At 73.7% G+C, this 56521-nt stretch carries 44 protein-coding genes, 4 tRNA genes, 2 pseudogenes and 1 riboswitch; of the genes and pseudogenes, 26 read left to right on the top strand and 24 right to left on the bottom strand.

Going from position 1 to position 56521, the window contains the following annotated elements; genetic code table 11:
- Positions 1-415 precede the first annotated feature (415 nt).
- Both ACIRYZ_RS01555 and ACIRYZ_RS01560 read right to left on the bottom strand, forming a co-directional pair.
- A complete protein-coding gene (locus ACIRYZ_RS01555; RefSeq protein ID WP_402938084.1) occupies positions 416-1534 on the bottom strand; it encodes a nucleotide disphospho-sugar-binding domain-containing protein in 1119 nt (372 codons plus the stop codon).
- A 198-nt stretch (positions 1535-1732) separates the two neighbouring features.
- Positions 1733-1894 carry a hypothetical protein gene (locus tag ACIRYZ_RS01560; protein ID WP_402938086.1) on the bottom strand — a complete coding sequence of 54 codons (162 nt, stop codon included), beginning with the start codon at positions 1892-1894 and terminating at the stop codon, positions 1733-1735.
- Between the two features lie 303 nt (positions 1895-2197).
- Here ACIRYZ_RS01560 and ACIRYZ_RS01565 point away from each other — a divergent pair, with 303 nt between their 5' ends.
- A complete protein-coding gene (locus tag ACIRYZ_RS01565; RefSeq protein WP_402938089.1) occupies positions 2198-2758 on the top strand; it encodes a hypothetical protein in 561 nt (186 codons plus the stop codon).
- Between the two features lie 462 nt (positions 2759-3220).
- On the opposite strand, the gene ACIRYZ_RS01570 is transcribed toward ACIRYZ_RS01565, so the two are convergent.
- Together ACIRYZ_RS01570 and ACIRYZ_RS01575 are read right to left on the bottom strand one after the other, a co-directional pair.
- Positions 3221-3853: a response regulator gene (locus tag ACIRYZ_RS01570; RefSeq protein ID WP_402938091.1), complete on the bottom strand. Its 633-nt coding sequence runs from the start codon at positions 3851-3853 to the stop codon at positions 3221-3223.
- A complete protein-coding gene (locus ACIRYZ_RS01575; protein WP_402938094.1) occupies positions 3850-5097 on the bottom strand; it encodes a sensor histidine kinase in 1248 nt (415 codons plus the stop codon). The genes ACIRYZ_RS01570 and ACIRYZ_RS01575 overlap by 4 nt, the downstream gene beginning before the upstream one ends.
- 326 nt (positions 5098-5423) lie before the next feature.
- Here ACIRYZ_RS01575 and ACIRYZ_RS01580 point away from each other — a divergent pair, with 326 nt between their 5' ends.
- From ACIRYZ_RS01580 to ACIRYZ_RS01610, 7 genes are all read left to right on the top strand, one after another.
- Positions 5424-5984 carry a heme-binding protein gene (locus tag ACIRYZ_RS01580; protein ID WP_402938096.1) on the top strand — a complete coding sequence of 187 codons (561 nt, stop codon included), beginning with the start codon at positions 5424-5426 and terminating at the stop codon, positions 5982-5984.
- Positions 5985-6154: 170 nt separating this feature from the next.
- A complete protein-coding gene (locus ACIRYZ_RS01585) occupies positions 6155-6580 on the top strand; it encodes a hypothetical protein (RefSeq protein WP_402938098.1) in 426 nt (141 codons plus the stop codon).
- Between the two features lie 132 nt (positions 6581-6712).
- Positions 6713-7600 (top strand): NAD(P)-dependent oxidoreductase, encoded by an 888-nt coding sequence (locus ACIRYZ_RS01590; RefSeq protein WP_402938101.1) that lies wholly within the window; start codon positions 6713-6715, stop codon positions 7598-7600.
- 118 nt (positions 7601-7718) lie between these two features.
- Positions 7719-8297 (top strand): flavodoxin family protein, encoded by a 579-nt coding sequence (locus ACIRYZ_RS01595; protein WP_402938103.1) that lies wholly within the window; start codon positions 7719-7721, stop codon positions 8295-8297.
- A gap of 305 nt (positions 8298-8602) precedes the next feature.
- Complete coding sequence (locus ACIRYZ_RS01600) at positions 8603-9790, top strand: LPXTG cell wall anchor domain-containing protein (protein WP_402938106.1); 1188 nt, start codon at positions 8603-8605, stop codon at positions 9788-9790.
- A 137-nt stretch (positions 9791-9927) separates the two neighbouring features.
- Positions 9928-11157 carry a hypothetical protein gene (locus tag ACIRYZ_RS01605; RefSeq protein WP_402938108.1) on the top strand — a complete coding sequence of 410 codons (1230 nt, stop codon included), beginning with the start codon at positions 9928-9930 and terminating at the stop codon, positions 11155-11157.
- Positions 11158-11235: 78 nt separating this feature from the next.
- Entirely contained in the window at positions 11236-12012 is a 777-nt protein-coding gene (locus tag ACIRYZ_RS01610; RefSeq protein WP_402938111.1) for a MerR family transcriptional regulator, read from the top strand.
- 60 nt (positions 12013-12072) lie between these two features.
- Here the strand turns inward: ACIRYZ_RS01610 and ACIRYZ_RS01615 are convergent, their stop codons facing one another.
- Both ACIRYZ_RS01615 and ACIRYZ_RS01620 read right to left on the bottom strand, forming a co-directional pair.
- A complete protein-coding gene (locus ACIRYZ_RS01615; RefSeq protein ID WP_402938114.1) occupies positions 12073-13161 on the bottom strand; it encodes a helix-turn-helix domain-containing protein in 1089 nt (362 codons plus the stop codon).
- A 97-nt stretch (positions 13162-13258) separates the two neighbouring features.
- Entirely contained in the window at positions 13259-13408 is a 150-nt protein-coding gene (locus tag ACIRYZ_RS01620; protein ID WP_402938117.1) for a hypothetical protein, read from the bottom strand.
- On the opposite strand from ACIRYZ_RS01620, the gene ACIRYZ_RS01625 reads away from it, so the two are divergent.
- The 3 genes from ACIRYZ_RS01625 to ACIRYZ_RS01635 all read left to right on the top strand — a co-directional run bounded on the left by ACIRYZ_RS01625 (position 13395) and on the right by ACIRYZ_RS01635 (position 16986).
- Complete coding sequence (locus ACIRYZ_RS01625) at positions 13395-14081, top strand: RNA polymerase sigma factor (protein WP_393023304.1); 687 nt, start codon at positions 13395-13397, stop codon at positions 14079-14081. The two genes, ACIRYZ_RS01620 and ACIRYZ_RS01625, sit on opposite strands and share 14 nt — an antisense overlap.
- On the top strand, positions 14078-15532 hold the full coding sequence (locus ACIRYZ_RS01630) for a hypothetical protein (RefSeq protein WP_402938120.1): 1455 nt from the start codon (positions 14078-14080) through the stop codon (positions 15530-15532). Before ACIRYZ_RS01625 ends, ACIRYZ_RS01630 begins: the two co-directional genes overlap by 4 nt.
- Positions 15533-15789: 257 nt before the next feature.
- Complete coding sequence (locus ACIRYZ_RS01635; protein WP_402938123.1) at positions 15790-16986, top strand: hypothetical protein; 1197 nt, start codon at positions 15790-15792, stop codon at positions 16984-16986.
- Between the two features lie 67 nt (positions 16987-17053).
- Here ACIRYZ_RS01635 and ACIRYZ_RS01640 read toward each other — a convergent pair whose 3' ends face one another.
- Entirely contained in the window at positions 17054-18553 is a 1500-nt protein-coding gene (locus ACIRYZ_RS01640) for an aminopeptidase P family protein (RefSeq protein ID WP_402938125.1), read from the bottom strand.
- A gap of 125 nt (positions 18554-18678) precedes the next feature.
- Positions 18679-20130: a PP2C family protein-serine/threonine phosphatase gene (locus ACIRYZ_RS01645; protein WP_402938128.1), complete on the bottom strand. Its 1452-nt coding sequence runs from the start codon at positions 20128-20130 to the stop codon at positions 18679-18681.
- A gap of 621 nt (positions 20131-20751) precedes the next feature.
- Between ACIRYZ_RS01645 and ACIRYZ_RS01650 the strand changes: the two genes are divergently transcribed.
- Complete coding sequence (locus tag ACIRYZ_RS01650; protein ID WP_402938131.1) at positions 20752-21387, top strand: bifunctional DNA primase/polymerase; 636 nt, start codon at positions 20752-20754, stop codon at positions 21385-21387.
- 216 nt (positions 21388-21603) lie between these two features.
- Here the strand turns inward: ACIRYZ_RS01650 and ACIRYZ_RS01655 are convergent, their stop codons facing one another.
- The 4 genes from ACIRYZ_RS01655 to ACIRYZ_RS01670 form a co-directional block, all read right to left on the bottom strand.
- Positions 21604-22587: a DUF5926 family protein gene (locus tag ACIRYZ_RS01655; protein WP_402938133.1), complete on the bottom strand. Its 984-nt coding sequence runs from the start codon at positions 22585-22587 to the stop codon at positions 21604-21606.
- Between the two features lie 131 nt (positions 22588-22718).
- Complete coding sequence (locus ACIRYZ_RS01660) at positions 22719-23156, bottom strand: ATP-binding protein (RefSeq protein ID WP_402938136.1); 438 nt, start codon at positions 23154-23156, stop codon at positions 22719-22721.
- A gap of 388 nt (positions 23157-23544) precedes the next feature.
- Positions 23545-24369, bottom strand: coding sequence for a glycerophosphodiester phosphodiesterase (locus tag ACIRYZ_RS01665; protein ID WP_402938139.1), 825 nt, complete (start codon positions 24367-24369; stop codon positions 23545-23547).
- A gap of 79 nt (positions 24370-24448) precedes the next feature.
- Positions 24449-25861, bottom strand: a complete 1413-nt coding sequence (locus tag ACIRYZ_RS01670; protein ID WP_402938141.1) for a purine-cytosine permease family protein — start codon at positions 25859-25861, stop codon at positions 24449-24451.
- Positions 25854-26002: riboswitch (TPP riboswitch) on the bottom strand. It overlaps the preceding gene by 8 nt.
- Positions 26003-26445: 443 nt before the next feature.
- Here ACIRYZ_RS01670 and ACIRYZ_RS01675 point away from each other — a divergent pair.
- From ACIRYZ_RS01675 to ACIRYZ_RS01700, 6 genes are all read left to right on the top strand, one after another.
- Positions 26446-28125 carry a S1C family serine protease gene (locus ACIRYZ_RS01675; protein WP_402938511.1) on the top strand — a complete coding sequence of 560 codons (1680 nt, stop codon included), beginning with the start codon at positions 26446-26448 and terminating at the stop codon, positions 28123-28125.
- Between the two features lie 63 nt (positions 28126-28188).
- Positions 28189-28276, top strand: a tRNA-Ser gene (locus ACIRYZ_RS01680).
- Positions 28277-28440: 164 nt separating this feature from the next.
- Positions 28441-29643, top strand: coding sequence for an MFS transporter (locus ACIRYZ_RS01685; RefSeq protein WP_402938144.1), 1203 nt, complete (start codon positions 28441-28443; stop codon positions 29641-29643).
- 122 nt (positions 29644-29765) lie between these two features.
- On the top strand, positions 29766-31130 hold the full coding sequence (locus ACIRYZ_RS01690) for an FAD-binding oxidoreductase (protein ID WP_402938147.1): 1365 nt from the start codon (positions 29766-29768) through the stop codon (positions 31128-31130).
- Positions 31131-31585: 455 nt separating this feature from the next.
- Entirely contained in the window at positions 31586-31915 is a 330-nt protein-coding gene (locus tag ACIRYZ_RS01695) for a hypothetical protein (RefSeq protein ID WP_402938150.1), read from the top strand.
- 478 nt (positions 31916-32393) lie between these two features.
- Entirely contained in the window at positions 32394-33170 is a 777-nt protein-coding gene (locus tag ACIRYZ_RS01700; RefSeq protein ID WP_402938152.1) for a pyridoxal 5'-phosphate synthase, read from the top strand.
- A 15-nt stretch (positions 33171-33185) separates the two neighbouring features.
- Here the strand turns inward: ACIRYZ_RS01700 and ACIRYZ_RS01705 are convergent, their stop codons facing one another.
- Positions 33186-34250 carry an EamA family transporter gene (locus tag ACIRYZ_RS01705; RefSeq protein WP_402938155.1) on the bottom strand — a complete coding sequence of 355 codons (1065 nt, stop codon included), beginning with the start codon at positions 34248-34250 and terminating at the stop codon, positions 33186-33188.
- 384 nt (positions 34251-34634) lie between these two features.
- Here ACIRYZ_RS01705 and ACIRYZ_RS01710 point away from each other — a divergent pair, with 384 nt between their 5' ends.
- Positions 34635-36296 carry a long-chain fatty acid--CoA ligase gene (locus ACIRYZ_RS01710; protein WP_402938158.1) on the top strand — a complete coding sequence of 554 codons (1662 nt, stop codon included), beginning with the start codon at positions 34635-34637 and terminating at the stop codon, positions 36294-36296.
- A 58-nt stretch (positions 36297-36354) separates the two neighbouring features.
- On the opposite strand, the gene ACIRYZ_RS01715 is transcribed toward ACIRYZ_RS01710, so the two are convergent.
- Positions 36355-39807, bottom strand: coding sequence for a PAS domain-containing protein (locus ACIRYZ_RS01715; protein WP_402938160.1), 3453 nt, complete (start codon positions 39805-39807; stop codon positions 36355-36357).
- A gap of 177 nt (positions 39808-39984) precedes the next feature.
- Here ACIRYZ_RS01715 and ACIRYZ_RS01720 point away from each other — a divergent pair.
- From ACIRYZ_RS01720 to ACIRYZ_RS01730, 3 genes are all read left to right on the top strand, one after another.
- Positions 39985-40075 (top strand) — tRNA-Ser (locus ACIRYZ_RS01720).
- Between the two features lie 163 nt (positions 40076-40238).
- Positions 40239-40314, top strand: a tRNA-Arg gene (locus ACIRYZ_RS01725).
- Between the two features lie 31 nt (positions 40315-40345).
- A tRNA-Arg gene (locus ACIRYZ_RS01730) sits at positions 40346-40421 on the top strand.
- A gap of 51 nt (positions 40422-40472) precedes the next feature.
- Here ACIRYZ_RS01730 and ACIRYZ_RS01735 read toward each other — a convergent pair.
- Positions 40473-41675 carry a globin domain-containing protein gene (locus ACIRYZ_RS01735; protein ID WP_402938163.1) on the bottom strand — a complete coding sequence of 401 codons (1203 nt, stop codon included), beginning with the start codon at positions 41673-41675 and terminating at the stop codon, positions 40473-40475.
- 14 nt (positions 41676-41689) lie between these two features.
- A complete protein-coding gene (locus ACIRYZ_RS01740; protein ID WP_402938514.1) occupies positions 41690-42100 on the bottom strand; it encodes a globin domain-containing protein in 411 nt (136 codons plus the stop codon).
- A gap of 343 nt (positions 42101-42443) precedes the next feature.
- Between ACIRYZ_RS01740 and ACIRYZ_RS01745 the strand changes: the two genes are divergently transcribed.
- From ACIRYZ_RS01745 to ACIRYZ_RS01755, 3 genes are all read left to right on the top strand, one after another.
- Positions 42444-45182, top strand: coding sequence for an Ig-like domain-containing protein (locus tag ACIRYZ_RS01745; RefSeq protein ID WP_402938166.1), 2739 nt, complete (start codon positions 42444-42446; stop codon positions 45180-45182).
- A 249-nt stretch (positions 45183-45431) separates the two neighbouring features.
- Complete coding sequence (locus ACIRYZ_RS01750; RefSeq protein WP_402938169.1) at positions 45432-46709, top strand: SPFH domain-containing protein; 1278 nt, start codon at positions 45432-45434, stop codon at positions 46707-46709.
- On the top strand, positions 46706-47509 hold the full coding sequence (locus ACIRYZ_RS01755; RefSeq protein WP_402938172.1) for a C40 family peptidase: 804 nt from the start codon (positions 46706-46708) through the stop codon (positions 47507-47509). Before ACIRYZ_RS01750 ends, ACIRYZ_RS01755 begins: the two co-directional genes overlap by 4 nt.
- Before the next feature lie 19 nt (positions 47510-47528).
- On the opposite strand, the pseudogene ACIRYZ_RS01760 reads toward ACIRYZ_RS01755, so the two are convergent.
- Positions 47529-48161, bottom strand: a pseudogene (locus ACIRYZ_RS01760) (aldo/keto reductase); the annotation flags it as partial.
- Positions 48162-48551: 390 nt separating this feature from the next.
- Between ACIRYZ_RS01760 and ACIRYZ_RS01765 the strand changes: the two are divergent.
- The gene (locus ACIRYZ_RS01765) at positions 48552-48755 is read left to right on the top strand and encodes a hypothetical protein (RefSeq protein WP_393023243.1); all 204 of its coding nucleotides are present in this window, start codon (positions 48552-48554) and stop codon (positions 48753-48755) included.
- Positions 48756-48809: 54 nt separating this feature from the next.
- Here the strand turns inward: ACIRYZ_RS01765 and ACIRYZ_RS01770 are convergent, their stop codons facing one another.
- The 7 genes and pseudogenes from ACIRYZ_RS01770 to pelF all read right to left on the bottom strand — a co-directional run bounded on the left by ACIRYZ_RS01770 (position 48810) and on the right by pelF (position 56492).
- Positions 48810-49814, bottom strand: a complete 1005-nt coding sequence (locus ACIRYZ_RS01770; RefSeq protein ID WP_402938176.1) for an endo alpha-1,4 polygalactosaminidase — start codon at positions 49812-49814, stop codon at positions 48810-48812.
- Between the two features lie 22 nt (positions 49815-49836).
- Positions 49837-50529 (bottom strand): spherulation-specific family 4 protein, encoded by a 693-nt coding sequence (locus tag ACIRYZ_RS01775; RefSeq protein WP_402938179.1) that lies wholly within the window; start codon positions 50527-50529, stop codon positions 49837-49839.
- A complete protein-coding gene (locus ACIRYZ_RS01780) occupies positions 50526-51443 on the bottom strand; it encodes an NAD-dependent epimerase/dehydratase family protein (RefSeq protein ID WP_402938182.1) in 918 nt (305 codons plus the stop codon). The genes ACIRYZ_RS01775 and ACIRYZ_RS01780 overlap by 4 nt, the downstream gene beginning before the upstream one ends.
- 125 nt (positions 51444-51568) lie before the next feature.
- Positions 51569-52270, bottom strand: a pseudogene (locus tag ACIRYZ_RS01785) (NDP-sugar synthase); the annotation flags it as partial.
- Between the two features lie 75 nt (positions 52271-52345).
- Positions 52346-53338 (bottom strand): SDR family NAD(P)-dependent oxidoreductase, encoded by a 993-nt coding sequence (locus tag ACIRYZ_RS01790; protein ID WP_380612972.1) that lies wholly within the window; start codon positions 53336-53338, stop codon positions 52346-52348.
- 83 nt (positions 53339-53421) lie between these two features.
- Positions 53422-54981 carry a hypothetical protein gene (locus ACIRYZ_RS01795; protein WP_402938186.1) on the bottom strand — a complete coding sequence of 520 codons (1560 nt, stop codon included), beginning with the start codon at positions 54979-54981 and terminating at the stop codon, positions 53422-53424.
- Complete coding sequence (gene pelF / locus ACIRYZ_RS01800; protein WP_402938189.1) at positions 54978-56492, bottom strand: GT4 family glycosyltransferase PelF; 1515 nt, start codon at positions 56490-56492, stop codon at positions 54978-54980. Before pelF ends, ACIRYZ_RS01795 begins: the two co-directional genes overlap by 4 nt.
- Between the last annotated feature and the right edge of the window lie 29 nt (positions 56493-56521).

The raw sequence follows: 56521 nt of genomic DNA on the forward strand, positions 1-56521 counted from the left end.
AACTCCCGGGGGTGCCCCCGCCCCCCCCCATGCCGCGGCGCGGCGGGGTGGTCCTTCTCGAATTACTTTTCTTTTCGCCGGCCGGGGGGGGGGGGGGGGGGGGGCGCCCCCCCCCCCACGCCTATGGTCTCGGCCGCGGCAGCGGCAGAGAGCTGGCCGTGGCGCGTGCCAGATCCGTGCCAGAACGGGTGGTGAAAGACGGGCAGCGGCGGTCGGTGTCGGCCGTCCGAAGATCCGCCTGCAGGGGTATCGCTGCAGGTCGGATGGATTTTGTGGCCCGGAAGCCCAAAGATTCCCAAGCTTAGAGCGCGAGTTCGATTCTCGTCGCCCGCTCCATACCGAAAGCCGCAGGTCAGCGACCTGCGGCTTTTCCTTTGCCCGGATGCGGACGGTTACCGACCGCGGCCGGTGGGGGTCAGTGGGCGGTGGTGAGGGATTCGAGGGTGGGGACGAGGGCGGCGGGGGTGGGGAGGGCGGCGTTGTCGGCCTGGAGGCGGCGGGCGGCGGTGCGGAGGGCGGGGTCGGTGAGGAGGCGGTTGAGGAGGGGGGTGTCGACGGCTTCGGAGGCGGAGCTCAGGGCGGCGCCGGTGGCGGTGAGGGCCTCGGTGTTGTTGTAGTGGTCGGCGCCCTGGGGGAGGAGCAGCTGGGGCAGGCCGGCTTGAAGGGCGGTCAGCATGGTGCCCGAGCCGCCGTGGTGGATCAGCGCGTCGGCGCGGCTGAGCAGTTCGTTGAGCGGGATCCAGGGCAGTCCGCGGACGTTGGCGGGCAGGGTGCCGAGCGGGGCGAGGTCGGCGTCGCCGATGGCGAGCAGGAAGTCCGCGTCGACCTCGGCCGCGGCCTCGACCATGCGGACGACGGCCCGGACGCCGTCGAGCTCGGCGAGGACGGTGCCCAGGGTGACGACGACCCGCGGGCGGTCGGCGGGGCGGAGGAACTCGGTCGGGACCAGGCCGCCGCCGTTGTAGGGGATGTAGCGCATCCGCAGGCCGTCCGGGTCGCCGCCGAGCGGGCCGACGTTGAGCGCGGTGGCAGTGGTCGGCCCGGCCAGACCGTGCCGCTCGTAGAGGTCGGTGACGTGGGAGGCGAGCAGGTCGACCATGGGGAGGCCGGTGCTGACCCCGAAGTTGTGGACCACCGACGGGATCTTGAGCAGGGCCGCCACCAGCGGGGGAGCGGCGTGGAAGGAGTCGTGGACGAGCAGGTCGGCGCCCCAGTCGCTGGTGATCTCCAGCAGCTGGTCGACCGAGGGGCGGGAGGCGTGCGCGAAGATCGCGGCCGCCAGGTCGAAGATCTCTTCCTGCGACTTGTCCCGGTTGACGTACTCGACCTTGCCGTTGAGCCGCTCCTCGAACATCTCCCGCAGGTGCCGGCCGTCGCCGATCTCGACGACCGGGAAGCCCGCGCTGCGGAGCTGGTCGAGCGGCTGCCCGCAGGCGAACAGGACCTCGTGCCCGACGGCGCGCAGCGCCTGCGCGGTCGGCACCATCGGGAACAGGTGACCGGCCGAGGCGGGGCCGGTGAAGAGTATGCGCATGGTCTACTCCTTGCCAGTGAAGCTAACAAGGCAGTTTCATCCCAAAAGCTGACGTTCAGTCAATTTGATTCGGATCACCATGCGCGGTTATCGGCCGTTTTGATCAGGGACTTGTTACCTGGGTGGCGGTGTGCTCCAACTCCCGCTTCTGCTGCCCGCCCCGCCCCGCCCCGCCGCCCGTTGCCCGCAGCCCGTCGGTCATCCGGCGGCGAGGGAGTCGCGGACGGTCATGGTGAAGGCGGCGGGCTGTTCGGCGAGGACGATGTGGCCCGTGTCGAACTCGGCGTAGCTGCTGGTGGGGAGGGTGGCGTAGCGACCGAAGGCCTCGGGGTGGTCGGCGAGGGAGGGCCAGGTGGCCATGGAGAGTCGCAGGCACTCGTCCTGTTCGGCGTCGACCCAGCCGGCCGCGTGCGGGCGGTGCTGACGGTGATGGTGGGCATGGCGGGGGTTCCTCCTGGTCCGATCCGATCCGGTTCGGGCCGGCCGGCCCGGGTGGCGACGAGAAGTAAACTGCACGGTGCAGATCAGTGATTCAACTGCACCGTGCAGTGTAATTTGAGGTGGAGGAACGGTGCGGGACGGAACTGTCCGTGCCCGGCCACCGTCCAAGGGGTGACGGAATGCCTGCCCGGGTTGAACGCCGGGAGGAGTATGGAGGGCCCAGTGCAGTCAGGTGGTGTCGAACTGAACCTCGGATGCCCGGACGGTTCTCGCGACGGCTCCCCGTCCGCGCCCGCCTGGTGGCCGGCGCTGGCTCCGGAGGTGACGGCCGATCAACTCGATGCGGCGGAACGCTGCGAGGCGCTGCTCCGGGAAACCGTGGACGCCGTCCGGCCGGCGCCGGCCTGGCGCGCGGCGGCACCTCGGGCGGGCGCGCGACTGCCGCTGCCGGGCCGGGAGTCGGAGGCGCACTGGTACGTCACCCGGGGCCGGCATCTGCTCACCGTCGTATCGCCTTGCCGTCGGGCGGAGTTGGCGGGGGTGGTGGAGCGGCACTGGCGGCGGCGGGGGTGGGCGATCACCTCGCTGAACGCCGGGCGGGACCGGGTGGGGGTGTCCGCCGTCGCCCGGGGCGGATATCAACTGGCGCTGAGCATCGGCGAGTTCGGTGAAATCGCGCTGACCGCGAGCTCGCCCGGGACGGCCTGCCCGGAGTGGCCGGGGGTCGGTGGGTCCGCGCCGCTGCCGGACGTGCACTGCCCGTACTGGAGCGCGCTGATGTGATGCGGGGCTCACGGGGGAGGCGTGGAGCGAGTCCCCCCGGACCCGCTCCACGCCGCCTCGTCGCGCGGCTTCGGCGCTGCCGCTCCCCCCGACACCCCGGCAATCCCGCCGTCCCCCCTGGCAACACCCTCCGGCGAGAGCGGTCCGCACAGGCCCCGGCGAGCCCCCACCTCCGGGGACGTCGTGGCATCACGCTAACAAACCGCGTGGTTGGTTTGTCAATAGTGAGATCCACGAAAAATCCACAATCGTGAGGACGGGTTCTGGTTGCTCCGACGGGCGTCCCACCAGGCAGTTGTGTGCCGGTCAGGGCGGCGTACGGCAGCCGGGCGCGCGCCCGGGACCGGCCCGGCGGGTGGGGTGCGGCGCCTGGAATCCGACATTCCGAGCATCATGGCAGCACACAGTGACACCGTGCGAGTGCCCAGCGCAGCCACCGACCCTCCTGGCCGTGCGGCCGGCTCAGCGCAGCAGCCGGCGCTCCTTGGCCACCGCCACCGCTCCGGCCCGGGTTTCCACGCCCAACTTGTCGTAGATCCGGCCCAGATGGGTCTTCACCGTCGCCTCGCTGATGAACAGCGCCCGCGCGATCTCCCGGTTGCCCAGGCCCTGCGCCAGCTGTTCCAGGATGTCCTGCTCGCGCTCGGTGAGCTGCGGCGCGGGCGCCCGCATCTGCGCCACCACCCGGGAGGCGACCGGTGGCGAGAGCACCGTCCGGCCCTGGGCGGCCGCGTGGACGGCGGCGAACAGCTCCTCCGGCCGTTCGGCCTTCAGCAGGTAGCCGGTGGCGCCCGCGGCGATCGCCCGGGTGATGTCGGCGTCGGTGTCGTAGGTGGTGAGCACCAGGACGTGCGGCCCGCCCGGGGCGGCGGTGATCCGCCGGGTGGCCTCCACGCCGTCGATGCCGTCGCCGAGCTGGAGGTCCATCAGCACCACCTGCGGCGCCAGCTTGGCGGCCAGCGCGACCGCCTCCTCCCCGGTGCTCGCCTCGCCGACCACCTCGATGTCGCCCGCGCTGGCGAGCAGCGCCAGCAGGCCGGCCCGTACCACCGCGTGGTCGTCGCAGACCAGCAGCCGGACAGGGGTCGTGTTCATCGGTGCTCCAGGGGGATCGCGGCGGAGACGACGGTTCCCTCGCCGGGGGTGCTCTCCACGGTCAGCCTGCCACCCAGCTGCCGCAGCCGGGCCCGCATGGCCGGCAGGCCGTACCCGCGCCCGCCGCCGGAACCGGCCGCGTCCGGGGCGAAGCCCCGTCCGTCGTCGGCGATGTCCAGCACCGCCTGGTCGCCCAGGAACGACAGGGTGATCGCCGCCGCCGAGGCCCCTGCGTGCTCGCGGACGTTGGCCAGCGCGCCCTGGGCGATCCGCAGCAGCGCGGACTGCGTGGCGGCGGGCAGCGGTACGGGCGTGCCGTCCAGGTGGAAGCGGACCGGCAGCCCGCTCTCGGCGGACTCCCGCTCGGCCAGCGCCCGCAGCGCCCGGTCCAGGGTGGCGCCGTCGGCCAGCTCGGCCGGGGCGAGGTCGTGGACGAAGCGGCGGGCCTCGGCCAGGTTCCGGGAGGCCACCTCGGCGGCGGTCCGGACGTGGGTACGGGCGGTCGCCGGATCGGTGTCCCAGGTGCGCTCGGCGGCCTGCAGCAGCATCCGCTGGCTGGACAGGCCCTGTGCCACGGTGTCGTGGATCTCCATCGCCAGCCGCTCGCGTTCGGCGAGGGTGCCCTCCCGCCGTTCGGTGGCGGCGAGTTCGCGCCGGGTGCGGACCAGGTCGGCGATCAGCGCCCGCTGCCGGGCGGCCTGCCGGGCCATGAACAGGAAGACCCCGGTGGCCAGCGCGGCCACCGCGGGCGGCAGCAGGACGAGGGTGGCGTCCGTCCCGCCGGGCAGCCGGACCTCGGCGATCACCACCAGCAGCGTCAGCGCCGCCACCAGCGGGATCGCCGCCTTCGCGGGCAGCGCCCGCAGAGCGGTGTAGATCAGCGGGACGGCGCACCAGGCGAAGCTCGGGGCGAGCAGCACCAACACCACCCAGAGCGCGACCACCAGGGCCAACGGCCACCGGCGCGGCCGGCCGGGCGCGGGCGGGCGGCGGTGGTCCAACCAGGAGGCGGCCGGCCGGGCGACGGCCAGGGCGGAGCTCAGCCCGATCACCCAGGGGATCCAGGGGCTCCCGGCGTGGTGGGTGAGGTAGCGGCTGAGCGAGGCGGCGAGCAGCAGCAGGAACGCGGAGTCCAGCAGCAGCGCCAGCCGGCCCGCGTCCGGGTCCCCGGCGTCGCGGCCGCCGACGGACCGGCGGGCGGACCGGCGGGCGGACCGGCCGGTGGACGGGCGGGGCAGCTGCACGGGTGGCTCCTGGCGGTACGCGGTACGCGGTACGCGGTACGCGGCGCGCGGCACACGGTGCGAGGTGCCAGCGCTCAGCGCACTGGCCTGCGCCGATCCCTCGATGGTGACCCGTCCGGCCCGGCCCCGCATCAGCCGATCGGCTGACGGCACCGTCCCCCATCATGCCCGGACGGTCGCGCCGGAACGTCGATGCCGCGCGCCCGGATCCGGCCGGAGGATCGAAGCAGAGCCGGGCGGTCCCCCCGCCGCCCGGCCCCGAATCCGCCGCCGCCCGATCCGCCGTGCGGGCCGCGGACCCCGCAGATCCGTTGAGGAGCTGGACCATGAAGAAGACCTCCGTGCGCACCCGGGTGCTGACCGGCACCGTCGCCGTCGCCGCGCTCGCCGCCGCCGGTGTGGGCGCCGTCTCGGCCAGCGCCGAGACCACCGAGACCCCGGCCGCGCCGGCCGCCGTCAAGGTCGACACCCAGAACAAGAACCTGGCCCAGAGCACCGGCCTGACCATCGACGCCGCCACCCGCGCCGCCCAGGCCGCCCTGGACGCGGCCACCAAGGCCGGCCAGCACGTCTCGGTCGCCGTGGTCGACCGCGACGGCGTCACCCGGGTCCTGCTCAAGGGCGACGGCGCCGGCCCGCAGGCCCCGGAGTCGGCCGAGCGCAAGGCCTTCACGGCGGTCTCCTGGAACGCCCCGACCTCGGAGCTGGCCAAGCGCCTCGCCCAGGCCCCCAACCTGAAGGACATCCCGGGCACGCTGTTCCTGGCCGGTGGTGCGCCGGTGCAGGCCGAGGGCGCTCCGGTCGCCGGCATCGGTGTCGCGGGCGCGCCCAGCGGCGACCTGGACGAGCAGTTCGCGCGGGCAGGCGTCGCCGCCCTGGCGAAGTGACGCACCCGGCCGGTCGGCCCACCCCCGTGGCCGACCGGCCGGACCCGCGTTCCGGGCTGAGCGCCGCGGTGTCCTCGTTCGGGTGAACACCGGGAGGGTCGTCGCAGAACAGGCGATGACCCTTCGAAAAGCCGGTGTCGTTGTCAGTGCCGCGTGGCAGGCTTCCCGGTATGACGGCGTGGACCCTCAACGACATCGAACGTGCGATCCGCTCCTCCTGGGGTGTCGACACCTGTGCGCCCGAGGACCTGGCCCACTGGCGTCCTGACAATCCCGCCCGCGGCCAGTGCGGGGTGACGTCGCTGGTGGTGAACGACCTGCTCGGCGGCGAGCTGATGATGGGCGAGGTGCGCGTCGACGGGGTCCGGACGGACCTCCACTGGTGGAACCGCTTCGCCACCGGCTTCGAGATCGACCTCACCCGCGAGCAGTTCGGGCCGGACGAGCTGGTCGGCCCCGGCCGCCCGGTCGCCCGTCCGGGCCGCCCCGGCCGGCTCCAGGCCCAGTACGAGTTGCTGCGCCACCGGGTGGTGGCCGAGCTGGAGCGCGGGGCCGCCGCGAACCGCAGCCACCGGCGTGCGCGCGTCTGCGCCTGACCACCTCGGCGCCTGACCACCCCGGCGCCCGACGACTCGGAAGCCGAGCCACCCCGGCACCGGGCCGCCCTGACGTACAGTCGGCCACGAACGGACGGCTACGGATACGGCTACGGCGACGGGAGTGCGCGGATGACCGGGACGACGACGGTCGGTTTCGTGGGGCTTGGCGCGATGGGGCAGGGCATGGCCGGCAGCCTGCTGCGGGCCGGCCACGCGGTACGGGTCTGGAACCGTTCGCCCGCGCCGGTGGCCGCCCTGGTGGCCCAGGGCGCGGAGGCGGCCGGCACGGTCGCCGAGGTCTTCGCCGCCGACACGGTGGTCTCCATGCTGGCCAACGACGAGGCGTTCGAGTGGCTGCTGCTCGACCCCGGGCTGCTGGCGGGCGCGGGCGCGACCCTGCACGTCAACATGGCCACCGTCTCGCTGGCGCTCGCCGAGCGCGCCGAGGCGCTGCACGCCGAGCACGGCATCGGCTACGTCGCCGCGCCGGTCCTCGGCCGGCCCCCGGTCGCGGCGGCGGGCCGGCTCAACATCCTGGCCGCGGGCGCGCCGGAGCTGCTGGAGCGGGCCGAGCCGCTGTTCGCCGCGATGGGCGAGCGGACCTGGCGGTTCGGCGACAGCCCCCGACAGGCCAACACCGCCAAGATCAGCACCAACTTCCTGCTGGCCTGCGCGATCGAGTCGATGGCCGAGGCGTGCAGCCTCGCCGAGGCCCACGGGGTGCGGCCCACCGACCTGGTCGAGATGCTCACCGGCACGCTCTTCCCGGGGCCGGTCTACTCCGGCTACGGCTCCATGGTCGCGGAACGCCGCTACGAGCCGGCCGGGTTCCGGCTGCCGCTCGGACTCAAGGACGTCGGCCTCGCCCTCGCGGCCGGGGCCGAGCGCAACGTCCCGCTGCCGTTCGGCGGCATCCTGCGGGACGCCTTCCTGGACGCGCTGGCCCACGGCGACGGGGACAAGGACTGGGCCGCCGTCGCCGAGGTCGCCCGTCGCCGGGCCGGGCTGCCGGACTGACGGGCGACGGGCTGCCGGGCTGACCCACCTGCGGTTCTCCGGGGCGCGGGCGCGGAATAACCGGCGCGCGACGGGTGCTCGCACCTCCGTCCGCAGCACCCGACCGGGGGAGTGTCCGATGTCCGACCGGCCGTCCGGCGCCCAGGCGCCACGCCGTTTCCTGTTCCTCGATGCGAGCGCGCGCGTCGGCGGCAACTCCGAGCGACTCGCCCGGCTGGCCGCCGAGTCGAGCCTGCCGGCCGGCGCGGAGCAGCGCTGGCTGCGGCTCGCCGACCACCCGCTGCCGCCCTTCCAGGACCTGCGGCACACCGGTGACGGCCGCTACCCCGAGCCGGTCGGGCACGAGCGGACCCTGCTGGAGGCCACTCTCGAAGCCACCGACCTGGTCTTCGTCGCGCCGCTGTACTGGTACTCGCTGCCGACCACCGCCAAGCTCTACCTCGACTACTGGTCGGCCTGGTTCCGGGTGCCCGGCCTGGACTTCCGCGCCGCGCTCCGCGGCGGCACCGTCTGGGGCGTCACCGCCCTCGCCACCGGGGACGACAAGGCCGAGCCGCTCATCGGCACGCTCCGGCTGACCGCCGAGTACATGGGGATGCGCTGGGGCGGCGCGCTGCTCGGCAACGGCACCCGCCCGGGGGACGTCCTGCGCGACGAGCGGGCGCTGATCGCGGCCAAGTCCTTCTTCGCGGACTGAGGCTCCCCGGCCTCCCGCGGAGTGACGCATTCACGCCATCCCGGCCCGTGCGGTACCGTCGTCCGGACGTGTACCCGTCACTCTGCGGTCATCTCCCGGCGAAGCGCAAAAGCCTTACGGACGGATGAAGTTGGATGATTCGGGCGCTCCGGGGCCGGGTGCGGGCCACAGCACGGCACCTGCCTTCCGGAGTGGCTGGATCGTTCGGTACTCTCCGTCGGACTTTCAGCTTCGCGGGGGGTTCGCGGCGTCTGCGGCCGCCCCCTCGCGCCCGGGCCTCGCCCGGACACTTCCGTGAGGTCTCCTTGTCCATACGTCGCAGTCTTGCCCTTGCCGGCGCCGCCGCGCTCGCGTCCTCGCTCGTGCTGGCCGGCGCCCAGGGCGCCATGGCCGTCGGTGTCACCGGCACCCCGTCCGCCGCGGCCCAGGCCGAGAAGGCGAGCCACCAGGCCCTCGACCTCTCGGTGCACGGCGTTCCCGGCACCTTCATCGCCGGTGGTGACGCCCGCGAGTTCACCTACCGGATCGACAACTCGACGAAGACCGACTTCGTCGCCTTCCCGCTGCTGAAGTTCAAGAACAAGGCGGGCACGCTCAAGGCGAAGGACCTCAAGCTCGAGTACCAGCTGCCGGCCTCGCTGCCCGGCGGCGGCACCTGGAAGACCGCCGTCATCGCCCCCGGTGGCGGCGACGGCGACGACAGCGCCGTGCTGATGTTCCTCGGCGACGTGACCGCCGAAGGCGACGCCGCCGACGGTGCCCTGCTCTACCTCGCCCAGGGCAAGAGCGTCGACATCAAGGTCCGCGCCTCCTTCACCAAGGACACCCCGCTGGGCAAGGCCGGTGTCGTGCCGGTGGTCTACTCCGCCGACGCCAACGACGAGAACGACCACGGCGGCTTCAGCTGTGACGGGATCAAGGGCGCCGGCTTCACCATCAAGGCCGGCGGCGGCAAGCCCACCCCGACCCCCACCCCGACCAAGACCGGCAAGCCGAGCCCGACCGCGAGCAGCTCGCCCACGGCCAGCCACACGCCGACCTCCAGCGCGTCGCCGACCGGCACGGCCACCGCCACCGCGACGGCCACCGCGACGGCCACCGCGACCCCCACCACCGAGCCGACGAAGCCCACCGCCGAGCCGACGACGCCGACCACGGCGCCGACCACCCCGGCCACCGGCACCGGTTCGCCGTCCGCCTCGCCGTCCGACTCCGGTGCGACCGGCGCCCCGGTGCCGTCCGGCGACAGCAGCACCGACGCCCCGCAGCCGATCGACTTCCCGGTGCAGAACCCGACCGTCACCCCGCCGAAGATCACCCCGAGCGGTGTCACCAAGGCCAAGACCGCCGCCGCCAACGCGGACAAGTCCCTCGCCACCACCGGTGGCGGTGATCACACCACCGCGATCGCGGCCACCGGCGGCGCCGTCCTGGTCGCCGGTGTCGGCACCCTCGTGGTGCTGCGTCGTCGCAAGTCGGGCCAGCAGAGCTGACCCAGGGGGGAGCTCCGTGAGTACCGCCGTGTCGCCCGGCCGTCCGTTCGTACGGACACCCGGGCGGCACGGACGGTACTTCTCCGTCACATAGGATGTCCGGCCGGAGGGGGGCGGAACGGCGGGGAGAGGGACAGGTGCGGGTAGTACGTACGGCACAGACCACCACCGACTACGAAGCCGCGGCCGGGCGGATCGCGGGGCTTCCGCTCCGCAGGCACCATGTCCTGCTGGCCGCCTGGACGATCCTCTGGTTCTTCCTGGTCGAGCCCAGCGGCGGGTTCTCCTGGCACTACCTGCGCCAGGGCGAGCAGCTGCTCTTCAGCCACCAGGCCGACGGCGGCCTCTCGCTCTACGCCCACCACCCCGAGCTGCAGATCGGCCCGGTCAGCCTGGCCGCCGCCCGGCTCACCGCCCCGTTCTCACCGCACATCGGCCAGCTGGTCGCCGAGGCGGTGAGCGCCGGGCTCGGCCTGGTGATGCTGGTCCTGATCGGCCGCACCGCCGCCCTGTACTACCTGGGCACCGGCACCAACCACCGCCGGCTCCAGCAGCGCCTGCTGATCGCCGGACTGGCGTTCATCCCGATGTGGGTCGAGGTCTCGGTCCGCTTCGCGCACCTGGACGACGTCCTCGCGCTGTTCTTCACCACCCTCGCCGCGCACGCCCTGGCCCGCGGCAAGCCCACCCAGGTCGCGATCTTCCTGGCCCTGGCGGTGGACTCCAAGCCCTGGGCGATAGCCTTCGCCCCGCTGATCCTGGCCCTGCCCCGGCCCGCCTGGCTGCGCACCGTGATCTGGTGCGGCGTCCTGGTGGCGGTCGCCTGGCTGCCGTTCTACCTGGGCAACCTGGACACCCTCGCGGCCGCCAAGTTCACCATCCCGAACCAGCCCGCCTCCGCGCTGCGGTGGTTCGGGGTCACCGACCCCTCCACCCCCTGGTGGGACCGCCCGACCCAGTTCGCGCTCGGCATCGGCCTCGGCTGCGTCGCCGTCTGGCGCGGCCGCTGGCCGGCCGTGGTGCTGCTCGGCGCGGACGCCCGGATCCTGCTCGACCCGAGCGTCTACACGTACTACACGGCCTCGATCCTGCTCGGCACCCTGCTCTGGGACGCGGTCGGGCAGAAGCGGCTGGTCCCGTGGTGGAGCTGGATCGCGCTGGCCGCGCTGTACGGCGGCACGCTGTTCCTCCCGTCCGACTCGGCCCGCGGCTTCGTCCGGCTCGCCTTCGTGGTGGTCTCCGCCGGGTACGTGCTGTTCTGGCCCACCCAACAGACCCGGCGACCCCGCCCCCCGGCCCAGGGCGGCGACGGACGCCGCCGCACCGCCCGGCGGCGCGAGCGGGTGCTGGTCGGCGCGGGCACCTGAGACCCTCCGCGGCGACGGCTTGACCCTCACGCGACGTGAGAGCGGAGGGTTGTGGTCAGCACCAGGGAGGGAACCCGGATGAACGAGGACCAGGGCTACTCGGTCGGCGCCGTGGCGAAGATCGCCAAGGTCACCGTCCGCACCCTGCACCACTACGACGAGATCGGACTGCTGTCCCCCGCGGGCCGCACACGTACCGGCTACCGCCGGTACGTGGACGCCGACCTCGACCGGCTGCAGCAGATCCTGTTCTACCGCGAGCTCGGATTCCCACTGGAGGAGATCGCGGCGATCCTGGACGACGACTCGGTCAGCCCGAGCGAACACCTCCGGCGGCAGCACCGACTGCTCACCGACCGGATCAGGCACCTCCAGGAGCTCGCCACCGCCGTCGAACACGCCATGGAGGCACGCAGGATGGGCATTCAGCTGACCCCGGAGGAGAAGTTCGAGATCTTCGGTGAGGGCTACCGCGAGGAGTGGGAGCAGGAGGCCGAGCAGCGCTGGGGCGACACCGAGGCCTGGGCCGAGTCCCAGCGCCGCACCGGCGGCTACACCAAGGCCGACTGGCAGCGCATCCAGAACGAGATGACCGAGCTCAACAGCCGCCTGGCGGAGGCGGTCACCGCCGGTGAGCCCGCCGACGGCACCGCGGCCATGGACCTCGCCGAGGCCCACCGGCAGCACATCTGCCGGAACTTCTACGACTGCACGTTCACCATCCACCGCGGTCTGGCGGGCCTGTACGTCTCGGACCCGCGCTGGACCACCACCTACGAGGACCTCGCCCCCGGCCTGGCGCAGTGGCTGCACGACGCCATCCTCGCCAACGCGGACCGGAGCGAGAAGGCGTAACCGCCGTCACGGGGGGAATCGGCGGCCACGGGGGGCCGCCGGTGCTGGGGGAGCCGGTGGCTACGCCACCCCGCGCCCGAAGGAGCGCCGGTAGGCGGTCGGCGAGGTGCGCATCACCCGACCGAAGTGGTGGCGGAAGGTCGCCGCGCTCTCGAAGCCGACCGCCGCGGCGATCTCCTCCACCGTCCCGTCCGGGGACTCCAGCAACGACAGACTGGCCGCGATGCGCTGGGTGACGACCCAGCGCATCGGGCTGGTGCCGTTGCGCGCGGTGAAGTGCCGCAGGTACGAGCGGTCCGACATCCGGGCCGCCCGGGCCAGCACCGAGACGGTCAGCGGGTCGGCCAGGTGGTCCAGCGCCCACTGCATGCTGCGGGCGATCCCGTCGTCCTCCTCCTCGACCGGCCGGACGGCGGCCTCGATGAACTGCGCCTGCCCGCCGTCCCGGTGCGGTGCCACCACGAAGCGCCGGGCCACGGTGTTGGCCACCTTGGCGCCGTGGTCCCGCCGGACCAGGTGCAGGCACAGGTCGATCCCCGCCGCGCTGCCCGCGCTGGTGAGCACGTCACCGTTGTCCACGTACAGCACGTCCGGGTTGACCAGCACCTTCGGGTAGCGCTGCTGGAGCAGTTCGGCGTACCGCCAGTGGGTGGTGGCCTCCCGGCCGTCCAGCAGCCCGGCGGCGGCCAGCGCGAAGGCGCCCGAGCAGATCGACACGATCCGGGCGCCGCGCTCGTGCGCCGTCCGCAGCGCCTCGACCAGTTCGGGGGACACTTCGCCGCTGAAGGCGTTGCGCACCCCCGGGACCACCACGGTGTCGGCGGCCGCCAGGTCGTCCAGCCCGTACTTGGCGGTCAGCGCGAAGCCGCCCACCGCGTCCAGCTCCGTCCCGGGCCGGTCGGCGCACACCTTCAGCCCGTACCAGGGCGCGGCCAGCAGGCCGCTCAGCTCCGGCCGCGCCAGCCCGAACACCTCGACCACCACGCCGAGTTCGAACGGCGCCATGCCCTCGAAGGCGTACACCGCGACATCGTGCACGGGCTCCGGGCGACGGCCGATGACGACAGCCACCGGGCGCGACCGGACGTCCGCGCCGGTGCCCGCGCCGGTCGTGCTCTCGACGTGCTGCCCGGCGTGCTGCTCGGCCATGCGAACCCCCTGCTCACGGGTGGCGGAATCCCGGTGAGTGTAGCCGTCGCGGCCACCTCGAAACTTTTCGCGAATCCCCCTGCAACCTCTACGCCCGTCACACGTCCATTGCTACGGGGGTGGAGAGAACCGGGCCGAGGGTGGCTGCGAGGATCTCCCCGATCACGATCTTGATCAGGTGACCTGACGGTCCGGCGAACGCCGTCACCGTCCCGGGGGAAAGCAGACCGTACATGTCCATGGCCATCGGGCCGATCGCCGTGCCGGCGGGGCGGCGCGGCTTCTCCGTCCGCGGCGTGGTCGCCGCGCTGTTCGGCGCGCAGGAGGCCCAGGAGGCCGGCGCGCCGACCGCCGACCTCGGCTCCGACCGGCAGGCGGCACAGCGCCGTTCCGGCTTCCGGCTGCTGCGCGGCGGGCGCAAGCCCGCGGAGGAGCGGCCCACCCTGACCGACCTGTACCACGCCCACCGGCTGGGCCTGGTGCGGATGGCCGTGCTCCTGGTGGACCACCAGGACCTGGCCGAGGACGTCGTGCAGGAAGCTTTCACCCAGCTCTACCAGCGCCATGGCGAGAACCTGGACGACCTCGACAACGCCCTCGGATACCTGCGGACCTCGGTGGTCAACGGCGCCCGCTCGATGCTGCGCCGCCGCAAGACCGCCCGGGAGTACGTGCCCCCGCACGAGGCCGACGCGCCCTCCGCCGAGGACCACGCGGTGCTCAACGACGAGCACCGGCGAGTCCTCGTCGCCCTGCAGGAGTTGACCCCCCGCCAGCGTGAGGTGCTGGTGCTGCGCTACTGGTCCGACATGTCGGAGGCGCAGATAGCCGAGACCCTGGGACTCTCCCGGGGTGCCGTGAAGTCCACCGCCAGCCGGGCCCTGGACGCCTTGGAAAAGCACCTGGAGAAGGTTCGATGACCGACAAGTTCCCCCGCCCGGGCGGCGGTGACGGCGACGGGCCGGCCGAGACCCCGATGGAACGGCTGCTCCGCGAGGCGATGAACGCCCGGGTCTCCATGGTCAACGCCCACGACCTGCGCCCGGCCGCACCCCCGAAGGGCCGGATCCGCAGGCTCCGCCCGGTGTACCTGACCACCGCGCCGATCCTCGCCCTGGCCGCGTCCCTGGCCATCGGCGTGCTCGCCATCCACGGCGACCCGGTCGCCAAGCAGGACGTCCCCCCGCCCCCGGCCGCCAGCATCACCACCTCCCCGAGCCCGACGGCCACCCCGACCCCGACGGACACCCCGAGCCCGACGGCCACCCCCACCGACACCGGCACCCCGACCGGTGACGCGGAGACGGACGTCCCGCTCGCGGACGCCACCCCGCCCTCCGCTCCCCCGGCGACCGGCTCGGCGAGCTCGTACACCCTCCGGGGAGTCAAGTTCAAGGTCCCGGCCGGCTGGAAGGCCGTACCGGTCTCGCCCGACCGGGTCTGCGTCCTGAGCCCGGGCGCCCCCACGGACCCGCAGCAGAACTGGGAGCCGGCGAGGTGCGAGCCGTACGGCGTCCTGGTGGTGGTCTACAACAGCCCGGACGACCTCGAGAGCGGCGCCTGGCCCACGACAGCCGACCTGGCCTCCGACGGCGGCTGGGGCCACCAGCCGAACTGCCCCATCTGGGGGCGGCCCTACTTCCCGGTCAACGGCTACTCCTCGGTCGGCGCGCCGGTGCGGACCAAGCCCACCGTGGCGGGGAAGACGATCGACAAGACGCAGTGGAACGTCGGCTGCAATGCCGGCGACACCTTCACGGCCCAGCTGTGGGGCATGAGTTCGGACCAGGTCTTCGTCGTGGCGAACGGGCTCAAGGAGGACTACCAGGCGGGCCTGACGACGATCGTCAACAGCCTGGACGTGAGCGGCCACAAGGCGCCGAGCCCCACGTCCACCCCGACCGCGGCGACCAGCAAGGACATCGCCGTCGCGATCGACGCCAGCGGTCTCGGCGCCGGGCAGCAGGTGTCCACGAACGGCACTCCGGTGACGTTCACGGTGACGTACCGGAACACCGGCCAGAAGGCCTACGCGCAGGTCCAGCCGCTGGTGTACACCAAGGATTACCAGGGGACCCCGGGCGATGTCCTCCCGATCAACGCGGGCAAGCTGGAGCGCCAGGACGGAGGCTCCTGGGTCCAGATTCCGCTCTCGGTCGGGGGCGGCATGGACTACGCGATGGTGAACAAGGCGGCCTGGTTCTCGCTGGCGCCGGGCGAGAGTCGGAAGGTGACGTACCGGATCTCCCTGGACCCGGCGGACGGGCCCGGGGAGATGCCGCTGGTGGCCCAGGCGGCGCTGCCGTACCCGTCGACGGCGCCGCTGACCGTCCTGGGAGAGGTGAGCCAGGTGGTGAGGGTCGTGAAGTAGCCCTCCCGAGGCCGTTCTTGAGGCGCTGTGACCAGGATCTTCCCTGGTCGCGGCGCCTTTCGGCGTTCCGGGGCGAGGCCGCGAAAAAATTTCCGAACCCACCTGCAACCCCCTGCCGGGATGGACGTCTATCAGGGTGAGAGGCGGGGAGAGCGAGCCGGCGGGGCCGGAGCTCGGGCCGGCTCCTCGGGGCGCGAAGGCAAGGCGCCCGTTCATCCGATCACCACCATCACCGTGTCCTCTGGGGGGACTGTCACATGAACGCGTCCGTTATTACCCGTATTGCGAAGATTGTTCCGCTCGCCGTCGTCGCCGCCATCGGTGTCTCCGCCTGCGACTCCCCGGAGAACGGTGCCCAGGCCGCCCCGAGCGCCACGCGTTCCGCCGCTCCCGCAGTCACCGCACCGTCGACCCCCGCCGACACCCCGTCGACCACCCCCGCCACGCCCGCGCCGACCAGCGGGACCCCCGCCGCCGGGGTGTCGACCCCCGCCGCGGACCACCAGGGCGCGGCCACCCCGACCGCCAAGCCCACCGCCACCGCGAAGCCGAGCGCCAAGCCCACCGCCAAGCCCACTGCCAAGGCCACCGAGCCCGCCCCGTCCGGCGGCATCGGAATCGCCTTCAGCGGCCTGAGCGAGGGCCGGAAGATCCAGGTGGGCGACCGGGTGTCCTTCTCGGTGACCTGGAAGAACAACGACTCCTCGGGCAGCCGTCAGGTGGCGCCGGTGGTGGCGACGCAGGAGTTCGAGGGCGCGCAGTGCTACCAGATGCTCTCGATGGCGAAGGGCACCCTGGAGCGCAAGGACGCCTCCGGCTGGAAGGCCCTGCCGTCGCTGAGCCAGGGCGGCGGGATGGACTACGCGGGCACGGGCGACGACGCGGCCTTCACCCTGGCCGCGGGCGAGAGCCGGACCGTCGAGTACCGGATGGTGCTCGACGCGGGCAACCAGCCGGGCAAGCTGGCCGTCGAGGCGGACGCCGTGGTGCCGCACTCCTTCAAGACGATGGTGAAGAGCGTGGTGAACATGGCGGTCGTCGACAGCCACCGCCCGGTGGTGACCTCGGTGTCCACCCCGACCGAGCTCGTCGTCGGCAAGACCCCGACCGAGTTCTCCTTCAAGGTCTCGTCGCCCGACGGCCCGGGCCTGCTGCGCCCGGTGGTGCGGCTGGCGCTCCCCACCGGCGAGGGCCTGTCCGGCGAGGACGTCACGATCGAGGCGAAGGTCCGCGACGAGTGGAAGAGCTTCGAGGTCACCCCGGACTGCAACGGGCAGCTCGGCGTGGCGCCCTCCCAGCTGGTGGGCGTGATGGAGGGCAACCCGGCCGAGTACACGTTCCGGGTCGGCCTGAACCGGACCGCTGCCGCCGGTCCGGTGGAGATCCAGGTCGGCGGCGACTCCGACGGCCACCGCGGCGCCGTCACCACCGTCCGGCCCGCCGTCCGGCGCTGACCCCCCCGCCGACGGCCGAAGGGCCCGGCCTCCCCACCGGGGGAGGCCGGGCCCTTCACCGATCGGCTCAGGCGAGCGAGGCCATCCACGCCTCGACGTCCTCGGAGCGGCGCGGCAGCCCCGCCGAGAGGTTCTCGTTGCCCTCGGCGGTGACCAGGATGTCGTCCTCGATCCGGACGCCGATGCCGCGGTACTCCTCCGGCACGGTCAGGTCGTCCTGCTGGAAGTACAGGCCGGGCTCGACGGTGAGCACCATGCCGGGCACCAGCAGGGCGTCGACGTGCTCCTCGCGGCGCGAGTGGGCGCAGTCGTGGACGTCCAGGCCGAGCATGTGGCCGGTGCCGTGCAGGGTCCAGCGGCGCTGCAGGCCGAGCTCCAGGACCTTCTCGACGTCGTACGCCGAGGCGTCCAGCAGGCCCCAGGCGAGCAGGCGCTCGGCGAGGACGCGCTGCGAGGCCTCGTGGAAGTCGCGGAAGCGGGCGCCCGGCTTGACCGCGGCGATGCCGGCCTCCTGGGCGTCGTACACCGCGTCGTAGATCTTGCGCTGCAGCTCGGTGAAGCGGCCGTTGATCGGCAGGCTGCGGGTGACGTCGGCGGTGTAGAGGGTGTGGGTCTCCACGCCGGCGTCCAGCAGCAGGAGCTCGCCGGGGCGCACGTCGCCGTCGTTGCGGACCCAGTGCAGGGTGGTGGCGTGCGGGCCGGCCGCGGCGATGGTGCCGTAGCCGACGTCGTTGCCCTCGACCCGGGCGCGGCGCCAGAAGGTGCCCTCGATCCAGCGCTCCGAGGTGGCGACGGCCTGGCCGAGCTCGCGGACCACGTCGGTGAAGCCGTTGACGGTGGCGTCGCAGGCGGCGCGCAGCTCGCCGATCTCCCACTCGTCCTTGACCAGCCGCAGGCCGCTGAGGAACTCCTTGAACTCGGCGTCCTTGTCGGCGTCCAGCACCTCGGCCAGCGCGGCCTCCAGGCCGGCGTCGTAGCCGCGGACGATGCGGGTCGGCACGGCGGCGTCCTTGGCCCGCTCGGCCAGCTCCTCGGCGGCCTTGCGGACGTCGCGCGCGGGCAGGCCGAGCAGCTGCTCCTGTTCGGTCAGACTGTGTCGGCGGCCGACCCACAGCTCGCCGTAGCCGTCCAGCCAGAACTCGCCGTTCTCGCGGTTCGAGCGGGGCAGCAGGTACAGGGTGAACTCGTGGCCGGCCTCGCCGGTCGGCTCGGCGACCAGCACCGCGTCCTCGGTCTGGTCACCGGTGAGGTGCACGTACTCGCTGGCGGCGCGGAAGTTGTAGTCGGTGTCGTTGGCGCGCACCCGCAGGTTGCCGGCGGGGACGACCAGGCGCTGGCCCGGGTAGGCGGCGGAGAGCTTGGCGCGGCGCTCGGCCGCGTACGGGGCCTGGGCGATCGGGGCGAGGCCGTGCAGCTCGGTGTCGGCCCAGCCGGACTTCATCGAGGCGGACAGCTCGTCCGAGATCTCGCCGTAGAGGCCGTTCTTGCGGCCACTGAACTGCTGCGGCTCCTCGCCGCCCTCGGCCTCGGGGTTCTCGGCCACCGCGGGGGTCCGGTCCTCGGTCACGTGCAACGCCTCCTTGGGGGTGGTACCGCCGCCCGTCGGGGGAGGTGTCGGATCGCGACACGCGCGGGCGGCCGTGCGTCCATGGTACGGACGCCCGGCCGCTCACCGATTCGGGGTTCGTATGCCTACTCGAAGCGCGCCGCCAGCATCATCAGGTCGTCGGTGGCCGGGGCGGCGTCCGGGCCGGGGCAGACGGCCAGCAGGTGGGCGCAGAGCCGGTCCGGGGCGATCCGCACGTCGCGCGGGGCGTCGGCGGCGGCCCGGCGCAGGTTGGCCTGCCCGGCGTGCAGGGTCGGGCCGCAGCGGCGGGCCAGGCCCTCGGTGTAGAGCAGCAGGGTGTCGCCGCGCTCGGCGGTGAACTCCACCCCGGGGGCCTCCCAGCAGGTCAGCATGCCGAGCGGGGCGGAGAGCGAGGTCTCGACGAACTCGGCGCCGTGTCGGCCGACCAGGATCGGCGGGCAGTGCCCGGCGCCGGCGAGGGTGATCCGGCGCTCCTCGGGCTCGACCCAGGCGTAGACGGCGGTGGCGGTGCGGCTCGGCTCGGTGGTCTTGAGCAGCAGCTCCAGGTCGCCGAGGACGGAGACCGGGTCCTCGCCCTCCAGCACCGCGTACGCCCGCAGCGCGGCCCGGACCCGGCCCATCGCGGCGGCCGCGCCGGGGGCGGAGCCGGGGCCCGCGCCGGGGCCGTCGCCGGAGACCGAGCCGACGGTGAGGCCGACGGTGCCGTCCGGCAGCGGGATGGCGTCGTACCAGTCGCTGCCGCAGGAGTGGTCCAGGCCGGCCGGGAGGAGCCGGGCGGCCAGCCGCAGCCCGTCCGGCTGGGGGAGGTGGTCCGGCAGCAGACCGCGGCGCAGCGCCTCGGTGGTGCGGCGGGTGCGTTCGGCCTCCAGTTGCTTGGCGAGCAGCGGGGCGGCGACGTCGCAGTAGCGGAGGGCGAGTTCGCGCCGGCGGTCGGTGGGCTCGGCGGGCCGGTCGTAGAACCAGACGGCGGCCGCGAGCGGGCCGTCCTCGGCGGTGGCGAGCGGCAGGCCGAAGGCGCCGCCGAGGCCGAGGTGGACGGCGAGTTCGCGCAGCCGGGCGCCGATGACCGGGTCCTCGGCGAGGTCGACGGAGTGCAGCTGTTCGGGTCGGTCCTGTTCGCGCAGCAGCCGGGCGAGCAGGCTCTGCTCGGTCGGGACGGTCTCCAGGGCGCCGAGGCTGGCCCGGTCGAGGCCGAGGCCGACCGGCTGGCCGAGGCCACCGTCGGGCATCAGGGTGACCAGGACGCCGCGGCCGGCGCCGAGCAGCGCGGCGCCGGAGGCGAGGACGGCGTCCAGGGTGGCGGTGAGGCCGCGGGCGCGGGCGAGCCGTTCGGTGTGCTCGTGCAGGCTGGTGATGTCGGACAGACGTCCGGTCAAACGGTCCTGCACGGTGGCGGCGGACGGTGCCGTGAGGTCGTCCGCGGTGCCCTCCGGCGCGTCGGCGGGGGCGAGCAGGTCGGGCGGGTCGAGGACGGTGAGCCCGCCCGCGCAACCGGGTTCGCCCAGCTCGGCGGTCGTCGGCGACGGGTGGGACGTCGACGCGTGGGACTCGGTCATGCCGCCACTCCTGACGCGGTGCTACGTGCCATGCGAAACCCCCAGATACGGCCCGATGTGGAGCGAGCACGGCCAAAGGGCGTGTTTCGCCTCGAATCGCTACTACTCGTCATTGATCGACAGCAATGCCACCACTTCTACACAGGCCATTCGGGGCATGTCCAGATCCAGGACGACGCGATGGCCGGTTCCACAGCGTCATCACTCCGGTCGGAGGGCGCGCGTGGTCGGTGCGCGCGCCGGTCGGGTCCGGAGGCATGGAGCGGGCCGGGAGCGGGCAGAACCGAGAGGACGGACCGGGCGGCCGTCCGGATCGTAATGTCCGTGCCGCCCGTGCAGCGGGCTGTCCGGAAGTCTCTCACTCGTACGGTGGAACCAAGCGCGCCCGGGCGGCGTCCATCCGGTCGCATACGGGATTCTCGTTCCAAGGGCTGTTCCATTGCGCGGCCCTTCTCATGTCGTGCTCCACACCGTGCTCCACGTCGTAGCCGCGCCGTCCGCCATGCCGCCCGCCCCCGCTTCGCGCCGCCCGGGGCCGTGCCGTCGCGGGCCCGCGTGGCGAGTCCCGCCGGATGCCGTGGGGCGGAGCGAACCGAGCGGTCAGGGAAAGGAACGAGCGCCATGCGTGAGAACCCGAAGAGCCGGTCGCAGGAGTCGTCCGCCCGGCTGGACGCGGCCCTGACGGCTGCCGTCGAACACCGCTGGCCCGTGGTGCCGGGAACCGTCCTGTGCGGCGGGCGCTGTTCCTGCGGCGACCCGGACTGCCCGGTGCCCGGCGCGCATCCGCACGACCCCTCGCTGCTGGCCGCCACCACGGACGCCCGGATGGTGCGCTGGTGGTGGGAGCGGCAGAGCCCGGACGCGCCGGTGCTGGCCGCCACCGGCTCCACAGTCTCGGCGGTCTCTCTGCCCGCGGCGGCCGGGGCCCGGGCCCTGGTCCACCTGGGCGCGCTGCGGCTGCCGCTCGGCCCGGTGCTGGCCATGCCGGGCCGCTACGCGCTCCTGGTGGCCCCGTACTCGCTCGACGTGCTCGGCGAGATGCTCTCCCAACTCCCCTGGGTGCCGGGCTCGTTGCGCTACCACGGGCCGGGCGGCTTCCTGCCGCTGCCGCCCGGCGGGGCGGCCGGCCGGGTGCGCTGGGTGCTGACGCCGCGGCCGTCGGCGGACGGTGGGGTCTGGCTGCCGCAGGTCGGGCCGCTGCTGGGTGAGTTGGTGGACGCGACGGTCCGGCTGGAAAGTGGCCGCTCGGCGCACTGACGGGGCGCCGCCGGAGGGGTTCCGGGGCCCGCTTCGGCGGGCCGCTCCGGAAAAACAAAAGATCCGGCCGCTGGCGACGGGGGATGCACCAGCGGCCGGACTCTTTAGACAGTAACAAGGATCCGCGCCCGCGCCAATTTCCAAGACGCCCTCCAGGCCCGGAAATTGCGGCTTCACCGCGACAATGTGACGCGTATCACCCTGATCCTGCGCGCTTTAGTTCAAGGTGACCTGACGGTTCACCAGGTTCGCGCGGGCGCGCCGCTCGTCGGCGGTCAGCGGGGTCTCGTCGGCGAGGACGGCGGCGAGCCGCTCGGCGAACTCGGCGGCCGGCTTCTCGCAGTCGGCGGCGGTCATGGCGAGCGGGAGGTCCCACACCGGGACGGTCAGGCCGTGCGCGCGGAAGGAGCCGACCAGGCGGGTGTCCGGGCCGAGCGAGGCCTCGCCGGCGGCGTTCAGCCGGGCCAGCGCGTCCAGCAGCTTCTCCTCGGGCACGGTCATCACCCAGCGCAGGTGGTTCTTGTCCGGGGTGCCGCACCAGTAGGCGGCGTCGAGGCCGGCCAGCTTCTCGGTCGGGATGGCCGAGGCGTTGGCGCGCTCCAGGGAGGCGGCGACCTCGCCGGTGGCGGACTCGGCGTCCTCCAGCCAGAACTCGAAGCCGGTGTGCACGGTGGGCGTGAACGCGGCGGTGGTGTCCAGCAGGTCCTGCAGGCGGCGCCCGCCCGCGACGGTCCGGCGGGCCGGCACCGGGGTGCCCGGCTCGGTGGCCAGGGCCAGCTCCAGGGCGTCCGCGAGGTCGCGGCTGAGGTCGCCGGAGGAGGACTGGCTCTGCAGGCCGAGCAGGATCGAGCCGTCCTGGCGGCGCAGTGCCGGCCAGGCCAGCGGCAGCACGGTGGCCAGGGTCACCGACGGGACGTCACCGGCGGCGGTCTCGGCGACCCCGGCGGCCAGCGTCAGCGGCACCGTCGCGGCCGGCACCAGCTCGCGCAGCGCCACCCAGTCGGCCTCGCCCGCCAGGCCCTCGAACGGGCGGTGCACCAGCTCCTGCACCGCGTGCGAGGCCTCCCGGCCGTGGCAGGCCTTGTACCGGCGGCCCGAGCCGCAGGGGCAGTCCTCGCGGGCCCCGACCACGGGGATCTCGCCCGTGACGGCGGTGGTGGACTGGCGCTGCGGCGCCTTCTTGGCGGCCTTCTTGCCCATGGTGCGGCTCTCCCGGGAACGGTGGTCCTTTGCTCCGGGAAGCCTACTGACGTTCCCCCGGCGCGCGGGAACGCGCCGGGGTGGGCGTCGTACGGGCGTGTGCCCGCGGACGTGTGCCCGCGGACGTGCGGCTACGCGCTGCGCGCGTCGCCGCCGGTGCGCCGGGCGTGCCGGGCCCGCGCGGGCAGCGCCGCCCAGACCGTCACCTCGCCGGGCGCGTCGCGCACGCCCCAGTCGCTGGCCAGCTGGTCGACGATGCTCAGGCCGCGACCGCCCCGCGAGGTCAGCGAAGGGCTGGCGGGCAGCGGCCGGGTGGTCGCGCCGCCGTCGGTGACCTCCAGGGTGAGCGCGCCGTCGGCGTGCATCTGCCAGCGGACCAGCACGCCGCCGCCCGGCTCGCCCGTACCGTCGTCGTGCTCCCGGCCGCCCGCTGCGGGGTGCGTCCCGGAGGGGACGCCGACCAGCAGTTGGTTCACCACCTCGGCCCGGGCCCCGCGGCCGAGGGCCGGCAGCGGGCCGAGCGGACGGGCGTATCGACAGGCGTTGCTCAACAGTTCGGAAAGGATCAATACGGCATCATCAATGACCGGTTCCGGTATCTGCCGGTCACCCAGATCTCGACGCAGTCGGCGCCGTACGACCCCGACACTCGCTGGGCCGTGCGGCACTGCCATGGTCGATGAAGTCGGCACTTCGCGCGCCACCATCAACGCCACCCCCGGACCTCCTTCAGCGTATGCCGAGGGATGGATGCCCCTTGGTAATGCGTCGGAAACGACTGCCGGAGGATCCCGCGAGTCCATTTCGAGCAACGCGACTCAGGGTCGACGAGAGGTCATTCCGTGCTCACCCTCCGTCGCCCGAACGCAAGAATTCCGGCAATACCGTGCGCGGAAGGTTTGACTGCCGACCAGAGTGATCAGGCTGAGGCGGTACGGCCTTCGGCCCGCCGGCCGGTCACCGCCCGAGCTGGGCCAGCACCTCCGCGGGCCGGTTGGTGATGATCGCGGACACCCCGAGCTCCAGGCAGAGTTCGACGTCGGCCGGCTCGTCCACCGTCCACACGTGCACCTGGTGCCCCAGCTCGCGCAGCTGGGGCACCAGCTGCGGCTTGGCCTTGACCAGCTCGATGCCCGGGCCGGCGATCCGCGCCCCGCCCGGCAGCGGCTTGCCCGGGCGCAGCTGGCCGAGCAGTGGCAGCATCCGTTCGATCAGGAAGACCCGCTGGTACTCCGGTGCGGCGGCGGCCACCCGGTTCAGCGCGATCGAGGAGAAGCTCATGATCCGGGCGGACGGGCGGTCGCCCTCCCGGGTCGCGCCGATCTTGAAGCGCTCCAGCATCCGCAGCAGCTCGGCCTCGACGCGGCCGCGGAAGCGCACCGGGTGCTTGGTCTCGATCGCCAGGTCCACCGGGCGGCCGCAGTCCACCACCAGCTCCAGCAGGCGCTCCAGCCGCAGCACGCCGCGCAGCTCCGGGTCGGTGCTGGGGCGGCCGGTCTTCCAGGCGCCGAAGTCGTACGCCTCCAGCTCGGCGAGGGTCATCGCGGAGACGGTGCCCTGGCCGTTCGAGACCCGGCCGATCCGGCGGTCGTGCACGCAGACCAGCTCGCCGTCGGCCGTCACCCGGACGTCGCACTCGACGGCGTCCGCGCCCTCGTCGAGCGCGCGCCGGTAGGCCGCAAAGGTGTGCTCGGGCAGGGCGTGGGAGGAACCGCGATGGGCGATCACCTGGACGGAGGGCGCGGTGCGCGCCGCCGACGGGGACAGGTCTGGGCTGGTCACGGGCCCAACGATAGGCGGCGGAGGTGACGCGGGGGCGAAGACGGTCCCAACCTGCGGGGCCGGTTTCGCCCCCGGTGCCTCAGGCGCGGGCGGCGCGCCGGGTCAGCGGGGTGAGCGCCCAGGTGACCAGGGCCGGTACCAGGAAGGCGAACAGCGAGGCGGAGGTCCACTCCTGCGGGGTGAAGTGCAGGGCCCGCTGGGCCGAGGTCCAGAAGTCCGTCCACCAGCCGGCCACCGCGGTCGGCGCGATGAACTGGTAGACCGCGAAGCCCAGCACCCACGGCAGCAGCATCAGCCAGCGGGACGGCGCCTTCTCGGAGAGGTCCCAGCCGTGCCGGCCGGCCCCGAAGAAGTAGTCCACCGCCAGCACCGCGAGCAGCGGCACGAAGACCGAGCCGATCAGGCCGAGGAAGTTGCTGTAGGTGTCGGTGAACCTGTCGATCCGCAGTGCCAGCACGGTGGTCAGCACGCCGATCCCGCCGCTCAGCACCCGGCGGTCCACCCGCGGCAGCAGGTTCTGCAGCGACATCGCGGTCGAGTACACGTTGGCGAAGGACTGGTCGGTCTCGCGCAGCACCAGCACCAGCAGGAACAGCCAGCCGGCCCAGACGCCGAGGAAGGAGTCGAAGATCCGGCTCGGGTCGCCGTCGGACTGCAGCAGCGCCATCAGGCCGAGCACGTAGCACCAGACCTGGGCGACGGTGTAGCCGGAGAAGCTCCCCCAGAAGGACGAGCCCGCGGTGCGCGAGTGCCGGGTGTAGTCGGCGGCCATCGGGACGAAGGAGATCGACACCGCGATCATCGCGTCGGTGGCGCCCAGGAAGCCGTGCCAGTTGCCCGCGCCCGGGTCCGGTACGCCCTGACGGCCCAACTGGACGGTGAAGTACACCATCGCGACCGCGACCGCCCCGGCCACGAAGCGGCGCAGCACCGCGATCGCGCCCAGCGGCCAGATCGTCAGCGCGGTGGTCAGCGCGCCCGCGGCCAGCACGAACAGCCAGCGGTAGCCGGTGGTGTGGGCGACGGTCTGGGCGCCCGCCGAGATGGTCAGCAGCTCGAACACGCCCCAGCCGATGCACTGGACGATGTTCAGCACGGTCGGCAGGTAGGACAGCCGGGTGCCGAACAGCCCGCGCAGGTTGGCCATCGCGGGGGCGCCGGTCCGGGCGCCGATCAGCGCGGCCACGCCGAGCATCGCGGTGCCGACCGCCGTACCGGCCACGATCGCGGTCACCGCGGCGGCCAGCGACAGCTCGCTGCCCTTCTCGCCGAGCACGGTGGCGGCGGTGGAGAAGCCGATCAGGCTGACGCCCAGGTTCATCCAGAGCGCGAAGTGGTCCCGGAAGCGCAGGGTGCGCGGCGGCTCGGTGTCCAGCACCAGCGGCGCCTCGACACGCCCGTCGGTGCCGGGGGCGGTCGCGTCCGCGGGACGATCAAGGAAATCCTTGGACGTGGGCGCGCTCGAAGAAGAGGATGGCGAAGCAGGCGGCATGGCCGATACTCCCTACGCCGGCATTACCCGGACAGGTTCCGGCGGTCAGCGCCCCCTCGACGGTTCGCCGGTGTCCTACTTGGCGTACGGTCGACATGCGCACTCTCAGCCTGGTCGGTCCAAGCTCCCGCGTGTCAGTTTGGAGCGACAGGCTAACCGGCACAGGTACGAACGCCAAAGGCCACGGGGTGTGCGGTCCGCGTCGCGGAACGCCCGGGCGGAGGGAGGGGGGCTCCCCGACCGTCGCCGTCATCGCCGTCGTCGGTGTCGGCTAAGGATTCTTATGAGTTCTTCAGAGGGGTCCTTACGGCAATCGAATCGACGGTGCGAAAAACTATGGTCCTTGGTTCTGTCAGCTATGGAGGTCGTCCGTGAGCACCGAGCGCGAGGTTGGGCCCACCGGGCCGCAGGGGGAGCAGCCCGCGGGCCCCGAGGAGACGGCTGGGCCCGTTTCCGACGGCACCGCTCAGGGCGGCCACAAGCCGACGATGGCGTTCAGCCGGGTCCCCGAGCCCGAGGCCGCGCCGGAAGCCGCTGACGCGGCGTCGGCCGCCGCCGCGGGCGACGGCGGGCACAAGCCGACGATGGCGTTCAGCCGCGTCCCGGAGCCGGAGACCGCGCCGGAGGCCGGGCTCGAGCCGGTCGAGGCCGCCCCGACTGCGGCCGCCCCGGCCGAGGGCGGTCACAAGCCCACCGTGGCCTTCACCAAGGTCCCCGCGCCGGAGGTCCCGGCGGTGCCCGCCGCCGAGGAGCACGCCGTCGACCCGGTCACCGGCTACATCGACGCCCCGCCGCCGGTCCTGCCGCCCGCGCCGCCCGTCGCGCCCGCGCCCGCAGCCGCGGCCCCGGTGGCCCCGGCCCTGCCGCCGGCCGCCAACCCGTACGCGACCCCCTCCCACGGCGTGCCCGCCGCCGGTGCGCAGGAGCCGTACGGCGCCGCGCCCGCCGCGCACGGCCACCACCCGTTCGGCGCCGGCCAGCCGGTCGGCGGCTGGGGCGCCGCCCATGACGCCACCTCCGGCGGTGCGGGCTACCCCGGCGGCCCCGGAGGCCCCGACTACCCCGGCGGCCCCGGAGGCCCCGACTACCCCGGCGGCCCGCTCGGCTACCCGGCCGACCACCCCGGCGGCCCCGGCGGCCCGCGCAAGAAGCGCGGCGGCCTGGTGGCCCTCCTCGCGGCCGTCGCGCTGGTCGCCGGTGTGGCCGGCGGCGCGATCGGCGTGGTCGCCACCAACCAGGTCAGCAGCAGCAGTTCGGCCGACGACCACCGCAGCACCACCGTCCAGGCCAGCGACACCCAGAAGAACGAGCCCGTCCCCGGCTCGATCGCCGCCATCGCGCAGAAGGCGCTGCCCAGCGTCGTCACCATCAAGGCGCAGAACAGCAGCGAGTCGGGCACCGGCACCGGCTTCGTCTTCGACACCGAGGGCCACATCCTCACCAACAACCACGTGGTCGCGCCAGCCCTCAACGGCGGCAAACTGACCGTCAAGTTCGCCGACGGCACGTCCTACAGCGCCTCGGTGCTGGGCCACGCCGACGGCTACGACGTCGCCGTGGTCAAGATCGACAACCCGCCGAAGGGCAAGCTGGCGCCCCTGGCGCTGGCCGACTCCGACAAGGTCAACGTCGGCGACACCACGATCGCGATCGGTGCGCCGTACGGCTTGGAGTCCACCGTCACCAGCGGCATCGTCAGCGCCAAGGACCGCCCGGTCGCCTCGGGCGACGAGACCGGCGCGCAGGCCTCGTACATGAACGCCCTGCAGACCGACGCCTCGATCAACCCCGGCAACTCCGGCGGCCCGCTGCTCGACTCCAGCGGCGCGGTGATGGGCATCAACTCGGCGATCCAGTCCAACGCCTCCGCCAACGGCCGGGCCGGCAGCATCGGCCTGGGCTTCGCCATCCCGATCAACCAGGCCAAGTGGGTCGCTGACACCCTGATCAAGACCGGCAAGCCGGTCTACGCCAAGCTCGACGTGCTGCGCAACGACGACTACAAGGGCGACGGCGCGCAGATCCAGACCCGCGACATCCAGGGCCAGCCGGCCGTCACCCCCGGCGGCGCGGCCGACAAGGCCGGCCTCAAGCCGGGCGACGTGATCACCAAGCTCGGCGGCGCGCCGATCGAGAACGGCCCCGCCCTGGTCAGCCGGATCTGGACGCACAAGCCGGGCGAGACGGTGGACGTCGAGTACACCCGCAACGGTCAGACGTACACCACCAAGGTCACCCTCGGTCAGCGCGACGGCGACCAGTGACCCTCGGGAGCGCGGAATCGTGTGCGCCGAAGCCCGCCGGACCCGTTAGGCTGACCTCCGCCTGGAGAGCTGCCCGAGCGGCCTAAGGGAACAGTCTTGAAAACTGTCGTGGCGTGACCCGTCACCGTGGGTTCGAATCCCACGCTCTCCGCTGGTAGGAGAACCACCTGCTCAGGGCGGGTGCCGAGCCCACTCGGCACCCGCCCTCGGTGTTTTCCGGAGCGGTCCGGCGGCCGGGGTCGTCCCTGAAGCCGGTGCTTCGCCGGTGGGCCGTGCTTGCCCTCGACCAGGTCGAGGGTCCTAGCGTCCCCCGGCATGACCACCGCCACCACCGCGCGGGCGCCGCTGCCCGGTCCGTACCTGCTCTGGCTGGCCGGCGCCCAGGCCGGGCTGCTGGGTGATGCCGCGCTGTACTTCGCTCTCGGCTGGGCCGCCTCCGCGCACGGCGGTGGGGCGGCCGGGTTGGTCCTGACGGCGATCACCGTCCCGCGCACCGTGCTGGTCCTGCTGGGTGGTGCGGTCGCGGACCGGTTCGGCGCCCGTCGGGTGATGCTCGCCGGGGACGCGGTGATGCTGGTCGCGACGGCCGCGTTGGCGGTCGCGGTGGGCGGCCGGGGTACGCCGCTCTGGCTGCTGGTCGCGGCGGCGGGCGTGATCGGGACGGTCGACGCGTTCTACCTGCCGGCGAGCGGATCGATGCCGCGCCGCCTGGTGCCCGTCGATGGGCTGCCCCGGGCGCTCGCGCTGCGGCAGGCCGGCGGGCAGAGCGCCGCCCTGCTCGGGGCGCCGCTCGGCGGCCTGCTGGTCACCGTCGGGGGGTTCGCCGGCGCCGCGGTCGCGGACGCGGTGAGCTTCGGGGTCGTCCTGCTGGTCCTGCTGAGGGTCCGGCCCCGGGAGGACGCCGGGCCGGCCGCACCGAGCGGGCTGCTGCGCGAGGCGGCGTCCGGGGTCCGGCTCGCCCTGCGCGACCCGCTGCTGCGGGCCGCGCTGCTGCTCACCGGGGCCGCAGCCGCGGGACTGCTGCCGGTGGTGTCGCTGCTCGGGCCGCTGCTCGCCCGGGCGCACGGCTGGACGGCGGGGACGGCCGGACTGGTGGCCGGCGGACAGGCGGCCGGGGTGCTCGCGGTGGCGAGCCTGGTCGCCTGGCGCGGCGCGCTGCCCCGGGCGGGGGTCGGGGCAGCGGCCGGGCTCTGCACGGCCTCGGTCGGCATCGCGCTGCTGGCGCTGTCCCCGGGGCCGGCGGTGGCGGTGGCGGGCGGTACGGTGACCGGCCTCGGCTCCGGGCTGTTCGCCTGCCACCTCGGGCCGCTGGTGCTGGGTGGCGCTCCGGCGTCCCATCTCTCCCGGGTGCAGGCGCTGTTGACGCTGGTGCAGAGCCTCGCGCTGGTGCTGGCCAACGGACTGCTCGGCCTGCTTGCCGACCGTGGGGGTGCGGCCGTGACCATGCTCGTGTGTGCCGTCGCCTCGGGGGCGGTGGGCTCGGTCGCTCTGGTGACCCGGACTTTCCGCCGGGCGTGACCCGGGGACGTGTTCGGTCCCGTCCGGAGGCGCCCGGCGCTCCCCGAGGCCCACTTGCCCGCCCCCTCCCCGCCGGGCAGAGTGCGGAGGTGGGGGCGGTCGGGCGGCGAGCGGAGGCGGCGATGAGTGATCTGACGGACCGACTGGCGCAGGGCCTCCCGGCGGAGGCCGTCGTGGTGGATCCGGACGTGACCGCGGCCTACAGCCATGACATGGCCGGGTTCTGCGCCGCCGGTACGCCCGCGGTGGTGGTGTTCCCGGAGACGGTGGAGCAGGTGCGGCACGTGCTGCGCACCGCCACCGAGCTGCGGGTGCCGGTGGTGCCGCAGGGGGCGCGGACCGGGCTGTCGGGGGCGGCGAACGCGGTGGACGGCTGCATCGTGCTGTCCCTGGTGAAGCTGAACCGGATCCTGGAGATCGACCCGGTGAACCGGATCGCGGTCGTGGAGCCCGGTGTGGTGAACGCCGAACTGTCCAGGGCGGTCGAGGAGCTGGGGCTGTACTACCCTCCGGACCCGTCCAGCTGGGAGTCCTGCACGATCGGCGGCAACATCGGCACCGGCGCGGGCGGGCTCTGCTGCGTGAAGTACGGGGTCACCGGCGAGTACGTGCTCGGGCTGGACGTGGTGCTGGCGGACGGACGGCTGCTGTCCACCGGGCGCCGGACGGCCAAGGGGGTGGCCGGGTACGACCTGACCCGGCTGCTGGTCGGTTCGGAGGGGACGCTCGGGGTGGTGGTCCGGGCGGTGCTGGCGCTGCGGCCCGTGCCGGCCCCGCAGCTGGCGCTGGCGGCGGAGTTCCCGAGCGCGGACGCGGCCGGTGCGGCGGTCTGCGAGGTGATGGCGCGCGGGCTGACGCCGTCACTGATGGAGCTGATGGACGCGGTCTCGGTGCGGGCCGTCAACGAGCTGGGGCGGATGGGGCTGCCGGAGTCGACCCAGGCGCTGCTGCTGGTGGCCTTCGACGGGCCGGACCGGGAGGCCGAGTTGGCGCGGGTCGCCGGGCTGTGCCGGGAGGCCGGGGCGACCGAGGTGGTCCCGGCCGAGGACCAGGCGGAGTCCGACCTGCTGCTGGCGGCCCGGCGGCTGGCGCTGCCCGCGTTGGAGCGGCTGGGCACCACGATGATCGACGACGTGGCGGTGCCGCGTTCCCGGCTGGCCGAGATGCTGAACGGCGTCGCGGCGATCGCCGAGCGGCACGCGCTGACCATCGGGGTGGTCAGCCACGCCGGGGACGGCAACACCCATCCGATCGTGATCTTCGACGGCTCGGACGAGGAGCAGACGGTACGGGCCCAGCGCTCCTTCGACGAGATCATGGCGCTCGGACTGGAGCTGGGTGGCACGATCACCGGGGAGCACGGGGTGGGGCTGCTCAAGCGGGACTGGCTGGCCCGGGAGCTGGGGCCGGTCGCGCTGGACCTGCAGCGGCAGCTGAAGGCCGTCTTCGACCCGTTGGGGATCCTCAACCCAGGCAAGATGGTCTGATTTTCCACACTCTTTGGTCCGCACCAGTCGGGTCCCTTCTGCTCGAATTTTCGGTACGACTATCAGACGGTCTATGAATGGCCGGAAAAGTCGACATGGAAGGGTGGGCGAACTTTTCGGGGGCGTGTTCGCGGGCGGACTGCGCCGGGGTGGTGAGCCCGGTGGTTCGCGAGGCATCGAAGCGCCGTTTTCCGGGGGTCGTTGTCCGGTCGCCGTCCGGGCGAAATGCCAGGTGGACGAGGGTGTGTCGGCGCGCTGTCCGGATTCGCCGCCGTTATGCGCGGCTCGGATGGATATCACGCTAACGGGCGAAAACGGCTCCGTCGGCTGGTGCTTTGTCGATTTGTTGCGGAAGTCTGTCTCCCGGCGTCGCAGCCCGCAGGTGTTCGTCTGGCCGGCGAACTCCCGCATCCCGAGCTCGACATTGCACGATTAACAGCTTCTTGGAGGCTCACATGGCTCGCATCAACACCCGCCGGGTGACCGGGTTCCTACTCGCCGCCCCGCTGGCGGTCGGCCTGCTGCTGGCGGGTGCCGGTGCCGCGGCCGCCGACAACGGCGCGGGTGCCGCGGGCGGCTCCAACGCCGGCGTGGTGTCCAACACCGGGACCGGGAACGTGTTCGGCGGGGTCGACGGCAACTACGTCTCCACCCAGCAGACGGCCACCGGCTCCGGTGCCTCGAACCAGAACAACACCCTCGCGTCGAAGGACAACGCGGGCAACATCCTGGCCGGCCAGGGCAACAAGAACATCAACGTCATCTTCGCCCCGATCTTCCGCTGACCTCCCCGGGCACCACCGACGGCGGGGGCGCCGGAGGTGGACGACCGCGGGTGAGCTGAGCATCCGCGAAGGGGTTCGAAGCGGTTCCCGGGCGGGCTTCCGTCCGGGGGGTGGATCGGACAGAGCGCTTTGACCGGCCAAGCGGAAAGGGTCGCCGCGAAACCGGCCGCGTGGGCGGTGCCGCCATCGGCACCGCCCACGAGCGCGTCCGAAGCCCGGTCCGAAGCCGCCGGGCGGCACGAAGCCGCCGGTCCGCACGAAGCCCCGGTCCGCGCGAAGCCCCCTTCGTACGGAGTCGCCCGCCCGTACGAGGCCCCGGCCCGTCCGAGCGGCCCTGATCCGTTCACCGAGGGCCCGCGCCCGGAGCCGTCGGTCCACGGCGGTACGGTTGCGCTCCGACAGCGCACCACGTGCCCGGGCCCGGAACGGACGGCCCGGCCGGCGCGACGACCGCGGCAACCGGAAGGAAGGGCGCGCGATGGCGGCGGAGGACGAGGACCTGACCGGCCCGGACGGGGCCAGGCCCGCACCGGAGCCGGGGCCGGAGGTGTGCCCGGCGCCGCTGGACGAGCACCGGCCCGAGCCGAGGTCCGTCCCCGAGCTGCTGCTCGGCCGCCCGCCGATGGCCCGCCCGCTGCCCTCGTTCGACCACGAGGCCGCCCCCGCCGAGCCCGGCCCGCTGTTCGTGGACTGGCTCACCACCGCCCTGGACGCCGGGGTGCTGGACCCGCAGGCCTTCACCCTCTCCACGGTCGACGCGGACGGCATGCCGGACGCCCGGGTGCTGGTGCTGCGCGACGTCGACGCGGCCGGCACCGGCTGGAACTTCTCCGCCGCCGCCGACAGCCCGAAGGGCCGTCAGCTCGCCGGCCACCCCGCCGCCGCGCTGTCCGTCTACTGGCCGCAGCTGGGCCGCCAGGTGCGGGTCCGCGGCAGCGTGGAGCGGGCCGCCGACCTGGTCGCCGCCGCCGAGTTCGCCACCCGCTCGCCCGCCGCCCGGGTCGGCGCGCTGGTCGGGCGGCAGAGCGAGCCGCTGGGCGCGCTCACCGAGTACGACGAGGCGGTGGCGGTCGCCCGTCGCCGACTGGAGGCCACCCCGGACGCCGTCGCGCCCGGGCACGCGGTCTACACCCTGTGGGCGCACGAGGTGGAGTTCTGGCAGGGCGACGCCCAGCGCCGGCACGTCCGGCTGCGCTACACCCGCACCGGCCCGGTCCACAGCCCGGAGTGGTCGCGCACCCTGCTCTGGCCGTAGGGCCCTGACCGCGCCCTATCGCCGTCCGGTCAGCGTGGCCCCCACGCTGGCCGCCACCACGCAGCCGATCCCCGCCAGCTGCGCCGCGCCCAGCAGCTGGCCGAGCACCACCAGCCCGACCAGCGCGCTGACCGCCGGCTCCAGGCTGACCAGCACGCTGAACACCCGCTGCGGCATCCGGCGCAGCGCCGTCATCTCCAGCGCGTACGGGATCACCGGCAGCAGCAGCGACACCCCGGCCACCGCGGCCAGCAGCACCAGCGGCGAGGCGCCGGGCGCGGTCAGCCCGTCCCAGGCCTCGCCGAGCCCGAACGGCGCCAGGGTCAGCGCGCCGACCGTCATCGACACCGCGAGGCCCTGGAAACCCTGGAAGGCGGCGCCGACCTTGTCGGTGAACAGGATGTACGCCGAGTAGCAGGCGGCCGCCCCGAAGGCGTACAGCAGGCCGACCGGGTCGAGCGAGCCGCCGCCGTCGCCCCCGCCGAGCAGGGTCAGCAGCGCCACCCCGGCCGCGGCGAGCAGCGCCCAGAGCAGATGGCTGGCGCGCCGGGCGAAGACCAGGGCGACCGCGAGCGGGCCGAGGAACTCGATGGTCGCGGCGGTGCCCATCGGCAGCCGGTCGACCGCCCCGGCGAACAGGAAGGTCATCCCGGCCGAGGCCATGCCGAGCAGCGCGGCCGCGGCGAGGTCGCGCGGGCGCTTGTCGCGCAGCTTCGGCCGGGTGACGGCGAGCAGGATGACCGCGGCGAAGCCGAGCCGCAGGAAGGTCGTGCCGCTGACCCCGAGCGGGCCGAAGAGCGGCTTGGACAGCGCGATGCCGGTCTGCACCAGGAACATCGCGGCCAGACAGAGAAGCGGCGCCGGGATCCTCTCCGGGCGCCGCAGGACCTTGCCGAACCGGCCGGTGGATCGGCCGGGGTCCACCCCGGGGGGTGCCGCGGAGCCGGACTCCTCACCTCGTCGCCAGCTGCCCCGCTCGCCGGCAGGCTCGCCCTTGGGGGCGGGCGGCATGGCAAGGGCCTCGGCGACGGCGGCGGCCGAGGTGGGGGCAGCGGTTTCGCCGGTATGGGAGGTGGGCATGCTAACGAGTTTGCCGTAAGGAGTGCTGAACCAGCAAGCTCGTTACAGGAATCGGGATGGATGCGGACGGGTGCACCCGAAAGGATGGACTCGCACGCCGCCGGCGGCGTGGCGCGCAGGGGGGCTCGGCAGCTACGTCAGTGGCTCCCGGGCGTCGATCACCCGCCCGACCACCGCTGAGCCACCCGGGCCCGGCACCGAGGCCGGTCGCGCCGGGCCGCGGCGACGGTTGTCGGGAGAAACCGGGGCGAATCAGTGATCCGTGCAACGGAGTCAGGATGCTGACAGCGGGCGGGCGGGGCGGCACAATCGGGCACGTCCGCGCATTACCGGCCGGTAGGTGTGTCGCGGGCGCCGCCAGTGCCGCCAGGTCGAGGAGGACCCGTGTTCAGCACGATGCAGGACGTACCGCTCACCGTCACCCGGATCCTGGAGCACGGGTCCACGATCCACGCCCGCTCCACCGTCTCCACCTGGGACGGCACCGGGCCGGTCGTCCGCAGCTACGCCGAGGTGGGCGCCCGCGCCGCGCAGCTCGCGTACGCGCTGCGGGACGAGCTCGGGGTGACCGGGGACGACCGCGTCGCGACCCTGATGTGGAACAACACGGAGCACCTGGAGGCGTACCTCGCAGTCCCCGCGATGGGGGCGGTGCTGCACACGCTCAACCTGCGGCTGGCCCGCCACCAGCTGTCGTTCATCGTCAACCACGCCGCCGACCGCGTGATCATCGTCAACGGCAGCGTGCTGCCGCTGCTCGCCGCCGTGCTGCCGGAGCTCGCGCCCACGCTCAAGCACATCGTGGTGGCCGGCCCCGGCGACCGCTCGCTGCTGGCCGGCTTCGCGGGCGGTGTGCACGACTACGAGGAGCTGATCGCCGACCGGCCCGTCGACTACCCGTGGCAGCGGGACATCGACGAGCGTCAGGCCGCCGTGCTCTGCTACACCTCGGGCACCACCGGGGACCCGAAGGGCGTGCTCTACAGCCACCGCTCGATCTACCTGCACTGCATGCAGGTCAACACCGGCGACAACTTCGCCTTCACCCCGCGCGACACCGCGCTGCCGGTGGTCCCGATGTTCCACGTGAACGCCTGGGGCATCCCGCACGCCGCCTTCATGTCCGGCGCCAACCTGCTCATGCCGGATCGTTTCCTCCAGCCCAAGCCGATGGCCGAGATGATCGCCGCCGTCCGCCCCACCGTCAGCGCCGCCGTCCCCACCATCTGGAGCGGCCTGCTGGACGAGCTGGACGCGGGCGACTACGACACGTCCAGCCTGCGGATGGTCGTCATCGGCGGCAGCGCCTGCCCGCCCTCGCTGATGAAGGGCTTCGACGAGCGCCACGGCATCCGGGTGCTGCACGCCTGGGGCATGACCGAGACCTCCCCGCTCGGCTCCTTCGCCCAGCCGCCGGGCGGCCTCACCCCCGAGGAGGAGTGGCCGTACCGGATCACCCAGGGCCTCTTCCCGGCCTCCGTCGAGGCCCGGCTGATCGGCCCGGGCGGTGAGCGGATGCCGCACGACGGCGTCGCCGCGGGCGAGCTGGAGGTGCGCGGCCCGTGGATCGCCGGGGCGTACTACGGCGGCGCCGGGCAGGACCCGGTCCGCCCGGACGACAAGTTCTCCGAGGACGGCTGGCTGCGCACGGGAGATGTGGGCACCATCACCGCCGACGGCTACCTGACCCTCACCGACCGGGCCAAGGACGTGATCAAGTCCGGCGGTGAGTGGATCTCCTCGGTGCACCTGGAGAACGAGCTGATGGCCCACCCCGAGGTGGCCGAGGCCGCCGTGGTCGCCGTCCCGGACGAGAAGTGGGGCGAGCGCCCGCTGGCCACCGTCGTGCTGCGCCCCGGCGCGACCGTCGGGCTGAAGGAGCTCCGGGCCTTCCTGGCCGAGCGGGTCGCCTCCTGGGAGCTGCCGGAGCGCTGGGCGATCGTCGAGTCGGTGCCGAAGACCTCGGTCGGCAAGTTCGACAAGAAGGTGATCCGGGCCGGCTACGCGGCCGACGAACTGGACGTCACGGTGCTCGGCAAGGAGTAACGAGGCGCGACGGCGAGGGCCGGCCACCCCGATCGGGGTGGCCGGCCCTGCGACGTGCTCAGCCCGCGGCGGCGACGCCCGCCTCGCCCATCGCGCCCATCCGTCCGAGCAGGTCGACGATCCGGGACTGGACGTCCTCGCTGGTCGAGCGCTCGGCGAGGAACAGCACCGTCTCGCCGGTGCGCAGCCGGGGCAGTTCGCGCGGGTCGAGGTCCACCGAGGTGTAGACCACCAGCGGGGTGCGGTGCAGCCGGTCGTTGGCGCGCAGCCAGTCCAGCAGGCCGACCCGCCGGCGGCGGATCTGGAACAGGTCCATCACCACCAGGTTGGGCTGCACGCTGGCGGCCCGGGCGACCGCGTCGTTCTCGTCCGTCGCGTGCTCGACGTGCATGCCGCGCCGCTCCAGGCTGCTGATCATGGCGGCGGCGATGTCCGGGTCGCCCTCGACCAGCAGCACGCGCGGGGCGTGGTGCTCGCCGTCGCGCGGCGCGAGGGCGCGCAGCAGCACGGCCGGGTCGGCGCCGTACGCGGCGTCCCGGGTGGCCTGGCCGAGGCCGGCGGTGACCAGCACCGGGACCCGGTTGTTGAGCGCCGCAGTGCGCAGCGACTGCAGCGCGGTGCGGGTGATCGGGCCGGTCAGCGGGTCGACGAAGAGCGCCGCCGGGAAGCCGGCGACCTGGGCGTCCACCTCCTCGCGGGAGCGGACGATCACCGGCTGGTAGCCGCGGGCCTGAAGAGCCTGGTTGGTGGCCGGATCGGGCTCGGGCCAGACCAGCAGTCGGCGGGCGTTGGCCAGCTCACCGGCCGTGGCCTGCGGCTGCTCGGCCGAGGACGTCCCGTCGGCGGGCGGGAGCTCGGCCATCGGGCGCGGCGCGGTCCGGGCCTCGGCCGGTACGGGCGGCTGCGGCGGGACGGCGGGCACCGGCGGGGTGACGAGCGGGCGCGGCGGGGCGAGCTCGGCCAGGCCGCTGCCGACCGGGCGCGGGGCGCGCTGGTCCTCGGCGGCGGGCAGTGCGGGCCGGGCGGGCTCCAGCGCGGTGCCGGGACCCTGAGCGCCCTGAGTGCCCTGGGCGTCCTGGGCATTCTGGGAGTCCTGGCCGGCAGCGTTCTCCGGCGCGGGACCGGGCGGCACGGAGAGCCGACGGCGGCGGCCGGTCGGCGCGGCGGCCGGCTCGGCCGGGGCGGGCGCGGGACCGGCGGGCAGGGCGTGCTCCAGGCCCGGGTACACCGGGGCGTCGGTGATCCCGGGCAGCGCGAAGCCGCCCGAGGAGTCCTCGGCGGAGGGCAGGGCGCGGCGCCGACGGGGCTTGGCCTCGCCGCCGTCCTCGGCGGGGGCGTCGGCCAGCTGCGCGGGGGCGTCCGAGGGCGCGGGGCCGAGCGCGAGCGGCTCGCGGCCGCCGGGTCGGCTCTGCTGCGGGCGTCCGCCCTCGACCGGCACGGCGTAGGCGGGGCCGGAGCGGCCGTCGTCCGTGCCCCACGGGTCGCTCTGCCGCGCGTCCGGGCCGGCCAGGCCCTGGCGGCCGTACGCGGGGTCGTTGCCGGTGCCGTTCCACTGTTCGGGGACGGCCCGCTCGACCCGGGCGGGGGCGTTCGGCCACTGGTCGGCCGGGACGGCCGGGGCGGTGGTGGCCGCGGGGTCGGCGGTGGGCTGCTCCTCGGGGGCGGGCCTGCCGCGGCGACCGCGCCGCTCGGCCGGGGGCTCCTCGACGGGCGCCTGCTCCGGCTCCGGGGCTTTGCCGCCGGGCTGCTGGGGAGCGGGAGCGGCGGTAGAGGCGGCCTCGGCCGCCTCGCCGCTGCTGGGCAGCTGCGGGATGCCCGGCAGTTCGGGCAGGACGGCGCTGTCGGTCTCCTTGGGCCGGTCCGAGCGGCCCTCGGAGGCGGCGCGCTCGGCGGCGGCCTTCGCAGCGGCCGGGTCCAGCGGCAGCTCGACGACGTAGGTGGTCCCGGCTTTGCCGGGCAGCTCGTGCGGCTGGAGGACGCCACCGTGACGCTCGACCACCGCGCGGGCTATCGGCAGGTGGACGGGGCTGCCGCCGATGCCGGGGCCGCGGATCTCGACCCGGGCGACCTCGCCGCGCTGGGCGGCGGCCAGCACCACGGTCGGCGGTTCGGGGGCCGTGACCGGCGAGGTCGGGCCGCCCAGCCCGGGAACGGAGAGGCCGGGGGAGGGGGAGGCGGGGGCGTCCAGCGACAGGCCGACGCCGCTGACGTCGGCGACCAGGTGCGCCAGCGCCTGAGCGAGCCGCCGCTCGTCGGCGATCACCTCGACCGCGGCGGCGTGCACCGAGAAGCGCACCCGGCCGGGGCCGACCAGCCCGCCGGCCTCCTCGACGGCCCGGCGGACCACCTCGTCCAGTCCGACCGGCACCTGCTTCGCGGCCTTCCGTCCGCCCTTGCCGTCCTTCGAGTCCTTGCCGGCCTTGGCGTCCTTGGCGTCCTTGCCCTCCGTCGGGCTCTCGCCGGCCTCGGAGCGCTGGTGTTCGAGTACGCCGTCGATCAGCTTGCCGAACCGGCGGCACTCGTCGGCGAGCCGGCGCAGGGTCCAGTTGGCCTCCGGCCAGAGCTGCCCGGCCGGGTCGGCGGCGAGGGCGTCCAGCCGCTGGTTCAGCGTGGTCAGCGCGCCGCCGAGCTCGCTCTCCAGGACGGCGGTGAGGTGCTCGTTGCGGGCGATCAGGGCGAGCTCGCGGCTGCGGTCGGTGAAGGTCATCACCGCACCGACCAGCTGGTCACCGTCCCGGACCGGGGCGGTGGTGAGGTCGACGGTGACCGGACGGCCGTCCTTGCGCCACAGCACGGTGCCGCGCACCCGGTGCTTGCGCCCGGAGGTCAGGGTGTCCAGCAGAGCGGACTCCTCCAGCGCCAGCGGGGTGCCGTCGGCCCGGGAGTGCTGGATCAGCGGGTGCAGCTCGCGCCCGCCCAGCTCGCTCGCCCGGTACTCCAGGATGTGCGCGGCGGCCGGGTTGACCAGCACGCAGCGGCCTTCGAGGTCCACGCCGAGCACGCCCTCGGCGGCGGCCCGCAGGATCATCTCGGTCTGCTTGTGCTGGCGGCGCAGCTCGGCCTCGACGCCGAGCCGGCCGGAGAGGTCGCGGACCAGCAGCAGGAGCAGGTCGGAGGAGGACGGCGGGCGCGAGCCCTCGCCGTACGGGTCGTACGGCGCGAGCGGGGAACGCGCGTAGCCGTCGTCGTCGGCGAAGTCGTTGCCGGAGACCTCGACGGGGAAGGTGGTGCCGTCGGTGCGGTGGGCGGTCATCCGGACCGGACGGTCCAGGGTGTCGCCGTCGCGGGTGGCCGGGCGCATCGAGCCGGGGATCCGGCTGGGGTCGAACTCGGGCAGCAGCCCCAGCACGCCCATGCCGACCAGCGAGGTGCCCGGCGCCTGCAGCGCCTGGACGGCCGCGCTGTTGGCGTCCACGACGGTGCCGTTGCTGTTCACCAGCAACAACGCGTCGGGCAGGGCGTCGAGTATGGCGGCGAGGCGAGCAGCGCCTCGGATCGGCCTGCTGCTCACGTCGACAGGTCTCCTCGGCTCAGGGCAGCTCCTCCGGAGTCGGCAGTATCTCATTCTTCTTTGCGGCGGGGACGACCCGCCTAGTAACGTTGGCGGTGGTTGGTGCCGAACCCCAGGGTTGTGGCATCATCACTGACACACGGAACGGGTCCGCTCACGCGGATACGGTCCATGTGGGGAGGCTTCGCCTAGTCCGGTCTATGGCGCCGCACTGCTAATGCGGTTTCGGGGTTATTCCTGATCGAGGGTTCAAATCCCTCAGCCTCCGCAGCCGGGAGCCCCGTCGACGATCTTGTCGGCGGGGCTCTTCGCATGTCCGGGGCGTGCTCGTCGGCCGGCCCGGAGGGGCCGGATCAATCGATTTCGTCCTACGTCGCAGGTCATGTAATGTTGTCCCCGCAACGCCCCGAGGACAACGTTCACCAGGGCGAGCGCTCATAGCTCAACGGATAGAGCACTTGACTACGGATCAAGAGGTTGCAGGTTCGAATCCTGCTGAGCGCACCAAACTCCGCAAGATCGGGTTCGCCCGTTCCTTGCGCTCATAGCTCAACGGATAGAGCACTTGACTACGGATCAAGAGGTTGCAGGTTCGAATCCTGCTGAGCGCACCAGCGAGAAGCCCCCGGCCACCGGCCGGGGGCTTCTTCGTTCCATGGCGCCGGTCACTCCAGCTCGGTCCGGTTGATCCACGGCACGTCCCGGTGGTCCAGGAACCAGTCCGAGCTGGTCAGCGGACGGTTCCGGTTGAAGGTCACCGGCGCCGGGTCGTGCTGGACCAGCCCGGGGTCGGAGCCCAGCGCGAGCAGGAGGTCGGTGAGCTCGGCGACCAGCTCCGGCGGGCCGCTGAGGTGGACCTCCCAGTCGGTGAAGTCGCCGTGGCCGAGCAGCGTCTCCCGCAGCAGCGCGGTGGCCCCCTCCGGGCCGACGCAGTGGTCGGGGGCGGCGGTCAGCACCTGCAGCCGCGGATTACGGGCGAGCAGTCGCCGTACCGTGTCGAGGTCGTACTGCCCGGCCGCCGAGCGGGCCGCCAGCAGGACGGTGGCCGTGCGCTCCGGTTGTTCGGCGGCGAGCTGCTCCACCAGCGCCTTGGTCTGTCCCCAGCCGCTGCCCCCGGCGACCAGCAGCAGCGGCCGGTCCGAGGCCGGCGCGAGCACCGCGTCGCCGAGCGGCGGCCCGAGCCGCAGCAGTTCGCCGGGCATCACGTCCTCCACCAGGACGGGACTCAGCTGCCCGCCGGGCACCCGCCGTACGTGCAGCTCCAGGCTGCCGTCCGGGCGCGGCGCGTTGGCCAGCGAGTACGGCCGCCAGACCCGGGGCATCCGGGGGCTGCTGAGTGTGACGTACTGGCCGGCGGTGAAGGGGTACGGACGCATCGGGGCCAGGGTGAGCACGACCAGGTCGGCCGCGGCCCGGCGGCGGGAGGCGACCTCGGCCTCCCACCAGGCCGGGTGGTGCTCCGGGAGGTCGGCGGCGGCCTCGGTCATCACCTGGGCGATCACGGTGTAGGCCTCGGTCCACGCCTTCTCGGTCTCCGGCGTCCAGGAGTGGCCGGAGCACTGCCGCAGCGCGGCGATCAGGCTGGCCCCGACCGCCGGGTAGTGCTCGGGCGCGGCCTGGAACTTGCGGTGGTCGCGTCCGAGCGCCCGCAGGTACTCGGTGAGCCGCCCGGGCTCGTCCAGCCGCAGCACGATCCGCGTGAGCGCGGCGAACAGCCGGTCCCGCTGCTCGTGCAGCCGGGCGGGGAAGAGCGGGCGCAGCCCGGGGTTGTGGCTGAACAGGTGGGTGTAGAAGAAGGTGGTCAGGTGGTCGGCGCGGCGCTCGACGACGGCGAAGCTGGCGCGGATGACCGCGGGGTCGTAGGGCACCGCGCGGCTCCCGGCTAGGCCGGCCGGGCTTCGGTGAGCGCCGCGCCCATGGTGTCGCTGACCACCGCGTAGACGGCGGTCCAGGCGGCCTCGGTCTCCGCGGTCCAGGCGTCCCCGGCGTAGTGCGCCAGGGTGGCGAGCAGGCTCGCGCCGACGGCCGGGAAGTGCTCGACCGGCGCGCCGTACCGGGCGTGCCGCGCGCCGAGGTCGCGGAGCAGCCCGAGCACGGTGTCGGTGTCCTCCAGGTGGGTGACGAGCGCGCCGAGTGCGGCGAACAACCGGTTCCGCTGTTCGCCCAGGTGCTCGGCGAAGAGGCCGCGGACACCGGGATCGTGCTCGAACAGATGCCGGTAGAAGTATTCGGCGACGGCCGGGCCGTGCGGTTCCACGACCGCGAAACTGCGCTTGACGAGTACGGGGTCCATAGTCACGGGGCCCGACTCTACTGAGCGGACGGGTAATTCGAACAGAGTCCCTTGACGAATGGTCAGGTACCGGACGTCGCGTCCGCCGGACCGGCCGGGACAGCCCATTCCGGTCGTCCGGTCGGGTTCGGCCGTCCGGGTGGGACCCGTAGTCGCCCCATGGATGAAATGCGGCCCTTTCGGCTACATCCCGTCCTGCTACCCGGAGGGCTGCCAAACGGGTGGGACACGGTCAAAAGCACAGGTGTCGCGGTATGACCGGTCCGGTGCCGTGATTCCGTTTTTGTCGGATCTTGTGCCCGGACTGCCCGCCACCCGGCAGCCGACCGTGAAGGAGAGCCGGATGAGCCGACGGTTTCCCCGCACAACTGCCGCCCTGGCCGTTCTCGCGGCCGGGCTGCTGACCGGCCTGAACGCCCCGTTCTCGGCGGCCCAGCAGTCCCCTGACACCTGGTCGGGCGAGCGGCGGGCGGTCCTGCCGTCCGGGCTCTCCGTCCAGTTCGATTTCGCGCCCGCGCCCGGTGCCGCCGTCACCGCTGAGCCTGGTCAATTGGCGGACCGTTCCGGAGGGGGGTATTCCGCCACGGTGTACACGGACGGAATGCGTTCGGGGGATCCGGCGCAGACCTTCGGACCCGTCCCGGACCGTCCGCAGTCGGACGGTTCCTGGCGCACCGTCGGAACCCTGCGACTGGGTTTCTCCCGACCGGTCCGCAATCCCCGGCTGCACCTCAGCGGACTGGCCGTGGTCGCCACCGGGAAATCCGGCACCACCAGTACCGCGGCCCGGCTGACCCTCACCGGCGGCTCGCCCGCCGCCCCCACCCTGGTCGACCGCACCGACTGGCCCGGCTGGACGGTCGACGGCAACGCCCTCGCCCCCCGCGGCGCCGACGGTTCCACCGACGGCGCGGCCGGATCCGCCGCCGAGGGCACCCTGGAACTCGCCGGGACCTTCCGCACCGCGGTGTTCAGGGTCGAGCAGCGCTCCACCGCCCGGGCCGGGAGCACCACCGCCCCGCCCGTCCTGCGCCAGGCCTACACCGTCACCGTGGACGAGGACCTCGGCACCGCGCCCCAGGCCTACGGCAACGCCTCGCACGTGGTCTCCGACCTCTTCCTGGGCGCCGACGCCGTCACCCCGCCCCGGCGCGACCGCGGCCGGGTCGGCAGCGCCACCACGGACGACGAGCCGCTGGTCCAGCTCGACCACGGGGCCGCCCGGCGCGCCAACCCCTTCGCCGGCCCGTACGCCGCCCCGCCGCCTCCCGAGCGGCAGCCCGGCCGCGGCGAGTACCGGGGCGTCGACCCGTCGATCGGCTTCCCCGCCGAGGCCGCGATCGGCCACTACTACCGGGTCACCGTCCCGGTCGCGGTGAGCGACCAGCCCGCGACCCTGGCCGGCTGGATCGACTTCGACCACAGCGGCCGGTTCGACCCCACGGAGCGGGTGCAGACCGAGGTCCGGGCCGGCGCCGACACCGCGACCCTGGAGTGGACCGTGCCGTCCGGCGCCGCCCCCGGCGAGACCTGGGCCCGGCTGCGGATCGGCCGTGACGCCAGCCAACTCGTCCCCTCCGGGGGGTTCGCCGACTCCGGGCAGGTCTCCGACCAGCGGATCAAGCTGACCGTCGGCGCCGCGCGGCCCGAGATCGCCGAGCCGGTCGACGGCGCCGTGCTGGCCGACGCCCGCCCGCAGATCCGCGGCGAGGGCGCGGTGGCCGGCGCCTCGGTGGAGATCCGGGACGGCGACCAACCGCTCTGCAAGGCCCGGGTGGAGCGGGGCGGCGACTGGTCCTGCCGCCCCGGCGGCGCGCTCCCGGCCGGCCCGCACAGCCTCACCCCGGTGGAGGCCACCAGCGGAGGGGTGGTGCTGCGCGGGGAGGCCGTCAAGGTCACCGTGAAGACCACCCCACCGGCCGCGCCGGTGCTCACCCTCCCCGCCTACACCAACGACCCGGGGCTCCAGCTCACCGGCACCGGCGAGGCCGGCAGCACGGTCTCGGTCACCGACCGGTCCACCTCCACCGAACTGTGCAGCAGCGCGGTCCGGTCGGACGGTGCATGGTCCTGCCTGCCGGTCGAGAACCTGGCGGACGGGAGCCACCAGCTCGCCCCGGTCGCCGTCGACGCGGCGGGGAACCGGACGGTGGGGCAGACGGTCACGCTGGTCGTCGACACCGTGCCGCCGGCCAAGCCGGTGCTCATCTCGCCGGCTGCGGGGGAGGTGCTGAAGGTCGGCCGGCCGAAGCTCGGCGGGCGGGCCGAGCCGGGATCCAACGTGCTGGTCACGGCGCGGGCGGGGGCGGCGGGTTCGGGTAACCGCACGGTGCTGTGCGGGGCGGTGGTGGCGCTGGACGGGAGCTGGACCTGCACCGCCAACCGGGATCTGACGGACGGGGAGCAGTGGCTGACCGCCACGGCGACCGACCTGGCGGGGAACGGGACGTCGGCGGACCCGGTGCGGGTGCGGGTCGCCGCTGCGGCGCCGAGTCCGACGGTGTCGGCTTCGGCGGTGGCCAGTCCGAGCGCTTCGGTCCCGACGGTGTCGGCTTCGGCGGTGGCCAGTCCGGGCGCTTCCGCCCCGGCGGTGCCTGGCGCCGCAACTCCCGCTTCGGCGAAGCCCGTTGTGTCGAGCCCGAGTGCGGCGGTGCCGGCGCTCGCGCCGGTCGTGCCGGGGCTGCTGCCGGTCGTCCCACCGGTGGTCGGGGCCCCGGCGGCGTCGGCGGTGCCGGTGTCGTCCGCTCCGTCCAGGCCCACCATCCCCGCCGCCCCGATCCCCACGGCTCCCAGGACCCCTGCGCTCCACGCGACTTCCCCGGCGGCCACCGCGGCCACCGCGGCCGACGAGCCCCGGCCGGCCGCTGACCAGGGCGAGCCCGAGGCGGGCGGGTCCAGTGCCCGGCCGCTGCCCGTGCCGCCGGCCGAGGCCGCGTTGACCGAGGCCGCGCAGGGGCCCGCCGGTCAGTCCCGGGAGGCCGGTCGGCACGGCGCGCTCGCCGGGGCGCTGCTGGTCCTCACCGGACTGGGGCTGATCACCCGTCGGGTGTCCGCCCGTGGACCAGGTGTCCGACGGCGCTGACCTGTGCCGAACCGTCCCGACTACCCACTCGTGCGCCCAGCCCTCCCCCGGCCTCCGGCCGGGGGTGCCCCCCGCTTCGCCCACTCATGCGTCTGCGCATCAGGCCGACTTTGGACGATTCGTCAGTAAATGTCGACACACCTCAGCTAAATGTCGCATTTGATGACGTATGAACTTAGCCTGATTCCGGCACTGCCCGTCAGATCCGGGCCGCCCGTTGCGCGACACACCGACCCAGAGGATCCGTGCATGGACGTCACCCGCGATTCTTCGCAGCGACCCGACAGCCGGCCCGAGGCGCTGCCTCCAGCCTTTCCGGATTGTTCCGCCTTCGACGTCAGCCCGCTGAACATGGTCTCGACCGTCAAGGCGGACGAGGCCGCCACGTCGGTCCTCCCGGCCGACGGCGGACCGGCGACCACTCCGCTGGCCGTCGTCCCCGGCCCGTCCTCCGCCAGCCCGGCCGACCGGCGGGATCCGCCGGAGACGGCCGTCCCGGAGACCGTCGAACTCCCCGAGGTCGTCGCCGGCGCGCCCGCCGCCGCCTCGCGGCGCCCCCCGCGGGCCGACCAGACGCTGCGCGAGCACAACGCCACCACCCTGCCCGGCTGGCTCGCCCTGCTGGTGGCCCTGCTGGGCCTGGCCGGTGTGGCGTACGTGCTGCTGCGCACCGGGGTCATCCCGCACTGGGACGCGCTGCCCGAACTGCGCGGCTCCGCCGCCCAGGAGAGCGGTCGGGCCGAGGTGGACGCCCAGGCGATCGCCGCGGTCAGCGCGGTCGGCCTGCTGGTGGTGTTCGTGCTCGCCGGCCTGCTGGCGAACGCGGGCGGCGAGACCCGGGTGCTGACCCGCTGGGGCCGCTACCGGGGCACGGTGCGCAGGACCGGGCTGGTGTGGGTCAACCCGCTGCTGCGCCGCCGCCGGGTGGACGTGCGGCTGCGGCACTGGCGCAGCGAGCCGGCCAAGGTGGTCGACCGCACCGGCACCCCGATCGTCGTCCGACTGCTGATCGTCTGGCGGGTCAAGGACACCGCGCGGGCGCTGATGGCGATCGAGGACCACGAGCGCTACCTGCGCGAGCAGGTCCAGGCGGTGCTCACCTGCACCGCGTCCACCCTGCCGTGCGACAGCAGCGCGGCGCCCGGGCCCGCGCTGCGCGACGGGCAGTGGTTCGCCGGCGAGATGACCCGTGTGCTGGCCGCCGAGGCCGCCCCGGCCGGCCTGGAGGTCTACTCGGTGCAGCCGCTGACGCTGGACTACGCGCCCGAGGTCGCCGAGTCGATGCGCCGGCGCCGACTGGCCGACCTGGACGCGGGCCTGCGGACCGTGCTGGTCGACGACGCGGTCGAGGCGGCGGCGCTGGCCGTCCGCCGGCTGGAGCGCGCGACCGCGCACGAACTGGACGAGGCCGCCCGCAGCGCGCTGATGAAGCAGTTGCTGGTCGCCTTCGTCGCCCCGGCCGGAGTGGCCGCCTCGGTACCGCCCCCGGCCGCCCGGGCCGGGCGGAAGGAAGGACGACCCGCATGAGGATAGCCACCGGCACGTACGCCGATCCCGACTTCGACCTCGACGCGGATCCCGGTCTGATCGGCTTCGAGGAGCGCCTCGGCAGCATCCCCGCGATGACGGGTTGCGGCTGCCCGAACTGCGCGGGCCGGCCGCGCACCGCCCGCGCCGCGGTCGCGCCCGGCGGCGGCCGAATACACCGCGCCGTGCGAAGCACCTGCCTGGCCACCACCGTGCTGGCGGGCGCCGGCGTGGTCGGCCTGACGGCCGGAGCCGGGTCCGCGCACGCCGCGGCCGGCAAGCAGGGCTGGGACGGTTCGAAGTACTGGTTCAGGAACGGCGCCGGTGAGTGGCGCTGGACCGGCCACTACGACGTCTACGCCAGCCGCACCGGGCGGTCCGGCGGCGGTCCGGCCCCGGCTCCCAGCCGGCCGTCCTCGGACGCCACGGCGTCCTCCGGGAGCACGGAGGCGGCCATCGGCTACGCGCTCGCCCAGCTGGGCAAGCCGTACGTCTGGGGCGGCAACGGCCCGTCCGGCTACGACTGCTCCGGGCTGGTCCAACAGGCCTACCGGCGCAGCGGGATGAGCCTGCCGCGGGTGGCCGACGACCAGTACGCGGCGACCACGCCGATCAGCGCGGGGCAGCTGCGCCGCGGTGACCTGGTGTTCTGGTCGGACAGCGGCCGGGCCTCGGGAATCCACCACGTGGGGATCTACCTGGGCGACGGCACGTTCGTGGAGGCGCCCCGGCCGGGCAGGACCGTCCGGATATCGACGCTCGACTCGGGCTACTACCCGACCCACTTCGGGCGGCCGTAGCCCCGGGGCCCGGTAGGGTTCACCGGGAGGCGGCGTCCAGCAGGGCGGTCTGCTCCGGGGTGAGCTTCAGCCCGGTGGCGGCCAGCAGCGGGGGCAGCTGGTCGACGGTGCGGGCGCTGGCGATCGGGGCGGCGACCGTCGGGCGGGCGGCGAGCCAGGCCAGGGCGACGGAGGCGGGGGTCACGTCGTGCTCGGCGGCGACCGAGTCCAGCGCCTCCAGCACCTTGGGACCGCGCGGCTCGGCCAGGTAGCGGGCGGCGCCCTCGGCGCGGGCGCTGTCCACGTCCGGGCCGCCGGGGCGGTACTTGCCGGTCAGGAAGCCCGAGGCGAGCGCGTAGTACGGGACGGTGGCGAGACCGTGCTCGGCGACCGCGTCGGCCAGCGGGCCCTCGAATGTTCCACGGGAAACCAGGTTGTAGTGCGGCTGCACCGCGACGTACTTGGCCAGGCCCTCGCGCTCGGCGAAGGCCAGCGACTCGGCCAGCCGCTCGGCGGAGATGTTGGAGGCGGCGACCGCCCGGACCTTGCCCTCGCGGACCAGCCCGTCCAGCGCGGTGACGAACTCCTCGACCGGGGTCCCGTCGTCCCGGTGGGTGTAGTACAGGTCGATCCGCTCCACGCCCAGGCGGCGCAGCGAGGCCTCGGCGGCGGAATCGTTGGCCCCACACCCCGATGGTCACCCTTCGTGGTAGCCTCGTCACGCTGATGTGAGGCGATGGTCAAGCTCTGCATCGGCCTACCGCCGGGCTGGCGGGAAGTCAGGTCTGTGGAGCTGATGTAAGACCGATGGGCGGCACACCGTCCCTTTGCTGGTAACCCAGGTCGGCAATTGGCTGCGAAGCGGAAAGTCCTACCCGCGAGGGTTGGATCCTCTGGTCTTGGCCGGAGGATGATGTCAAGTCCGCAGTCAACCCGACTGTGCGCCAGCGCATTCCGTGCGCTTTGCGGACTTCACGCCCCCCGTCGCGCGGCGAGGGCGCGTGTCGTCCGGGGAGGGGTCCGGGGTGTGCCTGAGGTGGGCTGATTCGTTAGAGTCCGTGCCATGGCTGACAACGACTACGACCCCGCCGGTAGCACCCAGATGTTCCGGGCGTTCGTCGACGAGAGTCCGGCGCGCCAGGCACCGGGCTCCGTCTCCACCTACGGCAGCACCAACAACAACAAGAGTCGCACCGGCGTGATCGCGCTGGTCGCCGTCGTCGCCCTGGTCGTTCTGGGCGCCGTCGTCTGGCTCGCGGTCAAGTGACCCTCGCGCGGGTGGCCCTGGTCCGGGTCACCCGCGCGACGGGAAGCACAGGCCCTAGCAGGGCTTGCGCCAGGCGTTGAGGTCGAGCTTCTTCTGCATCGAACTGAAGTTCAGCGCCTTGGTCTTGGCGCAGAACTGGTCCGTGTCGAGCTTGTACTCGACGTGGAACACCGCCTTGCCCGCCTTGATGAAGGGCGAGACGCGGTCGCACTCGTCGAACTGCGAGCACTCCTCGTTGACCGCGAAGTCGAAGTCCGGCAGCAGCGCGGGGATCTGGTCCAGGTCGTTCTTCAGACCGATGGCCAGGCCGCGCTCGTGCGCGAGCTGGGCCAGCATGCGGTTGTACGCGAGCTGGTCGTCGGGGGTCAGCGGGAAGCCGCTGTTCTGGTTGTAGGCCTCGATGGTGTCCGGCTCGATGGCGTCGAAGCCCTTGCTCCTGCACATGTCGAAACGGGCCGCCATCAGCGGCTTCAGCTGGTCGAGCTTGCGGATGTCGAACCACTTCTCGCCCTTCCAGCCGGTGTCCGAGCCCTGCAGGGCCTTGGCGAAGGCGTTGGAGTCGGGGCGGAAGTCCTCCCAGGACCCGGCGTTGATGTAGCAGATCACCTTGCGGCCCTTGGCGTGCAGCGCGGCCACCACCGAGGCGTCGTTCTCGAAGCCGTCGATGTCGTAGACCGGGACGTCCACCGACTGGTCCACGGTGCCGCCCAGCTGCCACTGCCAGGCCAGGCCCGGAGCGGGCTGCCAGCGGGCGCCGGCCGGGGCCGGGGCGGTGGCGCCGGGCGGGGTGCTGCTCCCCGGCGGGGTGGCGGGAGCGGTGCTGGCGCCGGGTGTGCCCGGGGCCGTGGTCCCACCGGTGGTGCCGGGCGTGCTCGGGGTGTCCGTGGCGGACGGGGTGCCGGGGGTGCTCGGCGCGGTGGCCGCGGGAGAGTTGCTCGGGCTGTCGTCGGCCGAGTCCCGGTCGTCCTCCGAACCGGAGCTGCTGCACGAGCTGACCAGCAGGGCGGTGGCGGTGGCGAGGGCCAGGGCGGCCGGCAGGAGCCGGGTACGGCGGTTCACGGTAGTCGAACTCCGGATCGGGTCAGGTCAGTTCAGCGGCGGTCAGACCGTACGGCAGGGTGCGCCACGGGTTCTCGCCGGCGCCGGGTACGGCGCAGCCGACGCCCGCGCGCCGGGCGGCGATCAGTGCGGAAGCGTCCAGGGCGGCGTCGGCCGGGACGTCGTAGACCAGGTGGCAGAAGCGGGAGGCCGCGTGGCGGCCGGTCCACAGCGGCAGCGTCATGGTGCGGTAGGTGTCCCAGTCGCCCTCGAAGGTGACCAGCAGGTCGGCCAGGCCGACCTCGGCGTAGCCGGGGTCCGGGTGCTCGCCGTGGCCGAACACCACGGTGCCGCAGCCGGCCGCCCGGGCGGCCGTGGCCAGTCGCCGGTAGTGCGGCAACGCGCCCGGCTGGGTGGCGACTTGGTCGAGGTACACGCCGGTGATGCCGTGGCGCTGACGGTACGTCAGGATGTCGGCGACCACGGCCGCGTGCGGCCTGCGGCCGTAGTCGGTGTCGGTGTAGCCGACCAACGGCAGGCCGGCCGCGCGGAGTTCCTCGGCGGCCTCGGCGAAGACGTTGTCCGGTACCTCGCCCGGACCGTCCGCGAGGTTGAGCACCACGGCGGCGATCCGGACGGGGTCGGCGGCGGCGACCGCCCGCCAGGCCGCCGGGTCCACCGCGGGGTGGACGTACAGCGGCACCAGCAGGCGGCCGTCGGGGGTGGTCCCGGTCATGCGACCACCGGGGTCGGGGCGTGCTCGGCGGTGCTGAGCCACAGGTCGCGCAGGGTGTCGGCGAGGTCAGTCGCCGGGTGCCAGCCGAGCTCCCGGGCGGCGGCCGACACGTCGGCCTGCTGCCAGGAGACCGTGGCCGAGCGCTCCGAACCGGTGCCGCTCTCGTCGATCCGGCCTGTGAAGCCGGCCGCCGCGACCAGTCCGTCGGCGATCGCCCGGACCTGACGGGCCCGCCCGGAGGCGAGGTTGAGCACCCGGGGGAGCGGACGGTCGGCGGCGACCGCCAGACCGACCGCCTCGGCGATGTCCCGGGCGTCGACGAAGTCGCGGTAGGCGGAGAGGTCTCCGACCGTGACCACGGCGTCGGCGCCCTCGGGCGCCACCCGGCGCAGCTCGGCCGCCAGCCGGCCGGGCAGCGAGCCCGCCGGGGCGCCCGGGCCGACCGGGTTGAACACCCGCAGCACCACCGCGTCCAGCGACGAGCCGGCCACCGCGAGGGAGCCGGCCAGCTTGGTCGCGCCGTACACGCCGACCGGGCGGGCGTCGGCCTCCTCGGACAGCGAGCTGCCCTCGGCGCAGACGCCGTACTCGCCGGCCGAACCGATGTGCACCAGGCGGGCCTTCGAGGCGCCCAGGGAAAGCGCCTCGCAGAGCACCGCCGGGCCGCGGGCGTTCACCTCGGCCAGCTTGACCGCACTGCCGGCCACCGCGCCGGCGAAGTTGACCACCACGTCTGGGGCCAGCGCGGCCAGTTCCTCGCCGAGCGGGCCGGCCTGGGCGGTGCCCAGGTCCAGCCGGAGGTCGTGGGTGGGCCGTCGGCCCGCGGTCAGCACGGTGGCCCCGGGCAGCGACCGCAGGACGGCGGAGGCATGACGGCCGAGGAAGCCGTCGCCGCCGAGTAGCAGAATCCTCACGCGGCTCGTCCGTCACTCTCGGCGCCCGCGGTGGCGGGCTCGTCGGCGGCCTCGTCCGGGGCGGTGCGGGCGGCCGGGACCGGCAGCTCCGCGACGCCCGGCACGACGCCGGTCGACTCGAAGGGCATCAGCACCGGGCGGATGGTCGAGAACTCGGCGTTCGCCCGGTCGTAGTCGTCCGGGCGGCCGATGTCCAGCCAGTAGCCGCCGAAGTCGTAGGCGGCCGGCGGGGTGTCGGCGGCCAGCAGGTCGAGCACCAGCTCGTCGAAGCCCAGCGGCAGGCCGGGGGTGTACTTGGCGAGCGCCGCGCGCGAGACGCCGTACACGCCCATCGAGACGCGGTAGTCGATGCTGGGCTTCTCCTGGAAGCCGGTGATGGTGCCGGAGTCGGCGGTCAGCACACCGAAGTCGATCTTCACCTGGCGGGCGTAGGTGGCGATGGTCAGCGGGGCGCCGGACGCCTCGTGGTGCTTGAGCACTCCGGCGAAGTCCAGGTCGGTGAGGATGTCGCCGTTCATCACCAGGAAGTGCTCGGGCAGGCGGTCCTGCATGGTGAGCAGTGGGCCCATGGTGCCGAGCGGGCTGTCCTCCACGGCGTAGCCGACCCGCAGGCCCCACTGGGAGCCGTTGCCGACGTACGCGCGGATGATGTGGCCGAGGTGGCCGATGGCCAGGGTGACGGTCTTGAAGCCCGCGGCGGCGAGCTGGCGCATCACGATCTCCAGGATCGCGTGCTGGTCGCCGATCGGGACGAGCGGCTTGGGAAGCGCGGTGGTGTACGGGCGGAGGCGGACGCCCTTACCACCGGCCAGGATCACTGCGTGCATGGTGTTTCCCCCACGGAAAGGATGTGTAGGACACGAATCCCGGTTACCAGGACGAGCATGATCGTTCGAGGCAGGTCAGACGTTGTAGATGTCGGTCTTGTAGCGGGCCAGGTTGGCCGGGTCACGGAAGAACTCGATGGTCTGCTCCAGGCCCTGCTCCAGCGTGAACTGCGGCGCCCAGCCGGTGGCCTCGCGAAGCCGGGTGGCGTCCGCGACCAGGCGCATGACCTCGGAGTTGGTCGGACGGATGCGCTGCTCGTCCTCCTTCACCACCAGGTCCACGCCCATCAGCTTGCCGACCAGGGTGACCAGGTCGCCGACCGAGATCTCGCCACCGGTGCCGGCGTTGAAGGTCCGGCCGACCACGGTCTCGGCGGGCGCGGTGCCGACCGTGCGGAAGGCGTTGGCGGTGTCCTTGACGAACATGAAGTCGCGGGTCGGGCGCAGGTCGCCGAGGGTGATCTCGGTCTGGCCGGCCGCGACCTGGGCGATCACGGTGGGGATGACGGCGCGCATCGACTGGCGCGGGCCGAAGGTGTTGAACGGGCGCAGGGTGACGACCGGGGTCTCGAAGCTGGCGTGGTAGCTGTCGGCCAGCCGGTCCCCGCCGGCCTTGGAGGCGGCGTACGGGGACTGGGTGTTGATCGGGTGGTCCTCGGTGATCGGCACGGTCTGCGCGGTGCCGTAGGTCTCGCTGGTGGAGGTGTGCACCAGGCGCGGGATCTCCAGGTGGCGCACCGCCTCCAGCACGTTCAGGGTGCCGGTGACGTTGGTGTCCACGTACGAGTGGGGGGCGCGGTAGGAGTACGGGATCGCGATCAGGGCGGCCAGGTGGTAGACCGCCTCGGTGCCCTTGACCAGGCCGTTCACCGAGCCCGGGTCCCGGACGTCGCCGAGGATGATCTCGACCGAGTCCAGCACCTCCTCGGAGAGGGTCTCCAGCCAGCCGAAGGAGGAGAAGGAGTTGTACTGGACCATCGCGCGGACGTGGTGCCCGTCGGCGACCAGGGTCTCGACGAGGTGGGAGCCGATGAAGCCCTCGGCTCCGGTAACCGCGACGCTGCTCATGCGGGATTCGCTTTCTCGATGTACGGGGACGGCACGACGCTCTGTGGTGGCCGGCCGGTGGTGCCTCGGCTGAGGCGGACTTTTCAGCGGTGTTGGGTGGTGCGGCCGAGCGCGGGCCCGGCGATGGCGGTGAGGACGAGTGCGGCCGCCCCGCAGCCGATCAGCTGCAGGACGATCGGGTCCGCACCGGTCAGCAGCCCGGCGCTCTCGGCGACCGCGGCGGCCAGACAGATGAGGGCGGTGCTCCAGCTGAACCCGAAGGCGTTCAGCAGCAGCGCCAGCCAGAGCGAGCCGCCCAGGAGCAGCATCGCGCCGAGCTGCGGCACGCCGAGCGAGGGGGCGCCCGGCCACAGCACGGTCGCGGCGGCGTCCAGCGCGGCCACGGTGGTGAGGTAGATGAACAGGCAGCCGAGCAGGATCCCGCCGGTGCGGCGGGTGAACTGCCCGGTGGTGTGGCTGGTGCGCAGCGCGGCCACAGCCATCGCCCGGTAGCGGAACAGCAGCCACTCGGCCAGGCCGAGACTGAGCGTCAGCGCGATCATGGCCGGGCCGGTCGGGGTGGTCTTCACCTCGTGCACGGGACGGGCGTGCACGAGCTGTGCCGGGGTGTGCACGGCGTGGGAGGCGGCGTGCACGGCCTGGTGGATGGTCTCGCCGAGGCCGGCGATCAGCGTCAGCGCGCCGCAGGCCAGGCCGAACAGCAGGTGCGGGAGCTCCTGGCTGAGCGCCAGCTTCAGCTCCACGTCGTCCCGTTCGCCGCCGCGGGCGGCGACCAGCAGCTCACGGACGGCCAGTCCGACCGCCAGTGCCACCGAGGCGAGCAGCACCACCGTACGGACCACCTGGGGAACGTCGACGGCCAGCACCACGCCCGCGCCGACCGAGGCCGGTGCCAGCGCCAGCAGCAGGAACTTCTCCCGCCCGAGCACCAGCAGTGCGGTGGCCGCGCCCAGGTAGCAGGACTGCCCGGCGGCGAACCACAGCGCGCCGAGCGGCCCGCCGACCACGTACGCCGCCGCCGAGGCGAGCAGCGCGCCGACCGGTGCGCCGACGGCCAGGCAGACCGCGGCCTCCCGGCGGCGCAGCCTGCCCAGCCAGCGGTACGCGCGGTGCGCCAGAGCCTGGTTGAAGCCCCAGCTGACCAGGGTGGCGACGGACAGCGCGAGCATGCCCGAGGGCAGGCCGAAGCGCATCCGGGTGGTCGCGAACAGGTTGGCGCCGAGCAGGTAGCCGAGCCCGGGCAGGGCGAACACCAGGCCGCGCACCACGCAGCGCCAGGGGTCGGCCCGCCAGGGGTTGGCGAACTCGGAGCTCGGGCCGGGGTAGTGGCGCTCGACCTTCTCGAATAGCTCCTCGGCGACGGTGAACGCGTCGGGGCGGCCGTACAGCAGGGCGGCCTGCTCGTCGGAGAGGCCGTCGGACTCCAGGAAGGCCGCGATCTCGTACGGGTGGACGGCGTCGGCGCAGATGTCCCGCAGGCGCTCGGCGAGCTCGTCCAGCGGGTCGGCGGAGAGCCCGAGCTGCTCCTCGGGCTCGGGCTCGACGGGCGGGGCGGGGCGGCGGAGCTTCAGCGGCAGGGTGCGCAGCTGCATCGTCCGCTCGGCGCCGCCCTCGTCGGGAACGAGCCTGATCGGACCACTCATGCGCCCACCTCGCTCGGCTGGGGCTGGGCGGCGGCCAACTGGTCGTTCCAGTCGGGGCTGGGGACTTCGTCGGTGACGGCCACCACGCCGCCGGGCATCCAGCGGGAGGTGCCGAGGAGCTCGGTGTAGATGCCCCGGAAGCCGTCGATGTTCTGGCGGAGCGTGAACTGCTCGATGACCCGCAGCCGGGCCCCCTCGCCGAGCCGGGCGCGCCGTTCGGGGTCGCGCAGCAGCTCGATCGCGGCGGCCGCCATCGGCTCGGGCTCGCGCGGCGGGACGACCAGGCCGGTGTCGCCGACGGCCTCGCGCACGCCGCCGACGTCGGTCGAGACGGTCGCGCGGCCGCAGGACATCGCCTCGATCAGGGTGAACGGGAAGCCCTCGCTGATGCTGGAGAGCATCACCACGTTGCCCGCCGCGTACGCGTCGGTGATGTCGGCGACGCGGCCCTCGAAGGCCACCGAGTCGGCGATGCCGAGCTCGGCGGCCAGGGCTATGCAGCCGTCCCGGTACGCCTCGCCGCCCTTGGGAGTGCCCCCGAAGAGCCGCAGCCGCGCCTCGGGGATCTCACGGTGGACGATGGCGAAGGCCCGGATCAGCGTCTCCAGGTCCTTGATCGGGTCGACCCGGCCGGCCCAGCTGAGGGTCGGCGTCTCGGGCTCGGGCCCGGCCGGCGGGAAGGCGGCCGGGTCCACCCCGTTGTAGACGGTGCGGATGTGGGCGGACGGTGTGCCGCCGCGCTCCTCCCAGCGCCGGTTGTACCGGTTGCCGGGGGTGACCAGCGCGGCCTGCCGGTAGCTCTCCTCGGCGAGCATCCGGTAGAAGCCGAGCAGCAGCGCCTTGACCGGCCAGCGGTAGGGGCCGGTGCGGTAGCCGAGGTAGCGCTCGCGCAGGTAGATGCCGTGCTCGGTGAGCAGAAACGGTACGCCGTACTGCTGGGCGGCGATCAGCCCGGGCAGGGTGGCCAGGCCGCCGCTGGCCGCGTGGGCGACGCCGTCGGTGGGCGGGTCGACCGAGAGCGGCCGCAGGGCGTGCTCCAGCAGGTCGGTGGCGTTCAGCGCGTCGTGCAGGGTGGGTCGGGAGACGGCGGTGGGCAGGTAGTCGCGGGTCCACACGTGCTGGAGGGTGCGCAGGGCGCGCTCGCTGCGCAGCGCCGGGCTGAGCAGCCCGCGCCGGGCGAGGTCGGCGAAGCCGTACAGCTCGGTGCCGAAGTGGGTGGTGTAGACCGGGTCGAGGATGGAGTGCAGGAAGCGCTCGTACGCGTTGAGGAAGCGCCGCATCTCCTTGCCGCGCGGCGGACGGGCCTCCGCGGCAGGGCCCCACAGCGGCGCGGTGGTGACCGACCGTACGTTGGCCGGCAGTTCCCAGGCCAGTGCCTCCTGGCCGGTGCCGGTGACGGCGATGACGTCGAAGTCGACGTCCGGCATGCCTTGAACGAGCTGGTCGCACCAGACGCTCACGCCGCCGTGCTGGTGCGGATACGTCCCCTCGGTGAGCAGGGTGACGCGCATCTCCTGTCCCCCCTCCTGTTCTTGCGTCG

The organism is Kitasatospora sp. NPDC101155 (genome assembly GCF_044768305.1).
Classification (GTDB): domain Bacteria; phylum Actinomycetota; class Actinomycetes; order Streptomycetales; family Streptomycetaceae; genus Kitasatospora.

What these genes read in the sequence shown, in the direction of transcription:
- ACIRYZ_RS01555 (WP_402938084.1), bottom strand. Translation starts at nt 1,534, where the DNA reads ATGCGCATACTCTTCACCGGCCCCGCCTCGGCCGGTCACCTGTTCCCG.
- ACIRYZ_RS01560 (WP_402938086.1), bottom strand. Translation starts at nt 1,894, where the DNA reads ATGGCCACCTGGCCCTCCCTCGCCGACCACCCCGAGGCCTTCGGTCGC.
- ACIRYZ_RS01570 (WP_402938091.1), bottom strand. Translation starts at nt 3,853, where the DNA reads ATGAACACGACCCCTGTCCGGCTGCTGGTCTGCGACGACCACGCGGTG.
- ACIRYZ_RS01580 (WP_402938096.1), top strand. Translation starts at nt 5,424, where the DNA reads ATGAAGAAGACCTCCGTGCGCACCCGGGTGCTGACCGGCACCGTCGCC.
- ACIRYZ_RS01585 (WP_402938098.1), top strand. Translation starts at nt 6,155, where the DNA reads ATGACGGCGTGGACCCTCAACGACATCGAACGTGCGATCCGCTCCTCC.
- ACIRYZ_RS01590 (WP_402938101.1), top strand. Translation starts at nt 6,713, where the DNA reads ATGACCGGGACGACGACGGTCGGTTTCGTGGGGCTTGGCGCGATGGGG.
- ACIRYZ_RS01595 (WP_402938103.1), top strand. Translation starts at nt 7,719, where the DNA reads ATGTCCGACCGGCCGTCCGGCGCCCAGGCGCCACGCCGTTTCCTGTTC.
- ACIRYZ_RS01610 (WP_402938111.1), top strand. Translation starts at nt 11,236, where the DNA reads ATGAACGAGGACCAGGGCTACTCGGTCGGCGCCGTGGCGAAGATCGCC.
- ACIRYZ_RS01615 (WP_402938114.1), bottom strand. Translation starts at nt 13,161, where the DNA reads ATGGCCGAGCAGCACGCCGGGCAGCACGTCGAGAGCACGACCGGCGCG.
- ACIRYZ_RS01625 (WP_393023304.1), top strand. Translation starts at nt 13,395, where the DNA reads ATGTCCATGGCCATCGGGCCGATCGCCGTGCCGGCGGGGCGGCGCGGC.
- ACIRYZ_RS01620 (WP_402938117.1), bottom strand. Translation starts at nt 13,408, where the DNA reads ATGGCCATGGACATGTACGGTCTGCTTTCCCCCGGGACGGTGACGGCG.
- ACIRYZ_RS01630 (WP_402938120.1), top strand. Translation starts at nt 14,078, where the DNA reads ATGACCGACAAGTTCCCCCGCCCGGGCGGCGGTGACGGCGACGGGCCG.
- ACIRYZ_RS01635 (WP_402938123.1), top strand. Translation starts at nt 15,790, where the DNA reads ATGAACGCGTCCGTTATTACCCGTATTGCGAAGATTGTTCCGCTCGCC.
- ACIRYZ_RS01645 (WP_402938128.1), bottom strand. Translation starts at nt 20,130, where the DNA reads ATGACCGAGTCCCACGCGTCGACGTCCCACCCGTCGCCGACGACCGCC.
- ACIRYZ_RS01650 (WP_402938131.1), top strand. Translation starts at nt 20,752, where the DNA reads ATGCGTGAGAACCCGAAGAGCCGGTCGCAGGAGTCGTCCGCCCGGCTG.
- ACIRYZ_RS01655 (WP_402938133.1), bottom strand. Translation starts at nt 22,587, where the DNA reads ATGGGCAAGAAGGCCGCCAAGAAGGCGCCGCAGCGCCAGTCCACCACC.
- ACIRYZ_RS01670 (WP_402938141.1), bottom strand. Translation starts at nt 25,861, where the DNA reads ATGCCGCCTGCTTCGCCATCCTCTTCTTCGAGCGCGCCCACGTCCAAG.
- ACIRYZ_RS01675 (WP_402938511.1), top strand. Translation starts at nt 26,446, where the DNA reads ATGGCGTTCAGCCGCGTCCCGGAGCCGGAGACCGCGCCGGAGGCCGGG.
- ACIRYZ_RS01685 (WP_402938144.1), top strand. Translation starts at nt 28,441, where the DNA reads ATGACCACCGCCACCACCGCGCGGGCGCCGCTGCCCGGTCCGTACCTG.
- ACIRYZ_RS01690 (WP_402938147.1), top strand. Translation starts at nt 29,766, where the DNA reads ATGAGTGATCTGACGGACCGACTGGCGCAGGGCCTCCCGGCGGAGGCC.
- ACIRYZ_RS01695 (WP_402938150.1), top strand. Translation starts at nt 31,586, where the DNA reads ATGGCTCGCATCAACACCCGCCGGGTGACCGGGTTCCTACTCGCCGCC.
- ACIRYZ_RS01700 (WP_402938152.1), top strand. Translation starts at nt 32,394, where the DNA reads ATGGCGGCGGAGGACGAGGACCTGACCGGCCCGGACGGGGCCAGGCCC.
- ACIRYZ_RS01705 (WP_402938155.1), bottom strand. Translation starts at nt 34,250, where the DNA reads ATGCCCACCTCCCATACCGGCGAAACCGCTGCCCCCACCTCGGCCGCC.
- ACIRYZ_RS01740 (WP_402938514.1), bottom strand. Translation starts at nt 42,100, where the DNA reads ATGGACCCCGTACTCGTCAAGCGCAGTTTCGCGGTCGTGGAACCGCAC.
- ACIRYZ_RS01745 (WP_402938166.1), top strand. Translation starts at nt 42,444, where the DNA reads ATGAGCCGACGGTTTCCCCGCACAACTGCCGCCCTGGCCGTTCTCGCG.
- ACIRYZ_RS01750 (WP_402938169.1), top strand. Translation starts at nt 45,432, where the DNA reads ATGGACGTCACCCGCGATTCTTCGCAGCGACCCGACAGCCGGCCCGAG.
- ACIRYZ_RS01755 (WP_402938172.1), top strand. Translation starts at nt 46,706, where the DNA reads ATGAGGATAGCCACCGGCACGTACGCCGATCCCGACTTCGACCTCGAC.
- ACIRYZ_RS01765 (WP_393023243.1), top strand. Translation starts at nt 48,552, where the DNA reads ATGGCTGACAACGACTACGACCCCGCCGGTAGCACCCAGATGTTCCGG.
- ACIRYZ_RS01775 (WP_402938179.1), bottom strand. Translation starts at nt 50,529, where the DNA reads ATGACCGGGACCACCCCCGACGGCCGCCTGCTGGTGCCGCTGTACGTC.
- ACIRYZ_RS01790 (WP_380612972.1), bottom strand. Translation starts at nt 53,338, where the DNA reads ATGAGCAGCGTCGCGGTTACCGGAGCCGAGGGCTTCATCGGCTCCCAC.
- ACIRYZ_RS01795 (WP_402938186.1), bottom strand. Translation starts at nt 54,981, where the DNA reads ATGAGTGGTCCGATCAGGCTCGTTCCCGACGAGGGCGGCGCCGAGCGG.
- pelF (WP_402938189.1), bottom strand. Translation starts at nt 56,492, where the DNA reads ATGCGCGTCACCCTGCTCACCGAGGGGACGTATCCGCACCAGCACGGC.